We start from the raw sequence: 56,710 nt of genomic DNA, 5'->3' as shown, positions 1-56,710 counted from the left end.
GGTGGGCTTCGGCAGCCCGGTCTCGGCGACCAGTTCGGTCAGGGTGACCAGGCGGTCGGTGCGGGCGATGAGTTCCAGCAGGGCGAACAGGCGCAGGGCCGGGGTTCCGTCTTCCATGTGCACCATCCTCAACTCTCCGTCGGGCAGGGCGAGTTGCCGAGCGCCTGAACGTAGCAGCCGGTCCCGGATTTCGGTACGCACGGTTGACGCTCCCGAGACGACGGTTCTACGGTCCTCGACGTGTCCCGTTTTTGGGAACACCACGTACCGGATCCCGGAACCTGCCCTCCCTCACCGCACATGCGCCACCCCGTACCAGCACCGACCGCACGTCGAAGGGTGGAAATCTCCATGGCCAGCAACGCGTCGCAGCCGAACACGCCGCAGCCCCAGTTCACGACCGAGGACGGCCGTCGGGTGGCCGCCGGTGTGCAACGGATGACCCCGTCCGAGTCCTTCGTGGAGACCCTCGTCTCGCACGGGGTCAAGGACATCTTCGGCATCATGGGTTCGGCCTTCATGGACGCGATGGACATCTTCGCGCCGGCCGGCATCCAGCTGATCCCCGTCGTGCACGAGCAGGGCGCGGGCCACATGGCGGACGGCTACGCGCGGGCGAGCGGCCGGCACGGCGTCGTCATCGGCCAGAACGGGCCCGGCATCTCGAACTGTGTCACCGCCATCGCGGCGGCCTACTGGGCGCACTCCCCCGTCGTCGTCGTGACCCCGGAGGCGGGCACGATGGGCATGGGGCTCGGTGGCTTCCAGGAGACGAACCAGCTCCCGATGTTCGAGGAGTTCACCAAGTACCAGGCGCACGTGAACAATCCGCGCCGGATGGCGGAGTTCACGGGCCGCGCCTTCGACCGGGCGATGAGCGAGATGGGCCCGACGCAGCTCAACATCCCGCGCGACCACTTCTACGGTGACATCGAGGCGGAGATCCCGCGCCCGTCCCGGCTCGACCGGGGGCCGGGCGGCGAGCGGAGCCTGGAGGAGGCGGCGCGGCTGCTCGCCGAGGCCGAGTTCCCGGTGATCGTCTCCGGTGGCGGCGTCGTCATGGGTGACGCGGTCGAGGAGTGCAAGGCGCTGGCCGAGCGGCTCGGCGCGCCGGTCGTCAACTCGTACCAGCACAACGACTCGTTCCCCGCGAGCCACCCGCTGTGGTGCGGGCCGCTCGGCTACCAGGGCTCGAAGGCCGGGATGAAGCTGATCGCGCAGGCCGATGTGGTGGTCGCGCTCGGCACCCGGCTCGGCCCGTTCGGCACGCTGCCGCAGTACGGGATGGAGTACTGGCCCAAGGACGCGAAGATCATCCAGATCGACGCGGACCACCGGATGCTGGGCCTGGTGAAGAAGATCGAGGTCGGGATCTGCGGGGACGCGGGCGCCGCCGCGCGCTCCCTCGTCGGCCGGCTCGAAGGCCGCGCGCTCGCCTGCGAGCAGAACCGCGCCGCGCGTTCGGCGACGATCCGCGCGGAGAAGGACGCGTGGGAGAAGGAGCTCGACGGCTGGATCCACGAGACGGACCCGTACAGCCTCGACATGATCGCCGAGCAGGACGGCGAGGACGGCTCGTGGCTGCACCCGCGTCAGGTGCTGCGCGAGCTGGAGAAGGCGCTGCCGCCGCGCGTGATGGTGTCCACCGACATCGGCAACATCAACTCGATCGCGCACAGCTATCTCCGCTTCGAGGAGCCGCGCTCGTTCTTCGCCCCGATGTCCTTCGGCAACTGCGGCTACGCGCTGCCGACGATCATCGGCGCCAAGCTGGCCGCGCCGGAGCGCCCGGCTGTCGCCTACGCGGGCGACGGCGCGTGGGGCATGAGCATGGGCGAGATCATGACGGCCGTACGCCATGACATCCCGGTGACGGCGGTGGTGTTCCACAACCGGCAGTGGGGCGCCGAGAAGAAGAACCAGGTCGACTTCTACGACCGCCGGTTCGTGGCCGACGAGTTGGAGAGCGAGTCGTTCGCCGGGATCGCCCGCTCGATGGGCGCGGACGGCGTCGTCGTGGACCGGCTCGAGGACGTCGGCCCGGCGCTGACCAAGGCGGTCGCGGCACAGATGGACGAGGGCCGCACCACGGTCATCGAGGTCATGACGACGCGTGAGCTGGGCGATCCGTTCCGCCGTGACGCGCTGTCGAAGCCGGTCCGGTTCCTGGACAAGTACCGGGACTACGTCTGAGCGCTCCCACCGCCTGCCCCCCCTGTCCCCTCACACCTGGTGGTGATCATCCGTGCCGAGCCCGCTCCCCCGCCCCGCCGATCCCCTGCACGCCGCCGACACGATCCTGTACGGCGGCACCGTCCGCACCCTGGACGCGGCCGGGCACACCGGCACGGCGCTCGCGGCCCGCGACGGGAAGGTGCTCGCCGTCGGCTCCGACGCCGATGTGCTGACCCTCGCGGGCCCCGGCACCACACTCCGCGACCTGCGAGGTCGGTGCGCGGTGCCGGGGTTCATCGAGACCCACAACCACCCCACGTTCTTCGGCCTCACGCTCGCCGCCGAGGTCGACGCGGGCAGTCCGCCGAACGACCGGATCGCGGACATCGTGGCCCGCGTCGAGCAGGCGGCGCGCCACACCGAGCGGGGTGACTGGATCCGCGGCTACCGCTACGACGACACCCTCCTCGCCGACGACCGGCACCCCACCCGCACCGACCTGGACCCGGTGTCGCCGCACCATCCGGTGTGCCTGCAGCACATCTCGGGCCACTTCTGCGTGCTCAACTCGGCGGCCCTGGACCGCCTCGGCATCACACGCGACACACCGGAACCGGTCGGTGGTGCCATCGTCCGCGACGCGTCGGGCGATCCGACCGGGGTGCTGGCGGAGACGGCCGCGTTCGCCGCGTACGCGGGCATGCCGCACCCGGACGTGGACGACCTCGCCGACGCGATCGGGCGGGCAGGCGACGCGTATCTGGCGGCGGGTGTCACCACGGTGCACGACACCGGGCTCGGACTGATGGGCGGCCCCGGCGAACTCGACGCCTACCGCAGGGCCCGGCTGAGCGGGCGGCTGCGCAACCGGATCCAGGCGTATCTGGTGCAGGACCTGTTCCCGGAGCTGGCCGAGGGGCGGCTGAGTCCGGTCGAGTCGGCCGTCGCGGGGCTCGGGGACGACGAGTTCCGGGTGGCCGGGGTCAAGATGTGGGCGGACGGCTCGATCCAGGGCCTGACGGGGTGTGTCTCGGACGGCTACGCGTGCGCGCCGGACAAGCACGGGCTGCTGATCTTCCCGCCGGACGACCTGTCGCGGCGCATCGCCACCCTCCACGAGGCGGGCTGGCAGGTCGCCGTGCACGGCAACGGCGACGGAGCGATCCAGGCCATCCTCGACGCGTACGAGAAGCTGGGTCTCGACCCTGAGTCCGCGGACCGGCGGCACCGCATCGAGCACTGCCAGATGGCGGGTGAGCGCCAACTCGCGGACATGGCGCGGGCGGGCGTGCACGCGTCGTTCTTCGTCAAGCACGTCTACTACTGGGGCGACCGGCACCGCGACCGCTTCCTCGGGCCCGAACGGGCGTCCCGCATCGACCCGTTGGCGTCCGCGCGCCGCCACGGTGTCACCTTCGGCCTGCACTCGGACACACCCGTGGTGCCCGTGCCACCCCTTGAGGGCATGTGGTGTGCCGTCGACCGCATGACACGCGACGGACACCAACTCGGCCCGCAGCAGCGGGTCGACGCGGAGACCGCACTGCGCGCCTACACCAGCGAGGCCGCCAAGCTGGCCTTCGAGGAGGACCGCAAGGGAACGCTGGAGCCGGGCAAGCTGGCCGATGTCACGGTGCTGTCCGAGGACCCGACCGGCGGCGGGGAGCGCAGCCTGCGCGATCTGACGGTGGAGGCGACGGTCATCGGCGGCGACGTGGCGTGGGAGCGAACACCGGGAGGTCCGCGATGAGTTCGCCGCCCTCCGGGCCCACGCGCCGACTGCCACGCAGCCTGTGGCTCGGTCTCGGCGTGCCGTCCTTCGCCCTCCTCGTGGTCATGCCGCTGCTCGCGAACACGGACGTGTACGTGGCGGGCATCCCGCTGCTGTTCCTGTGGGTGTTCGCGTGGTTCCCGCTGACCAGCGTGTGTCTGAAGCTGGCGTGGCGAATGGACCGGCACGCCTACCCCGAGGACACCACAAGCCCGGAGGAGGAGGTGTCCCGGTGATCGCCACCGTCTTCTTCGTCGTCATGGCGGCCTCCGTCCTCGTCGCGTTCAGCGCCCGGCGCGGCATCCGCAAGGTGTCCATCAGCGAATACCTGGTGGGTGGCCGTTCGTTCCCGCCGTGGCTGCTGTACTTCCTCGCGGTCGGCGAGGTCTACAGCATCGGCACGATGATCGGTTTCCCGGCCGGGATCTACGCCAAGGGCGCGAGCTACGGCGTCTGGTTCCTCGGCTACATCCTCCTTGCCTATCCGCTCGGCTACTACGTGGCGCCGCTGATCTGGCGGGCCGGTGTCCGCTACGACGCGATGACCATCCCCGACGTGTTCGGCCGGCACTTCCGCAGCCGGAGCCTCGAACTCATCACCGCGCTCGCCCTGTTGGTGGCCCTGGTGCCGTGGGGTCAGTACCAGTTCATCGGCATGCAGGTGGTGCTCACGGCGCTCGGCCTGCCCATCACCCCCGTACAGGCGGTGATCCTCGCGGGCGTGATGGCGTTCCTGTACGTCGCCGTGTCCGGGGTCAGGTCGCCCGCGTTCGTGTCCATCCTCAAGGACGGCCTCATGGTGCTCGGTGTCGTGGCCGCGGGTGTCGCCGCGCTCGTCGCGGGTGGTGGCATCGAGGCGGTCACCGATCCGGCGGCGGTGCCGCGCGCGCAGGTCACCATGGCGGGCAGCCCGATGGTGTTCGCGCTGACCACCATCGTCTTCCAGGCGGTCACCTTCTACCTCGGCTTCTCCGCCGGCTACATCTTCACCGCACGCTCCGAGCGGGCCATCAAGTCGTCGACGGTGTGGATGCCCTCGTACATGCTGATGTACCCGTTCCTGGTGGCGACGGCGTACTTCGCGTACGCGGCCGGGAAGCATGTCGCCGATCCCAACACGGTGTTCATGGACGTCGTCCGTGATGTGCTGCCGGACTGGCTGGTGGGGGTGGTCGCGGGCGGCGCCGGGCTCTCCGGGGTGCTGGTGCTCGCGGTGACGGCGCTGTCGATCGGCGGCATCGTCTCCCGCAACCTCGCGCCGAACCTGCGGCCCGAGGTGCAGCGCAGGTGGACGACGCTGGCCGTCGCGGTGTTCCTCGTCGCGGCCGCCGTGCTGACGCTGACCGCTTCGTCGCTGATGCTGACCGTGCTCAACCTGACGTACTACCTGCTGGGGCAGCTCATTCCCGGCTGGTTCGCGCTGCTGTTCTTCCGGCGGGTGCGGGCGTGGGCGGTGGCGACCGGGATGATCGCGGGGGTCGCCGCTTCGCTCGTGCTGTACGTGGTGGAGCCGAACCTGGGAGGTGTCAACGCGGGCCTCGTGACGGTGGTGTTGAACGCCGCGCTCACCTTCGGCCTCAGCGCGCTCGCCCGCTCCCGTCCGTGTGCGACGGAGCCGCCGCTGGTGGCGGAGCCGGCGCCCCGGCCGGTCGCGGCGGACGAGGAACCGGCCGCACTGCGCTGACCGTGACCGTGTGTGCGGCGGACCCGGAGCGGGTTCGCCGCTGGTCCGCCGCACACACCAGCCTCACGCCCCGGCGAGCGCCGCGACCTCCGCCGCCGTCAACGTCTTCCCGTAGACCCGGAAGTCGTCGAGCGCGCCCTTCAGATACGGGTCGGCGTACTGGGACTTGCCGAGGTATCCGGCGCGGATGTGGTTGCCGAACATGTCGGGCCGCGCGGTGACGTGTTCGTTGCGGCCCTTTTCCGCGCCGTCGACGTACAGCACGGCGGTGCCGTTCCCGTACGTCACCGCCACATGTACCCAGGTCCCGGTGGGGAGTTGGGGGACGTCGATGCGCTCCTCCGCCCCGGCGCCGCCCGCGGTGACCGCGAAGCGCAGGGTTCCGGCGTCGCTGCGCGGGGTCAGGAACAGGTTGGCGGTGGGACCGGTGCCGATGTCGAAGACACGTGTCCACGCCTGGGGCGCCCCGTCGAGCCTCACCCACGTCGCCACGGAGTACGCGGTCGCGCCCGCGAGCACGTCGTCGGCCAGCTTGACGTAACCGCCGTCGCCGCCGTCGAGAGCCACGGCGCCACCGATCTTCCCGCCGGTCGTCCACGCGGCGCCGCCCATCAGTTGGGCGGTCCTGCCGTTGCCCGTGGCGTCGGCGGCGGTCGTCCCGGAGGTCTCGTCGAAGCGGTGCCAGGCGGCGAACTCCGGTGGCGGGGGCGGCGGTTCGCCCGTCAGCCAGTACGCCGTGTAGTGCACGTGGTGGGTGCGGGCGATGGGCAGCAGGGTGACATCGGCGTCGTCGGCGCGCGCCGTGAACGCCATCGGCGCCGCCGCCGTCTGCTTCACCGACTTCGGGTCGAGGCGCGGCATCCGCATCGTGGCACGGTCGCCGTACTGCCCGGCGAGCACCACGGGCCCGTACAGCACGGCCTGTACGTCGGGGTCGTCGGGCGTCGGCTCGACGGCGATCCGCATCGGGAGGGTGACCTCGACCCGGTCGCCGGTCCGCCAGCGGCGGCGCAGCGCGAACCAACTCCCCGGCGCGGGACGGTCGTTGAGGGCACGGCCATTGAGGGTGACACGCGCGCCGCTCGTCCACGACGGGATCCGTACGCGCAGTTCGTGGTCGGCCCTGCCCGCCGTGACGGTGAGCGTCGTCGACGCCTTGTCGGGGAACCCGGTGGTCTGCCGCCAACTGACGCCCTTCGCGCGCCACTTGACCTCAGCCGGCACGAACAGGTTCACCAGCAGCCGCTCGTCGTCGTGCGAGAAGACGGTCTCCGCGAACTTCGCCTGTGTCTCCATTCCGGAGCCGTGGTCGCAGGAGAAGTTGTCGTAGTCGGTGGAGTACGCCTTCGGGTCCTCGCCCATGAACGACGGCTGCTGCTTGTACGAGCCCGGCGCGAGGCCCGTGTAGTAGATGTTGAAGCCGTGCGCGGAGTCGGGGTCCTGCTCGCCGAGCATCTGGTTGAACAGCGTGCGCTCGTAGTAGTCGAGGAGGTCGACGCGGTGCGGCGCGTGGAAGTGCATCAGGCGGGTCAGCTTGAGCATGTTGTAGCTGTTGCAGTTCTCGCAGCAGCCGTTGGAGAGCTGCGCGGCGATGGCGTCCGGCTCGTGGAAGGCCTCGCCGTTGCTGTTGCCGCCGATGACATAGGTGTGGTGATCGGTGACGATCTGCCAGAAGTTCTCGGCGATGGTGCGGTAGCGGTCGCCGAGCCCCTCCTCCCACAGCCGCAGCGCTCCCACCATCTTCGGTATCTGGGTGTTGGCGTGCAGTCCGGCGAGCTTGTCCTCGTTCTTGGCGAGCGGGTCGAAGACGACGTCGTGGGTGAACCGTTCGGCGACCTTCAGCCAGTTGGTGTCTCCCGTGATGGCGTGCAGGTCGGCGAGTACGTCGTTCATGCCGCCGAACTCCGTCTGGAGCACGCGCTGCATCTGGTCGTGGCTGAGCGCCCCGGTCCGCCGGTCCACCCAGGCGGCCTGCCGCAGCACCACGTCGAGGGCCTGCTCGCTCCCGGCGAGACGGTGCTGGTCGACGAGGCCCGCCATGATCTTGTGGATGGTGTAGTACGGCGCCCAGACCCCGGACCCCGCTTCGAGCCGGTCGAAGAAGCTCTCGGGGTACGCGGACAGATACCCCTTCCCGAACCCGGCCCCGGTGGACGCCTCCTGACACTCCGCCAGCGCGGCGACGAGCGCCCGCCCCTTGTCACGTACGGCGGTGTCACCTGTGTTGGCGTACGTCAGCGCGAGCCCCGACAGCAGATGGCCCGTGCTGTGGCCGCGCAGTTCCACGTCGGGCGCCTCCCAGCCGCCGCAGGGCTCGGCGTCGGAGGGCAGGCCGACGTTCTTGCGGAAGGTGTGCAGCAGTCGGTCGATGTCGACGAAGTGGAGGTAGGCGGTGTTGCGGGCCTGGTTGTCGCGGAAGGCGCCGGGCAGCAGGGCGACGGCGTCGAGGGGGAAGGGCTCGACGGCGCCGGCGGCGGTGGCGGTGGCGGTGGTGGCTCGGGGAGCGGAATCGGATCCCGGCGCGGGGCCCGCGTACGCCGCCGTCCCCAGGCCGATGGGCAGCGCGGCGGCTGCGGCCCCGGTGGCGGCGACGGCGATGAACGTCCGTCGGTCGGGTCTCTCGGTGCGGCTCACGTCGTTCTCCTCGCGCGTCTCATTGTTCGCGATTTCGGACAGTGAACGTAACTCCGGACGCGAAGATTAGGCTCGGCGCACACCATGGTCAACACCCCGTGCATACCGGCCCATTGCCGCGGACAGGGATCACGCCACCCGCCCCTCACACCCGACTCACCGACCGCGCAAGGAGTCAGCGATGCCCCTCGCCCCCTTCCACCTCGCCATCCCGGTCGACGACCTCGCGGCCGCCCGCGACTTCTACGGCAAGGTGCTCGGCTTCGCCGAAGGACGCTCGGACACCCGGTGGATCGACTGGAACTTCGGCGGCCACCAGGTCGTCACCCACCAGGTCGGCGACGGCACACCCCGCGCCGGGCGCGAGGCCGTCGCGGGCACCAATCCGGTCGACGGGCACGAGGTGCCGGTACCGCACTTCGGCCTCGTGCTCCCGGTGCCCGAGTTCCAGCGCCTCGCCGAACGCCTCACCGCCGCGGGCACGGACTTCGTGATCGAGCCCTACGTACGCTTCCAGGGCGAACCCGGCGAACAGTGGACGATGTTCTTCCTGGATCCGGCGGGCAACGCCCTGGAGTTCAAGGCGTTCGCCGACCCGGACCAGCTGTTCACGGTGTGATCCGGCTAGCCTGCGAGCCGCGGCGGTCCCTGCCGCGGCACCCGACGAAAGCGAACACGGACATGACCACCACCGCCCGCGCCACCGTGCAGCACGAGGACGAGAACACCCGGGTCACCCGCTGGGACTTCGAGCCGGGCCAGAGCACCGGCCGTCACACCCACGCGTACGACTACGTCGTCGTCCCCGTCACGGACGGCGAGACCGATGTCATCACCCCCGACGGCACGGTCACGCGCAACGAGCTCCGCTCGGGCCGCTCCTACGCGCGCTCGGCGGGCAGCGAGCACGAGGTCGTCAACGCGGGCTCGGCGCCGCTGGCCTTCGTGGAGGTGGAGCGCAAGTAACCGCCGGAAGGCGAGCCGGTCCCGGGCCGCGGGGCCGATGAGTTCCCCTTCCGGCGGCGGTCTCCCCTGTGTCAGCCACCTACGGCTCACCGGAGGAGTTTCCGTGATCGACCTGAAGCCCGCCTGCGACCGGATGATCGACGTACTGGCCGCCGTGACCGACGACCAGCTCGCCTCGCCCACCGCAGGGAGGCGCCCGCGCCCGAGGCGTCCGGTGACTGGCGGGTGAACACGGCGAAGAGTGTGCGGGCGCTCGGCGACGCCTGGGACGACCCGGAGGCGTGGGAGGGCGAGACGGAAGGGCCCGGGTTCGTGCTGCCGAACGGCACCTGGGGCAAAGTCGCGCTCACCGAGATGGTGGTGCACGCCTGGGACCTCGCGAAGGCGACCGGCCAGGGCTTCGACCTGCCCGATGACACCTTGCGCGCCTGCTACGACCATGTCTCCGGATTCGTGGACCAGGCACCGCTGCCGGAACTCTGGGGCCCGCCGGTCGGGACACCTTCCGACGCGCCACTGATCGACCGGATCGTGGGCTGCACGGGCCGCCACCCGTAGACACACCACGGCATGCGCCACCGGCACACCCCGAATCCTCACCGTGCACCCTGCACAGCCACCTCCACCCCACAGTGCACTCGGCCCAACCCACCTCCCCGGCGGCCGCCGTAGCGTGCGGGCAACCGCAGTCGCTTTGGAGGTTCGATGGCCGCCGCACGCGCCGTCGGGGTCGACGATCACGCCCTGACCAGAGTGCCCGATGCCGCCCGTTACAGCTGGTGGTCCGTAGCCGTGCAGCGGTTCGGGCAGATCTCGGGGCTCAGCCAGTTCGTGCTCGGCGCGACGCTGGGCTTCGGGATGGACTTCTGGACGGCGTTCTGGGCGCTCACCCTCGGCTCGGTGATCGTCGAGGTGCTCTCGATCTTCGTGGGGATCATCGGCGTACGGGAGGGGCTTCCGACGTCCGTGCTGGCGCGCTGGACCGGCTTCGGCCGCGTCGGTTCCTCGCTCATCGGGCTCGCGATCGCGCTCAGCCTCATCGGCTGGTTCGGCATCCAGTCGGCGATATCCGCGGACGCGCTCGCCGGTCTCGTCGGGGTGTTCCCCGCGCCGGTCTGGTCGGTCCTGTTCGGGCTCGGCGTGACGGCCGTCGTGCTGTGGGGCTTCGGCTCCATGAAGTGGGCGGCGTACGTGACCGTGCCCGCGTTCCTGCTGCTCGTGGGCTGGTCCACGGTGCACGAGCTGGTGCGCTACGACATCGGGGGCCTGGTCGCCTCCGCGCCGCCGGGCCCGCAGCTCTCGCTCGTCCAGGGCACGACCCTCGTCGCGGGCGGCGCCATCGCGGGCGCCATCATCACGCCCGACATGACCCGCTTCAACCGCTCCACCTCCGACGTCGTCAAGCAGACCGTGGTGGGCATCTCGCTCGGTGAGTACGTCGTCGGGCTCGCCGGTGTGCTGCTCGCACACGCCACCCGGTCCGCCGACGTGACCGCGATCGCGGTGTCCTCGGTGGGCTGGGTCGGCACGCTCGTCGTCATCATGGGCGCGCTGAAGATCAACGACTGGAATCTGTACAGCTCGGGCCTCGGCGTCGTGAACTTCATCGAGTCCGTCTTCGGCCGCAAGGTGAACCGGGCCACCGTCACCGTCGTGCTCGGCGTCGTCGGCAGCCTCCTCGCGGCGGCGGGCATCCTCGACCGGTTCGCCGACTTCCTGACGCTGCTCGGCGTCGCCTTCCCGCCCATCGCGGGCGTGATGATCGCCGAGTACTTCGTGGTCAAGCGGTGGCGCGGCGAACTGGAGTCCTCCCGGGCCGCGGGCGCGCTGCCCGCGACGGCGCCGACCTGGGTCCCGGCGACGATCGTCGTGTGGGTGCTCGCGTTCTGCGTCGGCGAGTTCGTCCACTGGGGCCTGCCCAGCATCAACTCGGTCGTCTTCGCGTTCCTCGCGTACGTCGCCTTGGGCCGGCTCGGCCTGGTGCGCGGCGTCGGTGTGTCCCGCGACACGGGAGCCGGTGCCGGGGTGTCCGATGGGACCGCCGTCGCCCTCGAAGGCGACGGCTCCCCCGCCTCCCCGACCACGACCACCACCCCTCACGTTCCCGCCGCCCCCAGCGGCGCCTCCCGCTAAGGAGAGACTTCCGTGCGTATCGGAATCGATGTCGGCGGCACCAACACCGACGCCGTCCTGCTCGAAGGACCCCGGGTGCTCGCCACCACCAAGTCGGCGACCAGCCAGGACGTCACGTCCGGCATCGTGTCCGCGCTCGAGGCGCTGCGCGCGCAGCACCCCTTCGACCCGGCGGCGGTCGGCGCCGTGATGATCGGCACCACTCACTTCCTCAACGCGCTCGTCGAGGCCCGCGGCCTCGCCCCGACGGCGGCGCTGCGCCTCGGCCTGCCCGCGACGTCGGCGCTGCCCCCGTTCGTGGACTGGCCGGAGCGGCTGACGCGGGCGGTGGCCGGGCGGCCGTATCTGGCGCACGGCGGGCACGAGTTCGACGGCCGGAAGATCGCCGACCTGGACGAGGACGAGCTGCGTCGGCACGCCGCCGACATGGCCGCGCACGGCGTCAGGTCGGTGGCCATCTCGTCGGTGTTCTCGCCTGTGAGCGACGAGTTCGAGGTGCGGGCCGCCGAGATCCTGCGCACGGAGCTCGGCCCGGACGTGGCGCTGTCCCTGTCCCACGAGATCGGCCGCATCGGCCTGTTGGAGCGGGAGAACGCGACGGCCGTGAACGCGGCGCTGCGGGAGCTGGCCGCCGGAATCGTCGACGGCCTGGCGGGCGCGGTCGCCGGCTTCGGCATCACGGCGCCGCTGTATCTGAGCCAGAACGACGGCACGCTCATGGACCTGGAGTACGCCCGCCGCTACCCGGTCGCCACATTCGCGTCGGGCCCGACGAACTCGATGCGCGGCGCGGCCGTCCTGTCCGGGCTCGACACCTGCGCGGTCGTCGACGTCGGCGGCACGACCAGCGACATCGGCGTCCTCACGCAGGGCTTCCCGCGCGAGGCGGGGACGGCCGTGGACGTGGCGGGGGTGCGCACCAACTTCCGGATGCCGGACGTGCACAGCATCGGCATCGGCGGCGGCTCGCTGGTCGTCGACGACGGCGGCCGGGTCACGGTCGGCCCGCGCTCGGTCGGCTACCGGCTCACGGACGAGGCCCTCGTGTTCGGCGGCTCGACGCTGACCGCCACGGACGTGGCCGTGGCGGCGGGTCTCACGGACATCGGCGACCGCTCGGCGGTGGCACACCTGGACGCGCGCGTGGTGAAGGAGGCGCTGGACACGATCGCCGCGGACGTGGCGCGGGCGGTGGAGTCGATGCGCACGTCCCCGGAGCCGCTTCCCGTGGTCGCGGTCGGCGGCGGTTCGGTGCTGCTGCCCGACACCCTCCCCGAGTCCGGCACGGTCCACCGCCCCGACCACTTCGCGGTCGCGAACGCGATCGGGGCGGCCATCGCGCAGGTCGGCGGCGAGGTCGACCGGGTCTACGCGATCGACGCGGGGCGCCGCGAGGCGGTGCTCGACGAGGCGCGACAGGAGGCGGTCGACCGGGCCGTCGCCGCGGGCGCCAACCCCTCGGGCGTCCGGATCGTCGAGTTCGACGAGGTCCCCGTCCCGTACCTGCCGGGCAACGCCACCCGGATCCGCTGCAAGGCCGTGGGCGACCTGCAGCAGGTCGACTGATCCGCCGCACCCCACCTACGTAAGAAGAGGTACGAACACATGAGCTGGACCCTGGGCCTCGATGAGCTGGACGACCTGGCGCGCGGCGCCGCGATCCTCGGCACCGGAGGCGGCGGCGACCCCACCATCGGGCGCCTCCTGGTGCGGGAGGCGATGCGCGAGCACGGTCCGGTGACCGTCCTCGACCCGGACGAGGTGGCGGACGACGCGTTCGTGATCCCGGTCGCGAACATGGGCGCGCCGACCGTGATGGTCGAGAAGCTGCCCGGCGCCGACGAGCCAGTGGCGGCGCTACGCGCCCTGGAACGCCTCACGGGCCGCACGGCGGACGCGACGATGCCCATCGAGTGCGGCGGCAGCAACTCCCTCATCCCGCTGATCGTCGCGGCCCGCACCGGCCTCCCCGTCGTCGACGCGGACGGCATGGGCCGCGCCTTCCCCGAACTCCAGATGGAGACCTTCCACGTGTACGGGATCCCGGCCTCGCCCCTCGCGATGGCCGGCGAACACGGCGAGACGTGTGTCTTCGACACCGGCGCGGACACCAAGCGCCTGGAGGACCTGGCGCGCCGCGCCACGGTCGGCCTCGGCGGCGGCGCGGCCATCGCCGAGTACTCGATGACGGGCGCCCAGCTCAAGCGCACCGCGGTCCCCCGCACGCTCTCCCTCGCCCTGTCGCTCGGCCGGGCGGTCCGCGAGGCGCGCGAGGCGCACCGGGACCCGGTCGAGGCGCTCGGCGAGGCGGTGGGCGGCACGATCTACGGTCACCTGCGCGTCCTGTTCCACGGCAAGGTCACCGACGTGGAACGCCGCACGGAGGGCGGCTTCGCCCGCGGCCGCGCCACGTTCGCCGCGTTCGAGGGCGACTCGGCCCTCGAACTCCGCTTCCAGAACGAACACTTGGCGGCAGTCCTCGACGGCGAGCCCATCTGCGTCGTCCCGGACCTGATCTGCGTCCTGGAAGCGGACACCGGCGAACCCATCACCACGGAAGCGCTCCGCTACGGCCAACGCGTCACGGTCATCGGCATCGCGGCCCCCGCCATCATGCGCACCCCGGAAGCCCTGCGGGTCTTCGGCCCATCCTGCTTCGCCCTCCCGTACACCTTCCAGCCGCTGGAGGACCGCCTGCCGCAATAGGGCTTCGGCGGCGGGTGACCATATTCAAGCCCCTGCGGCGATTGAGCAGCGGGGTCCGGGGCGGAGCCCCGAGGCGCAGGGGGAAGGTGGCGCTGCGAGAATCGGCGGCGTGCCACAAACGATCACCACGGCCGACGTCCCCACCCTCGTCACCGGCGTCAACGTCCTCGGCTGCGGCGGAGGCGGCGACGCCGCGTCCTTCGCGTCGATGCTCCGCCACACCCTCGGCCCGACCGGCACCGTCACCTGGCACGACGCCGACCACACACCCCACCCCACCGACCCCGTCGTCGTCCCGGTCGGCGTCGTCGGCGCCGTCAACGTACTGAGCGAGAAACTCCCGAACGGCCACGAGTTCCGCGAGGCCATCACCGCGGTGACCCGCTGGACGGGAGGCCCCACCCCCGACGCCCTGATGGCCGCGGAGGCCGGTGGCCCCAACGCCCTCACGGTGCTGCTCGCCGCGCTCGACCTCGGCCTCCCGGTCATCGACGTCGACCTGATGGGCCGCGCCCTGCCCCGCCTCGACCAGCTCAGCTGGGCGGTGCGCGGCCTCCCGGTCACCCCCTGCGCCCTGGCCGAACCGGGCGGCCAGATCCTGGTCGTGGACCGCACGGACGCCCGCGGCCTGGAACGCACGGTGCGCGCCTTCCTGGCGGGCGCGGGCGGCTGGGCGGCACTCGCCCTCGCCCCGGTCCGCCTCGGCGCGGTGCGCGACGCGTGCGTGCACGGCTCCCTCACCCGCGCCCTGGGCATCGGCCGCGCCCACGCCACCCTCCCGCCCCGCCCGGCCAGGGCCGACGTCGCGGCGGCACTCGGCTGCCGGGTGCTCGCGGCGGGCCGGATCCGTGAGGTCGCCCGCAGCGAGGCCCCCGGTTTCGGCCGCGGCAGCATAACGGTGGTGGACGCGGCGTCCGGCGCCGTCGTCCGCCTGGAGACGGAGAACGAGATCCTGCTCGCCCTGTCCGACGGCGAGGTCACCGCGACCGTCCCCGACGTGATCTGCCTCCTCGACCGCCGCACGGCGCTCCCCGTGGCCATCGACCGGATCCGCCCCGGCCAGGAGGTCATCGCGGCGACCCTTCCGGGCCCGGAATTCTGGCGCGACCCCGGCACTCGGCCGCATGTGTCACCACGGGCGTTCGGCCTCGACACGGAGGCCGTCGACTCCGAGGCGGTCGCCCGATGACCGGCACACCCCCCACCGGCACCTCCTCCCACACCCCCGGCGGCGTCCCGCTCTCCGCCATGCTCGCCCACCCCACCTGGCACGACGTCACCCTCCTCGCGGGCCCCCGGGACGACCGCCCCGTCCACCACCCCGTAGCCGCACAGGACTTGACCCACTCACCGCCCGAGGATCGCGCCGGCCGGCTCCTCGTCCTCCTCGGCGGCGCCGACCGCGGCGACTGGCGGCTGGACGCCCTGCTGCGCCGCGCGCACAGCGCATCCGTCGCGGCGCTGCTGATCCCCGAGGTGACACCTCTGCGCACCTCGTCGACGCTGCTCGCCGACCGCCTGCGGCTGCCCGTCCTCGGCTCCCCCGACCCGCTCGCCGCGTACCTCGCCCTGGAGCGGACGACCGCCGAACCGGCCCTGCTGCGCGCCGATTCGACCCTGCGCACCGCTCAGGTGTGTGCCCGCGCGGACGGCACCGTGGACGCGTTGCTCGCCGATCTCGGCGCACTGCTGCACCGCCCGATCGCCCTCATCACCGCCGACGCCCGACACCTCGCGGGCGACCCGGCCACCGTGACCGGCGCCGAACAGCACACAGTGGCCCACCAGTTGACGGGACCCCCGCTCCCCCGCCCCCTCGACCTCCCCGGCGGCGCCCGCCTGATCACCCATCCCGTCGGCACGGAGCGCGTCCGCCCCCGCCTCGCCGTCCGCCTGCCCGCCCGGCTCGCCCCGGAGGCCGACGCGGTGGCGGCGGCGCTCGATGTGGCGTCCGGCGCCGTACGGGAACGCCTCGCGCTGCGCCGCCTCGACCTGGAACGCAGCGCCCGCCACCGCACCTCCCTGCTCGGCGAGTTGCTGCGCCCGGCGGGCGGCGAGATCCCGGACGCGGTGCGCCGGCACGCGGTCGAGTTCGGCTGGCGCCTCGACGGCTGGCACACCGGCATCCGCATCGGCACCGGACCCGACGTCGACGTGGCGGGCCTGCGCGCCGAGGTCACGGACGCGTTCGCGGCGGAGTCGCTCGCCGCGCAGGTCGTCGAGCAGGGCGACGGCTGGTCCGCCTGGACCAGCGCCGACCAGGAGCCCTCGACCAGCGGCATCGAGCAGCACGCCGCAGCGGTGCGCCGCGTGCAGCGCCGGCTGCCCGAGGTGCTGCACGCGTACGTCGGGGTGGGCCGCGCCCACCCCGGTCCGACCGGCATCGCCCGCAGCCTCGGCGAGGCGGCCGACGCGGCGCGGCTCGCGCAGGGCCGGGAGGCGAGCGGCCGGTTCTTCCACGTCGACCGCCTCGGCCTCGCCCAACTCCTCCTCGCCTGGACCCGCACCGACACCTTCCAGCCCGCGGCCCGCTCCCTCCTCGCCCCGCTGTCCGGCGAACCCGGCGACCTGGTGCACACCCTCACCGCGTACCTCGACGCCGAGTCCTCCACGGCCGAGACCGCCGCCGTCCTCGGCGTGCACCGCAACACGGTCGCGGCGCGGATCGCCCGCGTACAGCAGCTGTTGAGCGTCGACCTCGCGGATCCGGACGAGCGCCTGGCGCTGCACCTGGCGTGCCGGACGGCGATGGACGGATGACATGGGAACGCAGGCCACGATGCGGGACGATATAGGTCACGATCTGACCTAGTGGCTGTCTAACGTGTTCGTACCGAGCACCGAACGGGCTCACCGACGCGAGAGGCGGACACCATGACCACCAGCGAGCAGACCACCACCCCCGTCACGGGCGAGCGCGCCGACCTCCTGGCGGCACTGGCCAAGCAGCGGCACTTCCTGACCTTCCCCACCCGCGACCTGACGGACGACCAGGCGCGGCAGCACACCACGGCGAGCGAGCTGTGCCTCGGCGGTCTCATCAAGCACGTCACCGAGGTGGAGCGCGGCTGGGCGGGCTTCATCCTCAAGGGCCCTGCCGCGATGCCGGACTTCACGGCGATGACCGAGGACGACTGGGCGGCCCGCGAGAGGACCTTCCAGCTGGGCCCCGACGAGACACTGGCCGGGGTGCTGGCCGCCTACGAGGAGACCGCGCGCGCCACCGACGAGCTGGTGGCGACCGTGGCCGACCTGGACCACAAGTGGCCGCTGCCGAAGGCCCCGTGGAACGAGCCGGGCGCCGAGTGGTCGATCCGCCAGGTCCTGATCCACATCGTCGCGGAGACCGCGCAGCACTCGGGCCACGCCGACATCATCCGCGAGTCCCTGGACGGTTCCAAGAGCATGGGCTAGGTGTGCTGTTCGGGCCCGTTGGTGACTGGCCCGCCGGTGTCCCGAGGACCGATGATGTCAGCCATGACATCATCACGTGCGAACACCCAGGTCACCACCGAACTGCTCGCCTCGCTCGCCGACGGCTCGGTGCGCGTCGTCGACCTGACGGCGCCGCTGTCCTCGGGGACACCGATCCTTCCGCTGCCCGAACCGATGCGCCCGATACCGCGTTTCGAGCTGGAGCGGATCGCCGACTGGGACGATCCGGGCGAGATCTCGTTCCAGAACCACATCCACACGGGCGAGCACGTGGGTACCCACTTCGACGCTCCGGTGCACTGGTCGTCGGGGCGGGACCTGGAGGACGTGGGGAGTGTGCCGGCGGCGCGGCTGGTGGGTCCTGCCGTCGTGGTGGACAAGTCGGCCGAGTGTGCCAAGGACCCCGATCATCTGTTGGGGCTCGACGAGTTGAAGGCGTGGGAGCGTGCGCACGGCGCCCTGCCAGAGGGCGGCTGGCTGCTGTACCGCACGGGGTGGGACACCCGCTCCGACGACGAGACGGCGTTCCTGAACGCGGACGACAACGGCCCGCACACCCCCGGTCTCACCGCCGAGTGCGCCCGGTACCTGGCGGAGGAGACGGGGATCGTCGGCATCGGCGTGGAGACGGTCGGCACCGACGCCGGTCAGGCCTTCCGCTTCGAACCGCCCTTCCCCGTGCACCACTTCATGCTCGGCAACGGCAAGTACGGTGTCACGCAACTGCGCAACGTGGCCGAACTTCCGCCTACGGGCACGGTGTTGGTGGTCGCGCCGCTGCGCATCGTCGGCGGCTCCGGCAGCCCCACCCGCGTACTCGCGCTCGCCCCTGTCACGGAGGGCGCGTGAGCATGCTGGTACGGGAAGCCATCGGCCGCGAGCTGCACCGGCTCGGTGTGCGCACCGCGTTCGGCGTGGTGGGCAGCGGCAACTTCCATGTCACGGGCGCGCTCGTGGCGGCGGGCGCGCGGTTCGTGGCGGCGCGGCACGAGGGCGGCGCCGCCGTCATGGCGGACGCCCACGCCCGCACGAGCGGCGAGGTCACGGTTCTCACGACGCACCAGGGCTGCGGGTACACCAACTCCCTGACGGGGGTAGCCGAGGCCGCGAAGAGCCGCACGCCGCTGCTCGTGGTGACGGCGGAGGCGACGGGGCGCACGTCGAACTTCCACGTCGATCAGCCGGCCATCGCCGAGGGCGTCGGGGCGGTGTCGGCGCGCGTCCGCTCCGCGCGCACGGCGCTCGACGACGTCACCCGCGCGTTCCGGCTGTGCGCCGAGGAGCGCCGCACGGTGGTCCTCAACGTTCCCATCGACGTACAGGACGAGCCGCTGCCCGCCGACGCGGTGGCGCCGCGCCGCCGTCCGGCCCCCGGGCTGCCCCGCCCTGCGGCCTCGGACGTCGAGTCCTTCGCCGAGCTGCTGCGGGGCGCCGAGCGGCCGGTGTTCGTGGCGGGTCGTGGCGCGCGCTCCGCCGGGGCGGGCGAGGCGATCGCCGCGCTGGCCGAACGCACGGGGGCGCTGCTGGCCACGTCGGCGGTGGCGCGCGGCCTGTTCGCCGGGCGGCCCGGTGGCGACTGGTGTCTGGATGTGGCGGGCGGCTTCGCGACGCCGCTGGCCGCCGAGCTGATCTCGGGCGCCGACCTGATCGTGGGCTGGGGCTGCGCCCTGAACATGTGGACCATGCGGCACGGCCGCCTCATCTCCGACACGGCGCGGGTCGTCCAGGTCGACGTCGACCGCGAGGCCCTCGGCCGCACCCGCGACATCGACCTGGGCCTGTGGGGCGGTGTCACGGAGACCGCGAACGACACCGCTTCACACCTGCCGGACGCGGCGCGGGTCACCGGTTATCGCACCCCGGACGTCGCCAAACGCCTTGCCAGCGAGGGGCGTTGGCCGCAGGTCCCGTACGAGGACGGCACGGGCGGGGGCCGTATCGATCCTCGTACGCTGACCATCGCGCTCGACCGCATGCTTCCGGCCGCGCGCACGGTCGCCGTCGACTCCGGCAATTTCATGGGCTATCCGAGCATGTACCTCGACGTGCCCGACCAGGACGGCCTCTGCTTCACGCAGGCCTTCCAGTCCATCGGCCTCGGCCTGTCGACGGCGATCGGCGCGGCGCTCGCCCGCCCCGACCGGCTGCCGGTGGCGGCCTGCGGGGACGGCGGATTCCTGATGGGCGTATCGGAGTTGGAGACGGCGGTACGGCTCGGGCTGCCGCTCCTGGTGGTCGTCTACAACGACGCCATGTACGGCGCCGAGGTGCACCACTTCGGGCACGAGGCCGGGGCGCCCGCTCCCGATCTGTCGACCGTCACCTTCCCCGAGACGGACCTCGCGGCGCTGGCCCGCGGCCAGGGCTGCGCGGCGCTGACGGTGACCGCGGAGGAGGATCTGGCCCCGCTCGCCGAGTGGCTGAAGGCGCCGGACCGGCCGATGGTGATCGACGCGAGGACGACGCGCGACGAGGGTTCCTGGTGGCTTCACGAGGCCTTCGGTCACTGAGGCCGGTCCCTCGGGACCGGCGGCGACCCCCGCCGGGAATCGGATACGAACATCGGCGGGGGTCACCCACGAGAAAGCACGGCTCCCCTTCGCGCGCTTCCTCGTCGGTTCCGTCCAGTGTGCCGCGGGACCGCGGGAGGAAGCCCCAGCCGGCACACCTCGGACGGAGGACCACAGTCGCGTTGTCGGCGATGCGACTGTGGCGTCTACAGCCAAGTTGCCCGGGGACCAGGGGCGTTGAAGAGGGTTACCCCCTTCGGTACATCCAAACGTATGGCACATGCCAGAGGCGTCTCAAGACCTGCTTTGCGCCTAGGTCGGCCGAATTCGCATGAGCCATGGGCACGTGCATATTTCTGTCGCGGCCTGAGTGTTTCTCCTTAGTGGTCTTGTGTGCTTGTGCGCATGGGGGACGCTTGTGCGTCCCGCCGGGCGCGCCATGCCACTGGCCAGCCGACGGCGAACGCCGCGAGGACGACCGCCTGCCCGGTGCCCAGTCCTTCCGACACGGTCGGCCCTTGGCCCACGATCAGCAGGCCCGCCACCACGAGGGCCGGCAGCACGGCGCCCGCCGTCCACCCCCAACCTCGGCCCGCGGCCCTCGCGCACACCGCGGCGGTGACCAGGATCAGTGCCACGACGGCGCCGAGGAGCATCCGCGCGGGCCCCGGCAGGGCGCTGTCCGCGTCGGCCACCGCCCTGCCGAGCACGGCCGCGAGCGCCGCCACGGCTCCGGCGAACAGGCAGTGCAGCGGCAGCACCAGGTGCACGGGGAGCGCCTCAGGGGCGAGCAGCGGAAGCCCGTGCGCGCCGCCCAGCAGCGCGAGCGCCCACACGAGGACGAGGATGGCGAAGGCGCCGACGGCGACGATCCGCACCGAGCCGTTCCACTCGGCCTCTCCGGCGGCGTCGACGGACTGGACGAGGCCCTCGCCGAGGACGATCAGCACGAACAGGCCGAGGCGTTCGGAGAGGTGCGCGAGGTCCGCGGTCACCAGCTCGGGCTTCTGCAGGGCCCGGCGGCCCCGCTCGCCGATGTCCCGGGCGGGGCGCCCGGCGTCGGCGCGGCGTTCCTCCTGTTCGAGCCTTCGCTGTACGCGCTCCCTGGCCTGGTCCCAGTGCTCGTCTACCGCCTCCTGCATCCCGGCGCGCGAGACCCGCACCATGACGAACACGTCGATGGCGAGGCCCAGCGCCCACAGCCACAGGCGGCCGTCCCCGTGCACCCACAGCGACACGATCCACGGCACGAGCCCGCCGCTGAGCTGGAGGATCGGCAGGTCGACGACCACCTGCCCGGGCCGGTTCGCGGCGCGGGACGCGATCGTGCGCACGACCACGTAGGCGAGGGCGAACGCGAACGCCTTCTCGTCCGACTCCCGCACCCCGGGCACGGCCGCCGCCATCACCGCCATCCCGAACATGGCGACGATGACGACGAGCGTGCGGGCCCGGTCCTGGGCCACATTGCCGTACATCGTGAACATGACCCAGACGGACCAGAACGCCAGGAACAGCAGCCCGTACTCGCCGAGCGCGGCCCAGGTCGGACCGGTGTGCAGCAGGTGGGCGAGCTGTCCCACGCCCGCGACGACGATCAGGTCGAAGAACAGTTCCAGCCACGAGGCATGGCGTTCGGCGGCGGGCTCGTCCACCACGTCGAGAGAATCCGGCATACCGGAATTATCTACGCAACAGGTGCCGCATGTGCGGAGTGCCGTGCGCGGCGCGCCCCGGGAACGCACCGCCTGGCATGTGCCAAACGGAAAGTCCGGGCCGGTCGCGGCCGTTACCGGCCACCCCCTACCGGCCAGTCACCCGAGATCGGCGAATCCCCTGACCAGACAGGCGAGTTGACGTATGGTCGGCCAATGGACGGAGCGCAGTGGTTGGCCTCCTGTCACCGTAAGCCGAGTTCGGCATATGCCGCTTGGGAGCGTTCGCCGTTTCTGGCGAGGCTTCCGGCGGGCCGCGCCTGGGACGCCTTGTGCGTACAACAGCCCCTCGGTCTGACGGTGTTGTGGGAGCTGGGCAAGGAGGCGGACGCCGTGCCGGTGCTCGAGGAGCACGCCAAGCCGCGCCCGGTCTTCTACATCCTCACCGGCCTCGACGCGACGGACGGCGCGGACTGGCCGGAGGCGGAGGACGTGCGGATGCTCACGGCGGGCGAGGAGCTGTCGATGCCCTCGCCGGACGCCGACGCCATCACGGGCGTCCGCCACCACTCGTTCCTGTGGCGCACCCCTCCGGACGGCTCCGGCAGGCTCGCCGACGCCCAACTCCTGCGCACCGCACTGAAGTCGGCGCTTGACCCCTGCCGCCAGGCCGAGCGGATAAGAGCGGCCCGCGCCGTCTTCTGGGCGAGCAAGCGGCACAGCCCCTGAGACGGCCCCGCGCGGGAATCACCCACAGCCGATGTCTGTACTGTGCACTGGTACCGGTCGTCCAAGGAAAGACCGGTTGTCCCAGGAAGGTGATCCCCCATCGCCAGCAACACAGGCAGCAATACAGGCAGCACGACAGCCAGCAGGACCGTGCACATCCCCACCTCCGACGGACAGGCCGACGCCTTCGTCGCCCACCCCGACGACGGTGCCCGGCACCCGGGCGTGCTGCTCTACATGGACGCCTTCGGAGTGCGTCCCGTGATCGAGGAGCTCGCCCGCGAACTGGCCGGACACGGCTATTACGTCCTCGCGCCGAATGTCTACTACCGGCGCGGCGCCACGCCCGTCGTGGAGCTTCCCGAGCACATCAGCGAGGAGAACAGGCCCGAGATCTTCGGCAAGCTGATGCCGCTGCTCGAGGAGCACACCGCCGAGCGCGCCCTGAGCGACGCCGATGCCTACGTCGACTTCCTCACCGCACAGGCCGAGGTCGCCGACGGCGGGATCGGTGTGACCGGCTACTGCATGGGCGCAGCGCTCGCGCTGCGCACCGCGTCGGCCCGCCCCGACCGGGTCGCCGCCGTCGCCGGATTCCACCCGGGCATGCTCGTCACGGACGCCCCCGACAGCGCGCATCTCTCCGCCGACAAGGTCGCCGCCCGCGTCCACCTCGGCCTCGCCGAGGGCGACCTCACGCCCGAGGCGGTCGCCGAGTTGAACAAGTCCTTCGAGGCCGCCGGCGTCGAGCACGCCATCGAGCTGTACCCGGGCAGCGTGCACGGCTTCACGATGGCCGACACCTCCGCCTTCGACGCGGACGCGCTGAAGCGCCACTGGGACCGGCTGCTGCCCCTGCTCGACGGCGCCCTGCGCGACGCCGCCTGAGCGGCTACTCCTCGCCCTCGGGCGCGGCGCCCGCCGTGTAGACGTCCTTGACCTTGACCTCGGTGACGCCGCGCCCCTCGGGGAAGACCCGCCGCCAGTCGCCGATGACGTGGAGTTCGTCCGTACCCATCGCCCGTACGACGGTGAGTCCTTCCTCGTGGCTCTTCAGCGCCTTCATCCAGAGGTTGGAGAAGGCCTGGGAGCGGATGAGGTGCATCCAGTCGGGGCGGTACAGGTCCCGGTTGTAGTTCGACTCCCCCATGGTGGACACGAACTTGGAGTACATGGCCTTCACGTACTCCAGGGTCACCTCGTCGTCGGCGGCGATCGCCGTGTCCCGCGCGTCCTTGAGAGCGGTGCGGAACTTCTCCAGCAGGTTCTCGGTCGCGCCCGAGGTGTACGACTCGTGGATCTCGGGCGGCTCGCACAGCCCGTACTTGGGACCGGACAGGCGCTGCAACAGGCGCAGGGTCGGCTCGGTCACCCACAGCGGTCCGGGCTCGTCGCGCTGCCCGATCGGGTTCGGCAGGTCCGCCTCGTGGTCCCAGTGCGGCGGCGTGATCAGGTGGACGCCGGAGCGGCGCCGGTCGTGGCCGAACCCGGTCGAGTGCTCCAACTGCCCGATCGGCAGGTGGGTCTTGAGCGCGGACAGGTAGGCGCCGTTGATGTCGAGCGCGGTCACCTCGTGCTCGCCGGGCGGCAGTTCGGCCCGCGTCCACTTGGGACGGGCCTCCCAGATCTCGTCGGCGCCGCGAGAGGTCCGCTTCTTCAGGACGTCCGGCATCCACGGGTACGCGACGACGTCGTACCTGGCGCCCTTGCGGGTCTCGTCGAGGAGCGCCATCGCGTCCGGGATCGCGCGCTTGATCAGCGCCGCGGTCGCCGCCTCGACGTCCCCCGCGTGTTCGGCGAGTGCCGCGCCGACCGTCCGCCCGATGAAGTCGGTGGGCTCGTTCGCCGGCTGGAAGGCGCGGCGGGTGGGGGTGGTGCGGCGCTGCGGGCGGGGGCGGGTGGCGGGCGCCGGTTCCGGTGTGGACTCCGGCTCCGCTTCCTGTTCCTGTTTCTGTTCCGGTTCTGCCGCGGCTGGTGTCGTGCCGCAGTCCGCCGGGTCGAGGTGCTGGGCGAAACCGGCGACGCGCTGCTGTGCGGGCTGCCCGCACAGTACGCACGGCTCGGCCTCGGCGAGCGCTTCGACGTCGTCGCCCTCATCCTGCCGGACGGCGGCCGGCGCGGTCTCCGGTTCGGGCTCCGCCTCCGCCTGCGCCTCCGCCGCGGGCTCGTGCTCGGGCTCGGCGAGCTTCGCCGCAAGACCGTCGAGGAAGTACGCGTACTTGCTCCGGATCTCGCCCGCCGGGTCGCGCCCCGCCTCCCACGCGGAGAGCGTCGAAGGGTTCACCCCGAGCGCCCGCGCCACCTGCGCCTTGGTCAGGCGGGCCGACTCGCGCAGCTCGCGCCGTACGTCGGGTGCGGGGAGTTCGGCCTCGGGGGTGACGGAGGCCAGCAGTGAGTCGATCGCGTCGAAGTCGCTCATGCGCCGCTCGCCTCCCACTCGACTTCCCGATCCGGCACGGCGCGATTCTGCCATATTCGATCTACGTACGAAGTACCTGATGACCTCAGTACCTGTCCGCCGACCCCAGATACTGCTCCGCGAACGCCATGGCCGCCGCCCGCGACGTGAACAGGCGACGCAGCCTCGCCAGTGCGGTGCCGGTGCGGAACGGGTCACCGTACGACGCCCCGTGGTACACCTCCGACAACCACTGCGAGAACTCCTGGTAGTCCCATACGCGCCGCAGACAGACCTCCCCGTACCCCTCCAACCCCCGCTCGTCGCCCGCCAGTTGGCGCGCCACGATCGCGTCCGCGAGCAGGAACGCGTCGTGCAGGGCGAGGTTGAGGCCCTTGGCCGCGATGGGGGCGATTAGGTGGGCGGCGTCGCCCGCCAGGTGGAGGCGGCCGTACGTCATGGGTTCGGTGACGTAGTCGTGCATGTCGAGGACCCGTTTCTCGATCAACTCGCCCTCGGTCAGCGGCTTGGCGCCCTGCGCGGCGAGGCGACGGCGCAGGGCGTCCCACACGCGCTCGTGCGACCAGGTGTCCGGGTCGTCGCCTGGCGGGCACTGGAGGTAGTAGCGGGTGACGTCGGGGCTGCGCGGCATCTGCCCGGCGAAGCCCTCCTCGTGCATGCCGAACAGGACGCTGTCCGCCGACGGCGGGGCCTGGGCGAGCAGGGCCAGCCAGCCGATGCCGTAGTCGTGCCGCGCGACGCGCACCCGACCGGCGGGAACCGCCTCGCGTGTCACTCCGCGCGCCCCGTCGCACCCGGCGACGAACTCGCAGTGCAGCACGCGCCGTTGACCGGTCTCGCCGCAGGTGTACGAGACCGAGGGCCGGTCGCCTTCCAGGTCGTGGAGGCGTACGTCGCGTACTCCGAAGCGGATGTCTCCGCCGCGTACGTCGGCGTACTCGCGCACGAGGTCGGTCACGAGCAGTGGCTGGGGGTAGACGAAGTGGTGCTGCCCGGTCAGCTCGGCGTAGCGGAAGTGGTGTCGTTCGCCCGCGAAGCGGAACTCGCACGCCGTGTGCCGCTCGGCGCGGTCCAGGAGGTTCGTGGCGAGGCCGCGCCGGTCGAGGGCGTGCACCGCCCACTCCTCGATGACACCGGCCCGCGGCCGGCTCTCGACGAACGTACGGGTCTCGCACTCCAGGACCACGCAGTCGACACCGGCGGCCCGCAGGATGTTCCCGACGGTGAGTCCGGCGGGCCCCGCACCGACGACGACGACCGACGCGGAACCTGAAGTGCGGTGCGGGATGGGCGAGTTGGGGCCGGTCTCGGCGTCGGTCATGCGGCCCATTATGGGTCAGACGACGTCGCCGCGATCCACCGTCTCCGCGCCCTCCAGCGGCGCCCGTTCCAGAAACGCGACCGCTTCGGGCACCCGGTCGCGCAACCGCCGCAGCCCGGCGGCGGTGAGGGTGCGGCAGCGGGTGTCGCGTTCGGCGACGACGTTGCGGGTGCGGCGGGGCGGGAAGTCGGCGGGGGTGAGCGCGGCGCCGGGGCCGGCCGACCAGGTGCGGCGCGTCGTCACGGAGTCGGCGGCGTCGGCGCACACGGCGAGCCGCCCCGACTCGACGTACCAGAGGACGATCCGGTCGAGGGGCCGGGCGCGCGGGGGCTCGACCGACGCGCCCGCCGGGAGGTCGAGCGCGTCGAAGGCCTCGGAGAGGGCGGCGCGCAGCCCGGCGTCGGCGGCGCCGAACAGGTCGCAGTCGGCGAGCGGCACGGGCAGGTCGGGGTCGAGGCCGAGCCCGGTGAGGAGTTCGTCCTCGCAGGCTTCCAGGGCCCGGCCGAGGTCGGGGAACTCGTCGGTGGTGCGGGTCATGGCCTGCCGTTCGTCCGGGTCGGCGAGCACCATGCGCAGGTCGCGGGCGCGCAGTTCCTCTGCGAGGCCGCGCAGCAGGTCGGCGGCGACCGGTTCGATGCGGCCGACGCGGGTGAGGTCGAGCACGAACCACCGGACGGGGTCGGGGAGTTCGAGGGCGGCGCGCAGGGTCTGTTCGGCGGTGGCGAAGTCGAGGTCGCCCTGGAGGACGTGGACGCGGATCCGCTCCGGGTGGGTGTCGAGGGCGGCCCGCTGGGCGCGGGTGCGGTGCCGCAGGGAGCGCAGCGGGGTGGAGTGCAGGGAGCGGGGCGGCAGCGGGCGTCGTTCGGGGGCGGTGGCGCGCATCAGGTGCAGCCCGAACTGGTCGGAGATCAGATGGCAGGCGGCGATGCCGCGCACACTGTTGCCCTTCTCCTCCAGCGGCGGGCTGAACACACCAATACCGAACTGGCTCGGCAGCGCCACCCCGATCGCCCCGGACACCCCGCTCTTCGCGGGCATGCCGACCCGCAGCATCCACTGGCCCGACGCGTCGTACATGCCGCACGTGGCCATGACGGCGAGGACGTGCTGGGCGTGCCGGGTGGCGACGACGCGTTCGCCGGTGACGGGGTTGATGCCGCCGCCCGCGAGCGTCGCGTGCATGACGGCGAGGTCGTCGCAGGTGACGAGGACGGAGCACTGCCGGAAGTAGACGGCGAGCTCCGCCTCTACGTCGCCGGTCAGCGAACCGGCGTTGTGCATGAGGTAGGCGAGGGCGCGGTTGCGGTCGCCGGTGGCGCACTCGGAGGCGTACACGGCCTCGTCGACGGCGAGGGGCCGCCCCGCGAAGGCGCTCAGCCCCTCCAGGATGCGGTCGAAGCGGGCCTTCGGGGTGTCCCCCGCGACGAGTGAACTGGTCACGATGGCACCGGCGTTGACCATCGGGTTGGGCGGGCGTCCGGTGCCGGGTTCGAGGCGGATCGAGTTGAACGCCTCGCCGCTCGGCTCGGCGCCGACCCGCGCGAGCACGTTCTCCAGGCCGTGGTCGGCGAGCGCGAGCGCGAACACGAACGGCTTCGACACGGACTGCGCGGTGAACGGCACGGCCGTGTCCCCGCTCCCGTAGACCTGCCCGTCGAGGGTGCAGAGGCTGAGTCCGAACAGGCGCGGGTCGACGCGGCCGAGTTCCGGGATGTACGAGGCGGGCTCGCCGTCGTTGAGATCGCGCAGCCGCAGCCGCACCCGGTCGAGGAGTGCGGTCAGCGGGTCGTGTGCGTCGTGCGCTGCGGCTTCCGGCTCGTGTCCCATTCCGCCCATCGAAGCGTATGGGGTACGCCGCTGCCTCTCGAAAACCTCTGGCCCGCGGCCGTCCGAGGCAGCAGAGTGACCGCATGACCGACACCGATCGCAAGAACGATCTCCTGCGCTACCTCCAGGACGCCCGCGACGCCCTGCTGTGGAAGCTCGACGGCCTGTCCGAGTACGACGCGCGGCGCCCGCTGACGCCGACGGGCACCAATCTGCTGGGCCTGGTCAAGCATCTGACGGGGGTGGAGGTGGGGTATCTCTGCGACACGTTCGGCCGGGCGCACGACGTGCCGCTGCCCGACGCCCAGGACATGTACGACAACAACGCCGACATGTTCGCGGCCGCCGACGAATCGCGCGAGGAGATCGTCGAGCGCTACCGGCGGGCCTGGACGCACGCCGACGCGTCGGTGCGGGAACTCTCCCTGGACACGGTCGGCGCCGTGCCGTGGTGGCCGAAGGAGCGCAACGAGGCCACGCTCCACCACCTCCTCGTACGCGTCCTGGGAGACACCCAGCGGCACGCGGGCCAGGCCGACATCCTCCGCGAGGGCCTGGACGGCGCGGCGGGCTACCTCGCGGACAACGACAGCCTGCCGCCGCTGGAGTGGGAGCGGTACCGGGCCCGCCTGGAGGAGATCGCCGCGAAGGCCGCCGGCTAGTTCGGCGCGTGCTGCGCCGCAAGCCGTACCGGCGCGTTCTGCGCCCCGTACCCCTGGTAGCCGTCGTCGCGCTGCGCGAGTTCGAAGAAGACGCGGCCCACGGTGCGGGTGTAGCAGTGCCGGAAGGCGCCGTGTGCGTCGCGGTCGTAGAGGATGCCGAGGTCCTGGTACGTCTCCAGCTCGCCGGGCGCGAACTCGAAGCGGGCCGCGAGGTCGTCGTAGTAGTTCCCCGGCATCGGCAGCAGCTCACCGCCCGCTTCGCGGAAGCGGCGCGCGGCCGCGACGACGTCGTCCGTGGTGAGGGCGATGTGCTGGGCGCGGTCCTGGTCCTCGCCGGGGCCCGGTCCCGCGCCGAGCGCGATGCGGACGGCGCCGTCGGCGGTGGCGACGGCGCGGCTGCGCAGCAGTCCGTACGGGTCGGCGACGTCGACGCTCGCGGTCGGTTCGAGGCCGAGCACGCTGCGGTGGAAGAGGGCGGCCTCGTCGAACTGGTGCCAGGGCTGGGTGAGTTGCAGGTGGTCGACGCCGGTGATGTCGGTCTCGGCGGGCCGCTCCCCCGTGGGCTCGAAGTCCCGGGTCCAGCTGGGGAGTTCGGGGCGGCCGGTGGCGCAGAAGAAGAGTTCGGTGCCGTCGGGTGCGGCGACCGCGTCGAGGAGTACGTCGCCGGTTCCCCGGCGGCGCGGCAGGACCGGGGCGAGCAGGGCCTCGGCGCGGCGGGCGGCGGCGGCCGGGCCGGGGGACTCCAGGCCGACGGCGGCGAGGACGGTGCCGTCGCGGCGGGCGGCTGGCCCGGTGTTGAGGAGCACGCGGGCCTCGCCCTGCTCCCACAGGTCGACCGGTTTGCCGCGGTGGCGTCCGGTGCGGGTGAAGCCGAGGGCGGCGAGGAGGTCGGCGGCCGGGGCGACGTCGGGGGTGACGAGTTCCGCGAAGGCGACGCCCGTCGGCACCACGGGTTTGGGCAACCCGCCTTCCCCCACGGCCTCTTGGAGTGCGAGGAGCGAGCGCAGCGCGTCCACGGCGGCGGGCCCCGCCTCGGCCTGCCGGAACACGTCGTTGAAGATTTCGAGGGACAGCGGCCCCTGGTATCCGGCCCGCAGGACGTGCCGCAGCAGTCCGGCGACGTCGAGGTCGCCCTGCCCGGGGAAGCAGCGGTAGTGGCGGCTCCAGCGCAGCACGTCCATGTCGAGCAGTGGCGCGTCGGCGAGTTGCAGGAAGAAGATCTTGTCGCCGGGGATGTCCTCGATGCCTTCGAGGTCCCTGCCCTCGGTGCCGCGGGCGAGGATGTGGAAGCTGTCGAGGCAGGTGCCGAGCGCGGGGTGGTCGGCGGCCTCGACGATCCGCCAGGCGTGGTCGTACGTGTTGACGTGCCGGCCCCAGGCCAGCGCCTCGTACGCGACCCGGATCCCGAAGTCGCTTGCCCGCTCGGCGAGTTGGCGCAGCTGCTCGGCGGCGAGCGCGTCGTCGCCGACGGATTGCGGTGACACGCTGGAGCACACCAGGACGGTGTCGGCGCCAAGGCGTCGCATGAGCCGGAACTTGTGCTCGGCGCGCCGCAGATTGCGCGCGAACACGTCGTCGGGCACGGCCTCCATGTCGCGCATCGGCTGGTACAGGTCGATGCTCAGGCCGAGGTCGGCGCAGCGCTCGCGGACGTCCTCGGGGGTGAGGGGGCTCGCGAGCAGGTCGTTCTCGAAGATCTCGACGCCGTCGAAGCCCGCGCGGGCGGCGGCGGTGAGCTTCTCGGTGAGCGATCCGCTGAGCGAGACGGTGGCGATGGAGGTGCGCACGGGGCTCCTTCCGGAGGGGGCGGGTCGGAGGGTTGCGGTGGTCGGGCTCAAAAGATCGGGGCTCTGCCCCGTGCCCCGCTGCTCAATCGCCGCAGGGGCTTGAGGGGATGGCTGGGGTTGCTCGTAGTGCGGTCTCCGCGCCTGCCAGATCGGCGAAGTGGGTGAGCATGCGGGAGGCGTCCGGCTCCCGCCCGGTGAACAGGCGGAACGCGTCGACGGCCTGGAAGACGGCCATGCCGCCGCCGTCGAGTACGTCGCAGCCCGCGCGGCGCGCGGTGCGGACGAGTTCGGTCTCCAGGGGCCGGTAGACGACCTCGGCGACCCACAGGGCGGGGCGCAGCAGCTCGGCGGGGAGCGGGAGGCCGGGGTGGGCGGCCATGCCGGTGGGGGTGGCGTGCACGATGCCGTCGGCCTCGGCGAGGTGCGCGGCAAGCGCGTCGGGCGCGGCCGGCAGCGCGCGCCCTTCGCCGAAGTGCCGGTTCAGGGACGCGGCGAGGGCGGCGGCCCGCTCCGGCAGCGCGTCGACGAGGACGACGCGGCCGGCGCCCAGGGTGAGGACGGCGTGCGCGACGGCGGCGCCCGCTCCCCCTGCGCCGAGCTGGACGACGCGCTCCATGCGGGCGTCGGGCAGTCCGCGCGCGAAGGACGCGGCGAAGCCGGTGACGTCGGTGTTGTGGCCGACGGCCCGGCCGCCTTCCTCGAAGACCACGGTGTTGACCGCGCCGAGCGCGGCGGCCTGCGGCGACAGCTCGTCGAGGTGCTCGATGACGAGCTGCTTGCAGGGGTGCGTGACGTTCAGGCCGTCGAAGCCGACGGCGCGGGCGGCCCGCAGCAACTCCCCCACGCCCTCGGGGCGTACGCCGAGTTCGGCGATGTCGAGCCGCCGGTACAGATACCGCAGGCCCTGCCGGTCGGCCTCCCGCTCGTGCAGGGCGGGGCTGAGCGAGGGACCGATGCCCTCGCCGATCAGACCGACGAGATACGAGTCCTGGGGCACGAAGGTCCTCCGTAATGTACGAACTGGTTCGTTACTCATATCAAGCCCGGCGCCCCCGTGGGAACCCCCGGCTCCTACAATCGCCGGATGACCACTGTCGAAGACCCGGCTCCCCGCCAGGGGCGCATCCGTGACGCGGCCCGCACCAAGGCCGAGATCCTCAAGGTCGCCACGGAGGAGTTCGCGCGCGCCGGGTACACGGGCGCCCGCGTCGACGAGATCGCGGCCCGCACCCGCACCACGAAGCGGATGATCTACTACTACTTCGGCGGCAAGGAGCAACTGTTCACGGCCGTCCTGGAGCGCAGCTACGCGGTGATCCGCGAGGCCGAACAGGAGGCCGACGTCGAGGGCCTCGCCCCGGTCGCCGCCATCCGCCGGCTCGCCGAGCTGACCTTCGACCACCACGAGCAGCACCCGGACTTCATCCGCCTGGTGAGCATCGAGAACATCCACGACGCCGAGCACATCACGGCGTCCGAGACGATCGGCTCCCTCAACTCGCCCGCGATCGACGTGATCCGCCGGATTTTGGAGGCGGGCCGGGCGGAGGGCGTCTTCACGGCGGACGTGGACGCGGTCGATCTGCACGCGATGATCAGCTCGTTCTGCTTCTTCCGGGTCTCCAACCGGTCCACGTTCGGCGCCCTGTTCGGCCGCGACCTGACGGCGGCGGACCGCCGCGAGCACTACCGGACGATGCTGGGCGACATGGTGATCGCGTACCTGACGACGGGCGGCGCCGAGCGCTGAACCGAGCACTGGACCGAGCAGTGATCGGCACGTACCTCCTCGTCGCGACCTCTTGACAGGCGGGAAACACGGGCGCAACATCGCTGGCCATCCGCTACTAACTATCCAGTGGGTTAATTAACCCGGCCGGCCTCCGGTCCGCCGGGTCGATGAGCCCAGCCCTTGCCCAGCGCTCAAGGAGCCCGCGTGTCCGTCCCCGCTCAGCCACCGCGCGCACCAGAGGGCCAGCCCCGCAAGGCGGCCATCGCCGCCTGGAGCGGCAGCGCCCTCGAGTACTACGACTTCTTCATCTACGGCAGCGCCGCCGCGCTCGTCTTCCCGAAGGTGTTCTTCGACGAGTCCGATCCGGCCGACGCCACCCTGCTCTCGCTGGCCACGTTCGGCGTCGCGTACGCCGCGCGGCCGGTCGGCGCGTTCTTCCTCGGGCACATCGGCGACCGCCTGGGCCGCCGCAAGATCATGGTGTTCACGGTGGTCCTGATGGGCCTGTCGACGTTCCTGATCGGCTGTCTGCCGACCCGCGAACAGATCGGCGGATTCGCGCCGTTGCTGCTCGTGCTCTGCCGCATCCTGCAAGGCATCTCGGCGGCGGGCGAGCAGTCGAGCGCGGGCTCGATGACCTTGGAACACGCGCCGGAGGACCGGCGCGCGTACTTCACCAGCTTCACCTTGAACGGCACCCAGGCGGGCCAACTCCTCGCCACCGTCGTCTTCCTGCCGATCGCGGCGCTGCCCGAGGACCAACTCCTGTCCTGGGGCTGGCGGATCCCGTTCTGGCTGAGCCTCGGCGTCGCCGTCGTCGGCTACGTCATCCGGCGCTCGCTCGACGAGACGCCCGAGTTCGCCCGCAAGGCCGAGTCCGGCGAGGTCGCCAAGCTGCCGCTCGCGGTGCTGCTTCGCGACCACTGGGTGGACGTGCTGCGCGTGATCGGGGGCGCGCTCGTCGCCTCCGTGAGCACCATCTTCACCGTGTGGGCGCTGTCGTACGCGACGAGCGACACGGTCGGCATGGACCGCTCCGCGATGCTGTGGGTGGGCGCGCTCGCCAACCTGGTGGCGCTCGCCGCGATCCCGCTGTGGGCGCGCCTCGCCGACCGGATCGGCCGCAGGCCCGTCTTCCTGACGGGCGCCGTGGGCAGCGCGCTGCTGATGTTCGGCTACCTGTGGGCGATCTCCACGGGCTCGTACGCCTTGACGTTCGTGCTCGGCATCCTGGCGTTCGGCGTCGTCTACAGCGCGGCGAACGCCGTGTGGCCGGCCTTCTACGGCGAGATGTTCCCCACCCGCGTACGGCTGTCGGGCCTGGCGATCGGCACCCAGATCGGCTTCGCCATCTCCGGTTTCGCGGTGACGTTCGCGGCGCAGATCGCGGGCCCGGGCAACGACTGGTTCGCGGTGGCCCTGTTCACGGCGGCGCTGTGCGTGCCGCCCGTGATCGCGGGTCTGACGGCCCGTGAGACGGCCAAGGTGCCGACCGCGCGGCTGGGCGAACGGGATGCGGGGCACGGCGTGTTGAAGGACGCGCCCGAAGCGGCCGTCTGAGGCCGGGCGAATTTGGCGCCGGGCCTCAGGGAGTCGAGGTCCGGCGCTTTCCGGTGCCGACGCCGGCCTTGCGCGCCGCGCCGTGCAGCATCTTCAGGGCGACGAGCAGCACCCCGATGTCGTCGAGGTACACCGGGTCGGGGATCAGGTCGACCGGCGAGATCGTGTAGACGACAGCGGCCCAGAACAGCGCCTTGTGCTGCAACGGAATGCCCGCGTCGACGAGCAGCTTGCGCGCCTTGAACACCCGGACCAGGAGCACGGCGGCGGCCGCCAGCATCGCGAGCGCCACGAGGCCGCCGAGAACGATCCACGCGGTGCTGTCCATTCCGGTCCCCCCCTGGCTCGTGCGGTCGAGACGTCCCAGGTTAGACGGTATGGGCCGGTCGTCTCCCCACATGCGAGGCGCGGCTCGTCGGGCGAGGATGAGTTCCGAACACGCAAGCGGGAGTTCGCGAGCCGGAGGGGCGATCGGTGCTGATTTTCGTGGCGATGATCCTGGGTGGGATCGGCGTGGTCTGCATTGGCATCACGGCGCGGCGGATGGTGTCGGGCGACGTGGCGCTCGGCCCACCGCTCCTCGCGCTCGCGACGGCGTTCGCCGCGGCGGCGCTGATGCTCACGGCGATGGTGCTCGGACAGTGACGTAGGCCCTCCGGGCCGCTGCGGACCTCTCTCCGGATCTCTCCGGCCCCCTACGGGCCCCAGGTCTCCTCGTCGTCCACCACGTGCACCGCGGCCTCTTCCGCCGACGCCGCTCCCCCGCCGAATCCGGCGTCCGTCGCCGTCATGTCCTTCTCGGTGTCCTCGTGGGCGCCCTCGTCCGGCGCGATCAGGCGGCCCGCGCGCCATGTGCCCACCTCTGAGTCCAGCGGCTCGCCGTCGCCGTCGCGGAGATCCCCCACGCCGTCGTCGCCGTCCTCACCGGACTCCAACGCCTCGTAGGCGTCGATGACGGGGTCGGGCCGCTCCTCCGCGAGGCGCTCGTCGAGCGTCTCGCCCGCCTGCCGCTCCGCCGCCGTGTTGCCGGTGTGCTCGACGGCCAGCGGGCGCTCGGGCGGCGACCATCCCTCGTCGTACGGGTCCACGCCGCGGTCGTTGAGGGTGTCCTCCACTTCGAGGATGCCCTCGTCGTCGCGCACGTCAGGGCCCGAGGGCTGATACACCTCGTCGCCCATGGCCGAGTCGTCGCCGCGCTCGGTCATGTCGAATCGCCTCGTCTCCTCGTCGCCGTGCTCGGTGTCACACATCCAGCGTGCACCAGTACCGGCGGCCCGGCCGCTTCGGGGGGCCACGCGCGCGTGCGCGAGGATGCTCCCGCGCGGCGCGGCTGTCCTGCCGACGCCACCGGTTCGGGGACAGGAACGTCCCTCGTGGGGTGGGGCTGGTGGCGAAATCCTTGAGTGACCGCGCGACTACGGGAAGAAGATCTACGGCCGGAAACCCGTCCGGCCGACTTCTCATCCGTCCCACCTCATCTGTCCCATCGATTCAACGGAACGAGGTCGTCGCATGCGCCGCACCGGATTCCTCTCCCTCGCCGCCGCCCCACTGCTCGCCTTCGTGCCCGCGGCGCCGCCCGCCCAGGGCCTGGCCGTCACGGAGCCCACGGCGGACTCCGTGCACACCTCGGGCGGCAGCATGTTCGTCACGTGGCGCAACGGCACCGGCAAGAAGCTCGACATGTGGCTGGTCCGGGGCGACGCGGCCCGCGTCGTGCAGCTCGCCTCGCGGCTGACCGCGGCGCCCCGCAGCGAGACGTCGACCGTCCTGCCGAACGTGCCGGACGGCGACGGCTACGCGATCGAGCTCGTCAGCCGCGACGGCGACGAGCGCGGCTACAGCCGTTCGTTCGCGGTGGGCCCCGAGTCCCGGCCCGCGGGCGGCCCCGCCGTGGCCGACGGGGCCCGCCTCACCGCTCCCGGCCCGCGCTGACCGCGTCCGGCGCCTTCGCCCGCGCCCGGACCGGCAGCACCCCGACGACGAGCCCGGCCCCCGTCGCGGCCAGGCCCATGGCGACCACGCCCGGCCAGCCGCCCGCGGCCCACGCCACGGTGCCGGCCAGCGAGCCCAACGCGATCCCGAGGAAGCGCAGGGTGAAGTACACCGTGTTGAGGCGGTTGTGCGCGGCCGGGTCGAGGGTGAACAGGACGGTCTGGCAGACGGCCTGACCGCCCCAGACGCCGACGTCGAGGACGATCACGCCGACGACGAGCGCCACGAGCGAGCCATTGCCTCCCGCGCCTCCCGGCAGCAGGATCAGCCAGCCGGCCAGCACCAGGGTGGTCAGCAGGGCGATGGCTCCGCGCCTGCCGAGGCGCTCCGCGCTCCGCCCCGCGTACGGGGAGGCCAGCGCGCTCACTGCGGCGACGAGGCCGAACATCCCGGCGGCCGTCGACCCGAACCCGTACGTGTCCGTGACCAGGAACGTCAGCGTGGTCCAGAACGCGCCGAACGCGATCCCCACCAGCGCCCCCGACACCACGACCCGCGCCACGAGCGGCTGCCGGACCAGGCCGGGCAGCGAGGCGAGGGCGGTCTTGTACGAGGTCGGGGCCGTCTTGTACGAGATGGGGTCGCGTCCCGGCGCGGTCGGCAGCCGGCGCGCGAGCACGCCCATCAGCGCCAGCGCGAGCAGGCATGACGTGACGTACACGGTGCGCCACCCGGCGATCTCGGCAAGGGCGCCCGCGTACGCGCGCGAGGCGAGCACGCCCACGAGCAGTCCGCCCTGCACCGCTCCGACGGTCCGCCCGCGCCCTGCTCCGCCGCCCTCCGCGTCCGTCAGGGCCACGGCGAGCGGGGTGATCAGCTGCGGCACCGGCGAGCACAGCCCGAGGACGAGGCTCGCCACCGCCAGGAAGGCCACGTTCGGGGCGAGGGCGCAGGCCGCGAGGGCGAGCGAGGAGGCGGCGGTGAGGGCGAGGACGATGCGTCGCCGGTCGTGGCTGTCGCCTGCCGGGACGACGAGCAGGATGCCGAGCGCGTAGCCGAGCTGGGTGGCGGTCGCCACCGGGCCGAGCGCGTCGGGCGAGGCGCCGAGGGAGGCGGCGACGGAGCCGAGGATCGGCTGGCAGAGGTAGACGTTCGCGGCGGTCACGGCGCAGGTGACCGCGAGGAGGACGGTGGGGGCCTGGGTTCTGGGATGAGGTGCGGCGTTCACATACCGCGACGTTAGGCCGCCGACCGATGGCACACTTTCGTGGTCGAGCCAGAACCTGTCGAGAGTGCGCCATGTACGGAAAGAGCGAGGACCGGGACGACTACCAGGACGTGCCGCGTCCCTTGGCGGCGATGGCCCGTGACCTGGCGGACGGCCATCACATCCCGCCGCACCACCACCGCCGCGCCCAGTTGATCTACGGCACGACGGGCGCCATCACCGTCACCACCGAACACGGCTCCTGGGTCGTGCCCGCCACCCGCGGCGCCTGGCTCCCGGCCGGCCTCACGCACGCGATGACCTGCGCGGGAGCCGTCGCCATGCGCACCCTCTACATCGCCGAGGACGCGACGGTGCGGCTGCCCGCCGAGCCGACCGTGGTCTCGGTGTCCCCGCTGCTGCGCGAGCTGATCGACGAAGCGACGCGGCTCCCGGTGGAGTACGACACCGAGGGCCGCGACGGCGTCCTGATGAGCCTGCTGCTGCACGAACTCGCCCCGCACCCGGTGCCCGCGCTGCACCTGCCGACGCCGGCGGACCCGCACCTGGACGCCCTGTGCGCGGCGATCCGCGAACGACCCGGCGAGCACTGGACGACACCGCGAGCGGCGGCGTACGCGCACCTCAGCGCTCGCAGTCTGCAGCGCGGGTTCGCGGCCTCGACAGGAATGAGCCTGGCCCGCTGGGTTCAGCAGGCCAGGCTCATTCACGCGGTGACGCTGCTCGCCAGGGGCGTGCCCGTCACGAAGGTCTCCGGCGCGGTCGGCTACGCCACGCCAAGCGCGTTCACGGCGATGTTCCGCCGCGCACTCGGCACGCGGCCGACCGCGTACTTCAGCTGAGTTCCCCGGGCCTCGCGTCCGTACGTCACTTGAGGGCGACCAGCGACGCCAGGCTCAGCAGGCCGACGAGGACGCCGCCGCAGATCCCGACGCAGCGCGCCTTCAGGCGCTCGTAGCGCTTGCCGTACTCCTCGCGCAGCTCGGCGGCGCGCGCCACGATCTGGCCGAGCGCCGCCTTGTGGAAGGCGAGGCGCTCCTCGACGAAGACGCGCTGCACCTCCTCGCGCTGCGCGCCGGTGAGCCAGTCGAGCCGATCGGTGAACGCCTCGGCCTGTTCGTGGGCCTCGGTGACCTTCGAGTTCCACAGCAGATAGCCCTCCATCTGCTGGATTCCCGCGTCCACGTCCTGCTCGGTGCTGCTCATGCGGACGCGTCCTCGTGCCGGTTCTCGGCGTGGTCGAGGGCGGCGACACCGGGATGGTGCAGGTCGAAGGCCGGGGATTCGGAGCGGACGCGGGGCAGGGTGGTGAAGTTGTGCCGGGGCGGCGGGCAGGAGGTGGCCCACTCCAGGGAGCGGCCGTAGCCCCACGGGTCGTCGACCTCGATCTTCTTGCCGTACTTGCCGGTCTTCCAGACGTTGTAGAAGAACGGCAGCATCGACAGGCCCAGCAGGAACGCGGAGATCGAGGAGATCGTGTTCAGCGCGGTGAAGCCGTCGGACGCGAGGTAGTCCGCGTAGCGCCGCGGCATGCCCTCGACGCCCAGCCAGTGCTGCACCAGGAACGTGCCGTGGAAGCCGATGAACAGCGTCCAGAAGGTGATCTTGCCGAGGCGTTCGTCGAGCATCTTGCCGGTCATCTTCGGCCACCAGAAGTGGAATCCGGCGAACATCGCGAAGACGACGGTGCCGAACACCACGTAGTGGAAGTGCGCCACCACGAAGTACGAGTCCGAGATGTGGAAGTCCAGCGGCGGGGCCGCCAGGATGACGCCGGTGAGGCCGCCGAACAGGAATGTCACGAGGAAGCCGACCGACCACAGCATCGGTGTTTCGAAGGACAGCGAGCCCTTCCACATCGTTCCGATCCAGTTGAAGAACTTCACGCCTGTTGGCACGGCGATGAGGAACGTCATGAAGGAGAAGAACGGTAGTAGTACGCCACCGGTGACATACATGTGGTGCGCCCACACCGTGATGGACAGGCCGGCGATCGCGATCGTGGCGCCGATCAGGCCCGAGTAACCGAAGATCGGCTTGCGGGAGAAGACCGGGATCACTTCGGAGACGATGCCGAAGAACGGCAGGGCGATGATGTACACCTCCGGGTGTCCGAAGAACCAGAAGAGGTGCTGCCACAGCAGCGCGCCGCCATTTGTCGCGTCGTAGACGTGCGCACCGAACTTGCGGTCCGCCTCCAGGGCGAACAGCGCGGCGGCCAGGACCGGGAAGGCCAGCAGCACGAGGACGCCGGTCAGGAGCACGTTCCACGTGAAGATCGGCATGCGGAACATCGTCATGCCGGGCATGCGCATGCAGATGATGGTGGTGATGAAGTTGACCGAGCCGAGGATCGTGCCGAAGCCCGAGAAGATCAGCCCCATGATGCCCATGTCGGCGCCGATGCTCGTGGTGTGCACCGCGTCCGACAGCGGCGCGTACATGAACCAGCCGAAGTCCGGGCCGCCCTGCGGGGTGAGCAGCGCGGCGGCCGCGATCAGCGAGCCGAACAGGTACAGCCAGTAGGCGAACATGTTCAGGCGCGGGAACGCGACGTCGGGGGCGCCGATCTGGAGCGGCATGATCCAGTTCGCGAAGCCGGAGAACAGGGGTGTCGCGAACATCAGGAGCATGATCAGGCCATGCATCGTGAAGGCCTGGTTGAACTGCTCGTTCGACAGGATCTGCATGCCTGGGCGGGCCAGTTCGGCGCGCATGAAGAGCGCCATGATGCCGCCGACGCAGAAGAACGCGAACGATGTGATCAGGTACAGCGAGCCGATCGTCTTGTGGTCGGTGGTGGTGAGCCACTTCACCACCACGGCTCCGGGCCGCCGTGCGTGTGCGGTCTCCGAGTCCGGTGCCTCGGCGCTCGCCGCCGCGCTCTCCGTGGACGTCATCAGGTAGTCGCTTCCTTGGCCGGTGTAAGACAGGACACGACCACGACTAGCGGACGACACGACGAGAACCGGGGACACGCGCGCCCGCGCGTCCCCGGTTCCCTCAAATGCAGCAGTGGGCTCCCTCAGCCCGCCAGCCGGATGTCGTGCCGCACGGCACCCAACGCGTCCTCCACGGTGACCAGTTCGGCGCGCGGCGTGTGCTTCGACGCCGAGATCACGAGCGTATGGGTGCCCGTGGGCAGCCCCTCGACCGTGTAACTCCCTTGCGTCACCGCTGCCTTGGAGAGGCGCTTGCCGCGGGCACTGATCACGGTGATCCAGGCGGGGCAGCCCTCGGGGTGCTCGGCGCACACCACGTGGCCGGTGACGCGGGCGCGGCCCACGGGGGCCGCTTCGCGGCGCGGCTGGGGTGCCGGGGCCTGCGGCTTCGGCTTGGGAGCCGCGGCGGCAGCGGGCGCGGCCGGGGCCGGGGCCGGGGCCTTGGCGGGCTGCGGTTCGCCCCAGGCCGCCATGACGGCGCGGGTGCGGCGCTGCATCGGCGAGGCGGGCCGCTGCGCGGCGCCGTTCCCGGTGGCGACGGGGAGCCCGGCCTGCTCGGCGTACGCGGCCAACGTCTCGTCCAGGGCGTCGAGTTCGCGCAGCGCTGTGTGCAGGCGCTGGGCGCGCGGGCCCGACCCGGCGGGGGCCAGTTCGGAGCGCAGCTCACGAAGGAGTGGGCTGACGCGCCGGTACGTGCCCTCGGGCTCGCCGGTCGCGAAGAACCGGTCGAGTTCCTTGAGGGACGCGGTGACGGTGGCGGTGACGAGGCGGGCGCGTTCGACGAGCCGGGGCGGCAGGTCGATGTCTATGTCGGCGGCCGACGCGAGCGCACGGGCGTGGCCCGTGGCGGAGGTCAGCAGGGCGACGCGGTGCTCGGCGGCCGGGCCGCTGACGCCGACCGGCATCCGCACGAGCGGCTTGGCGACGGCCTGCACCTGGAGCAGCGCGGCGTCCACGGCGCGGGCGGCGCCGCGCAGCCGTACCGGGGTGTCGGGCTGCGTCCAGCGCTGCTCGACCTGGGCGACGACCTGGGCGAGTACATCTACGTAGCCGCGCTCGGCCTCCTGGACGACGGTGCGGCGGGCCAGCGGGAAGATGAGGGCGGCGCAGGCGGTGGCGACGAGGACGCCGAGCCCGTTGTCGAGCAGCCGCTCCCCGAGGAGGTGTTCCATGCCGCTCTCGGGCGTGCTCATCGCGTACAGCTGGCACAGGGCGACGACGAGGCCGACGACCCAGCAGGCGTAGGCGCGGGCCATGCCCCAGGCGCCGAAGGTGAGTCCGACGACGATGACGGCGAGCGTCCAGTAGACGTGGTCACGCCCGATGAGATGGACGAGCAGAATGCCGAGGACAGCGCCCACCACGGTGCCGACCATGCGGTGCCCGAACTTGCGCAGCCGCTCGTGCGTGGTGTTGGTGCCGAACAGCGTGATCATCACGCCGACGAGGCCCCAGTAGAAGCGGTGCGGGTCGATTGCGTCGGAGATCGGTACGACGATGGCGGCGGCCACGGCGGCGTGCGCGGGGACCCGGATGTACGGGATGGCGCGGCGCCAGCCGGACTCGGTGCCCGAGGCGAGCACGCGCCGGGTGGGGCCGGCGGAGCCGGGCAGCCGGTTGTTCTCCAGGGCGACGGTCGGCTTGAACGGCACCTCGGCCTTGCCCGCGACGGCGCTGGCGCCGAGGGTGAGCCAGTTGTGCAGGGCGCGGGCGAGGGAGTCGAGGAGGTGGCCGACGCGGCGCGCGAGCACCGCGGCCTCCACGTCCTCGGCGGACGCGGCCGGGTCGGCGAGCACGGCCTCGGCCCGCTCCTGAATGTGGGCGGCGGCGGGCTGGAGCCCCTCGGCCTCCCGTATCGGGGTGTCACGGGCGAGCACGAGGCCGACGGCGAGCGCCTCGCGCAGCTGCTCGGGGACGGGCAGCCGGGTCAGCTCCTGGACGGCCTGGCCGATGCCGCGCAGTGCGAGCTCGGCGTCGAAGAGGTGCCGGTGCAGCAGCTCGGCGGCGTCGGGGTCGGCGGCGACCTCGGGCTGGGCGAGGCGGGCGTCGATGGTGACGGTGGTGATGTTGAGGCGGCGCAGCGAGCGGCTCATGCGGCGCACGGCCCGCTCCTGGTCGGCGTCGGGGTCGACGGCGTCCACGGCGGCGTCGGCGACGCGCCGCGCCTCGACGACGAAGGCGCGCTGGGTGCGCAGCAGGTCCTCGCGGGGCATCGGGTAGCACAGCAGAAGCCGCGTGATGAGCACGGCGGCGGCGGACACGAGCGCCACGGCGAAGGCCTTGCCGACGAGCGCGGCGGGGATGCCCGCGAGCATGCCGACCATCATGCCGTTGAACAGCATCATGCCGGTGACCAGCGGAATCGCCCCGAACCTGGCGAGCAGGAAGGTGACGGCGAGCGCCGCGATCATCAGCACCATCTGCGGCACCCGCTTGCCGTTCATCTCCGCGCACACCCACAGCGCGGCGGTGTACGGGAACGGCATCCACAGGATGGCGCGGGCGAGGCGGTCCCAGGTGTTCTCGGCGACCGCGAAGGCGCTCATCAGGCCCATCATCCCGGCGACCATCATGCCGATCATGTCGGGGATGCCGAGGGCCTCGGCCATCGCGTAGCCGACGGTGAGCGCGGTCACCATGGCGACGAGGGTGCGCCAGCCGGTCTGCAGCTGACCGAGTCCGGGGTCGGCCGCGAGGCCCCAGTCCCACCATCTGCGGGGTCCGGCGACCCGATGGGGCGCGAGGTCCACTCCTGGCGGGGCTTCGTTCGCGGCGGCGTGCTGGTCCGGCAAGGTGCCCGGGGTGGTCAACTGGCCTCCGATTCCATGGCGTTCAACAAAAGGTTCAGCGCATCCCGCGCGGTCGACACCGCGCGCTCCGGGTCCTCGACGGCGCCTTCGCCGCGGTGCAGCGCGGTGAGCAGGGCGGCGGCCATCCGCTGCCGCCCCGCCTCCAGCAGGGCGCGCCCGGCGGGTGTGAGCGAGGTCTCGACGGCACGCCGATCGTCCTCGCACCGCCGCCGCTCGACGAGCCCGGCGTCCCCCAGCTTCTGCAGCAGCACGGTGACGCGCGGCTGCGCCATACCGGTACGGGCGGCGAGCCCGGTCACGCGGCACGGCCCGCTCTCCAGCGCGTCGAGCAGGGCGACCTGGCTCCGCGTGAGCCCGAACTCCCCTTCCCTGAACAGGGTTTGCCCGAGCTGAGCGATCCCCCTCAACAGCCCACGAGCAGCGCCTTCGATGCGCTGGGCCTCGGTGGCGTCGACGAACCCCGGAGATAGATGCATATAGAAAGAATATACATGCGCCTTACAACCTCCCAACGCCGGGGTACGCAAGGTGACCAAAATCAAGCCCTCGACGGCGGGCGACCATAATCAAGCCCTCGGCGGCCGGCGACCACAAATCAAGCCCTCGACGGCCGGCGACCACAATCAAGCCCCTGCGGCGATTGAGCAGCGGGGTCCGGGGCGGAGCCCCGTGACGCCAACCCCGTGGACCCGCAACCCGTCCGGTGAGAAACTCCACGCGTGGACGGGGGGAGGATCCTCGAACGGGACCACGAGCTGGCCCGACTCGCCACCTGCACGCGGGACGCCACCTCGGGGGCCGGCTCCGTCGCGCTCATCCTCGGAGAGGCCGGCATCGGAAAATCGAGCCTGGTCCGCGCCCTGCCCCCGGTACTCCCACCCGCCGCCCGCCTCCTCGTCGGCCACTGCGACGACCTGGCCACCGGCCGCCCCCTCGGCCCCCTCCGCGACCTCGTCGGCAGCGTCGGCACCGGCCTCGCCCGCGCCGTCCGCGAGGCCGACGACCGCCACCGCGTCTACGAGGCGCTGCACGCCGAACTGTCCTGCGCCCCGCACCCCGCCGTACTGGTCGTGGAGGACGTGCACTGGGCAGACGAGGCGTCCCTGGACGCCCTGCGCTATCTGGTGCGCCGCATGGAGCGCCTCCCCGCCGTCCTCGTCCTCACCTACCGCGACGACGAACTGGACCGCGGCCACCCCCTGCGCCAGCTGCTCGGCCAGATATCCGGCGCGCCCCGCGTCCACCGCCTGCCCCTCTCCCCGCTCTCCCGCGGGGCCGTGGGCGGCCTCTGCGCGAAAGCCGGACTCGACCCGGCCCAGGTCTACGCGGTGACATCGGGCAATCCGTTCTTCGTGTCCGAGGTCCTGGCCGCGGGCGGCACCGGCGCCGTCCCGCCGACCGTGGTCGACGCCGTCCTCGCCCGCCTCCGCCGCCTCGACGACACCTCACGCGACGCGCTCGAACAGCTCGCGGTCGTCCCGTCGGCCGTGGAGCGCCCCCTCGTCGACGACCTGCTCCCCGGCGGCTGCGCCGCGCTCGCCGCCGCGGAGCAGGTCGGCCTGCTGGAGGTGGCTCCGGACCGGGTGGCGTTCCGGCACGAGATCATCCGCCGCGCCGTCGCCGACTCGCTGCCCGCCGCACGGCGCATCACCCTCGACCGCGCGGTGCTCGCCGCGCTGGTGGCCGCGCCCGACGCCGACCGCTCCCGGATCGTGCACCACGCGGCGGCGGCCGGTGACCTCGACGCCGTGGCGCGGTACGGACCGAGGGCCGCGCGTGACGCGGCGCGGGCGGGCGCGCACCGGGAGGCCGCCGCGCATCTGCGCCTCGTCCTGCGGCAGCGTGCCCGCTACTCCCCCGCCGAACTGGCCGATCTCCTCGAACGGTTCGCGATCGAGAGCTACACCATCGGCGACTCGACCGCCGCCGTCGCGGCCGAGCGGGACGCCGTCGAGCTGCGCCGCACGCTCGGCGAGCCCCGCTCGCTGGGCGCCGATCTGCGCTGGCTGTCGCGGATCCACTGGTGGGCGGGCGACGCGGCGGCGGCCGAGGAGGCGGCGCGCGAGGCCCTCGCCGTGCTCGAACGGGCCGGTGACGACCGCCTGTTGGCGCTCGCGCTGAGCAATACGGCGCAGTTGCGGATGCTGTCGGACGCGTACGAGCAGGCCGTCGAGTACGGCGAGCGGGCCATCGCGCTCGCCCGGAAGGCGGGCGATCCGGCGATCCTCGCGCACGCGCTCAACAACGTAGGATCGGCGCGCTGGCGGGACGGGGACCCGCTGGGCGAGCGGCAGTTGGCGGAGAGCCTGGCGGTGGCCCTCGGCTCCGGCGAGGTGGAGCACGCGTGCCGCGCCTACGCCAATATCGTCTGGTCGCTCATGGACGATCTGCGGTTCACGGAGGCGGACCGGCACCTCGGCCCCGCCATCGACCTTGCCGACCGCGCCGAGCACGTCGGCTTCCTCACCTACCTCCAAGTGGAGCTGGCGCTGCGGAAGTTCGCGGCGGGCGACTGGCAGGCGGCCGAGCGGTACGCGCGCCTCGGCGCGGACGTGTTCCCGCCCGCCCGCTGCCCCGCGCTCACCGTCCTCGCCCGCGTCCGGGTGCGGCGCGGCACCCCTGGCGGCGAGGAACTCCTCGACCGGGCCTGGCGGATCGCCATCGACACCCGTGAGCTGCAGCGGATGGGCCCGGTCGCGGCGGCCCGTGCGGAGGCCGCGTGGCTGCGCGGCGACCTGGCGGGGGTGCGCGCCGCCGCCGGGCGGGTGTACGAGCGGGCGCTGCGGCTGGCCGCGCCGCAGCGCCACGAGCTCGGCCACTGGCTGGCGCGGGCGGGCGACCCCGTACCGGCGGACGGCTCGACCCATCCGTACGCGCTCCAGGCGGCGGGCCAGTGGGACAAGGCCGCCGAGCTGTGGCGCACGGCCGGCTGCCCGTACGAGGAGGCCGCCGCCCTCGCGCAGAGCCCCGACCCGGCCGTGAAGCTGACCGCGCTCACCACACTGGACGCGCTGGGCGCCGCGCCGCTCGCCCGCCTGGTCCGCGCCGATCTCCGCGAGCTCGGCGTACGCCATGTGCCGCGCGGCCCGTACGCCGCGGCGCGCCGCAACCCGGCCGGCCTGACCGACCGTCAACTCCAGGTCGTACGCCTCCTGATGGCGGGGCTGACCAACGCGGAGATCGCCGAGCGCCTCGTCGTCTCCGTGCGCACCGTCGACAACCACGTCCGCGCGGTCCTGGAGAAGCTGGACGCGCCCACCCGCCGCCGGGCGGTGCGGCGCGCGGCGGAGCTCGGCCTCACGGCACCCGGCGAACCGTAGCCCTCGGCACCCGGACAGCCGAAACGTAGGTACCCGCACGGCCCGAGGTGGGTGGCCGCCACGCATGCCCGCCCGTGCGCGACGCCCGTAGAACGGGGCGGACGACATCCACTCGACACGGGGGACCGCATGGGCACCACACCCGCACAGGCCGCGCGCCGTGAACTCACCGGTTTCCGGGGGGATTTGATCGGCCCCGACGACTCCGGTTACGAGGCGGCCCGGGCCGTCTACAACGCGATGATCGACCGGCGTCCCGCGCTCGTGGCGCGCTGCGCGGACGCGGGCGACGTGGCGAGCGCGCTGGCCTTCGCGCGCCGCCACACGCTGCCGTTCGCGGTGCGCGGCGGCGGACACCACGGCGCGGGCCTCGGCACCTGCGAGGGCGGTGTGGTCGCCGACCTGGCACCCATGAACAGCGTCGAGGTCGATCCGGACGCCCGCACCGTGACGGTCGGCGGCGGCGCCACCTGGGGGCTGGTCGACGCGGCGACGCACGAGCACGGCCTGGCGACGCCCAGCGGCATCGTCTCCACCACCGGCGTCGGCGGCCTCGCGCTCGGCGGCGGACTCGGCCACCTCACGCGGCGCTGCGGGCTGACCGTCGACAACATCCTGGCGGCCGAGGTCGTGCTCGCCGACGGCAGTTCCGTACGCGCGGACGCCGACACCAATACGGACCTGTACTGGGCGATCCGGGGCGGCGGCGGGAACTTCGGAGCCGTCACGTCCTTCACGTTCCGGCTGCACGAGGTGAGTCAGGTGGTGGCGGGTCCGACGTTCTGGCCCGCCGAGCAGAGCTCCGAAATCCTCACCGCCTACCGGGAGTTCCTGCCGTCCGCGCCGCGCGACGTCAACGGCTTCTTCCTGTACGGGGCGGTGCCGCCGGCCCCGCCGTTCCCCGAGGAGCTGCACCTGCGGAAGGTGTGCGGCGTGGTGTGGTGTCACACGTCCGGGGACCCGGAGGCGGCGCAGCGGGCGATGGCCCCCTTCCTCGGCACGCTGCCCGCGCCGCTGCTGCACGCGGTCGCGCCGATGCCGCACCCGGCGCTGCAGTCGATGTTCGACGGCCTGTACCCGCCGGGCGACCAGTGGTACTGGCGGGCCGACTTCGTGAAGGAGATCCCGGACGAGGCCGTGGCGCTGCACGCCAAGTTCGGCCCGGAGACACCGTCCGCGCAGTCGACGATGCACCTGTACCCGATCGACGGCGCCGCCCACGACGTCGGCCCGTCCGACACCGCGTTCAGCTACCGGGACGCGCGCTGGGCGAGCGTGTACGCGGGCGTGGACCCGGACCCGGCGGGCGCCGAGGTGCTGCGCCGCTGGACGGTCGACTACTTCGAGGCGCTGCACCCGTACTCGGCGGGCGGCGCCTACGTGAACATGATGATGGACGAGGGGCAAGAGCGGGTGCGGGCGAGCTACCGCGGCAACTATGCGCGCCTGGCGCGGATCAAGGGGGCCCTCGACCCGGACAATGTGTTCCGCAACAACCAGAACATTCAGCCCGATCCTGCCGCCTCGACGGGGTGAAGGGATCGGGGCTCTGCCCCGGACCCCGCCGCTCAATCGCCGCAGAGGCTTGATGTACGTAGCGTAGGTGCATGTGTTGGAGTGCGACGGCCGATCTGGTGGCGGGTGGCGCGGTCACCGGCGTGGGCGTGGGGTGTGTGGCGCGCGCGGTGCGCACCCGGCCGCGGGCCGTGCTCCTCGCGGCGCTGCCGCTGCTGCTCGGGGCGCACCAGGTCATCGAGGCGGTGATCTGGAACGACGGCGGCGGCACGGGCGCCGCCGTCGACGCGTGGGCGGTGATCGCGCTGCCGCTGCTGCCGCTGTGGGTGCCGGTGGGTGTGTGGTGTGCGGTGGGCGCCCGCGCGCGGCTCGTGGTGCCGCTCGTGGCGGGGGTCGTGACGGCGGGGGTGCTCGCGTACGTGCTGGCGACGAGCACGGTGACCGCGGAGGTCCGCGGGCACACCATGGGGTACGCGATCGGTCTGCCGCACGCCGGATGGCTGCTCGCGGGCTATCTGGTGGCGACGATCGGGGCGCTGCTGCTGTCGGGCGAGCGGGGGCTCGTCGTGCTGGGGGTGCTCGCGGCGGTCGTCGCGGCAGTGTGCGCGGCGCTGTGGCGCTGGGAGTTCATCTCCACATGGTGCGCGGGCGCCGCGCTCTGCTCGGTGGTGCTCTACGTGTGGCTGCGGCCGCGCGCCGCCGTCACTCGGTGATCGTGACGCAGGGCAGGCCGACGCTAGCGTCGCCGCGGAAGCCCTCGGCGCACAGGCGGGTGCCCGGGGCGAAGTGCCGCTGCGGGTAGGCCTGGTCGCGGTAGGTGCGGAACGCGTCGACGTCCTCGACCTTGGTGTTCGCGGACCAGCCGTCGGTGGTCCATACGCGGGCGGTGATGCGGTTCGGCTGGTTGGTGTTCACGACGGACACCTCGACGCGGCCCAGGTAGGTGCCGGAGTCGTAGGTCTCGATGCACACGGCGTTGTTGCACCACTTCCCGTCGGCCGCGGCCGGCTGGCCCACGGCGATGACACAGCCGAGGGCGGCGACGGCCGCGGCGGCGGAGGAGACGAGCTTCTTGAGGACGGACATGGGGTGCTCCCTGTGCTCTCGTACGACGTCGATGGGCGCGGACGTCCGCGCTTCGCGCGCATCAACGTCGTACCGGACCAGGGGTTACGTCTTCTCCGACGCCTTCGCCCGGATGGCGAGGTCCCCTCCGTCGACCTCGACGAGGATCCGGCCGCCCGCCGCGATCTCGCCGTCGAGGAGCATCCGGGAGAGCCGGTTGTCGAGTTCGCGCTGGATGGTGCGGCGCAGGGGGCGCGCCCCGTACTCGGGTTGGTGGCCGCGCCGGGCCAGCCAGTCGACGGCTTCGGGGGTGACGTCGATGGCGATGTCCTGGGCGTGCAGGCGGCGCCGGGTCTCGTCGAGGAGGAGGTCGGTGATGCGGGCGAGCTGCTCGGTGCTGAGCCGCCGGAAGATGACGATCTCGTCGACGCGGTTCAGGAACTCCGGGCGGAAGTGCTCGCGCAGCGGGCGCAGCACCTGTTCGCGGCGTGCGGTCTCGTCGGCGGCGGCGCCGTCGGAGCGGAAGCCGAGCGCGGCGCCGCGTCCGGTGAGGGCTTCGGAGCCGAGGTTGCTGGTCATGACGATGACCGTGTTGGTGAAGTTGACCGTGCGGCCCTGGGCGTCGGTGAGGCGGCCGTCGTCGAGGACCTGGAGGAGGGTGTTGAAGACGTCGGGGTGTGCCTTCTCCACCTCGTCGAGCAGGACGAGGGAGTACGGGTGGCGGCGCACGGCCTCAGTGAGCTGACCGGCCTCCTCGTGGCCGACGTATCCGGGTGGCGCGCCCACGAGCCGGGACACGGTGTGGCGTTCCTGGAACTCGCTCATGTCGAGGCGGACCATGCGGTCCTGGCTGCCGAAGAGCGCCTCGGCGAGGGCGCGGGCCAGCTCCGTCTTGCCGACGCCGGTGGGGCCGAGGAAGAGGAAGCTGCCGATGGGACGGTCGGGGCTGGCGAGCCCGGCGCGGGAGCGCAGGACGGCCTCGGCGACGGCGGAGACGGCCTCGTCCTGGCCGATGACCCGCTCGTGCAGATGCTGTTCGAGGCCGAGGAGGCGCTCCTTCTCCTCCTGGGTGAGGCTGCTGACGGGGATGCCGGTCTGCCGGGACACGATGTCGGCGATGTCCTCGGCGGACACCTCGACGATGTGCCCGTCCCCGGGGTCGGGCTCGCGGGCGCCCTCGATGCGTGCGCACAACTCGCCTATCCTGTCGCGCAGTTCGGTGGCCCGTTCGTACTGTTCGGCGGCCACGGCCTGGTCCTTGTCGCGGGTGAGGTCGTCGACCTCGCGCTCCAGGGCCCGTACGTCGGTCGTCTTGGTGCGGTCGCGAAGGCGGACGCGGGCGCCCGCCTGGTCCATCAGATCGATGGCCTTGTCGGGCAGGAACCGGTCGGTGAGATAGCGGTCGGAGAGGTCGACGGCGGCGAGCAACGCCTCGTCGGCGTACCGGACTTGATGGTGCGCCTCGTAGCGGTCGCGCAGCCCGCGCAGGATCTCCACCGCGTCCGCCGTGGACGGCTCGGGCACGAGGATCGGCTGGAAGCGGCGGGCGAGCGCGGCGTCCTTCTCGATGTAACGCCGGTACTCCTCCAGGGTGGTGGCGCCGATGACATGCAATTCGCCGCGCGCCAGGGCGGGTTTGAGCATGTTGCCCGCGTCCATCGAGCCGCCTTCGGAGCCGCCGCCGGCCCCGGCGCCCACGACGGTGTGCAACTCGTCGATGAACACGATGAGTTCGTCCGGGTGGGCGCGCACCTCGTCGATGATGCCGTTGAGGCGCTCCTCGAAGTCGCCGCGGTAGCGGGTGCCCGCGACGACGCCCGACAGGTCGAGTGTCACGAGGCGGCGCCCTGTGAGCGTCTCGGGTACGTCGCCGTCGGCGATGCGCTGGGCGAGTCCCTCGACGACGGCGGTCTTGCCGACGCCCGCGTCGCCGATGAGCACGGGGTTGTTCTTGCCCCGCCGTGAGAGCACCTCGACCGTCTGCTCGATCTCCTCGTCGCGGCCGATGACCGGGTCGAGGCGGCCCTGCCGGGCGCGGTCGGTGAGGTCCTCGCCGTAGCGGTCGAGGTTGGGGGTGGGCGCCGCGGGCTTGGCCTGCTGGCCTGGCCTGGGGGACTCGGCGGGTCCCTGGGCCGGTGGCTGCGGGGGCGGGTCGGGGGTGAAGCGGGCCTGGTTGAGGAGGTGTCCGGCCGCCGAGTCGGGGTTGGCGGCGAGCGCGAGCACGATGTGGTCCGGGCCGATGTAGGCGACGCCCGACTCGCGCGCGATGACATGCGCGTCGAGCAGCGCCCGCTTGACGGCGGGGGTCACGGAGAGGGACTGCGGGGTGCGGCTCTGCTCTCCGCTGCCCGCGTGCCGGTCGATCTCCCCGGCGAGCCGGTCGGGGTCGGCGCCGGCCCGGGTCACGAGGGAGCGGGTCGGTTCGAGGGAGAGCGCCGCCCACAGGAGGTGTCCGGTGTCGAGGTCGCCGCGGCCGTGTTCGGTGGCGTAGTTCGCGGCCGTGGCGACGAGGTGGCGGGCGGGCCCGCTCATCAGCCTGCCGATGTCGATCTGCCGTCGGCCGCCGCCGCTGGGGCCGCCACCGCCGAGGAACCGGGCGAAGAAGTCGCCGAAAGGGTCCTGTCCGTAGCCGTCGGACCCGGTGAATCCGCTGCTCATACCCATCCGTTCCGGCGCACGCACCCGGTGTCGGGGGCGCTGCCTCGTCGCCGTCCGTCTGGGGTGCGCGTAGCCCACTGCGGCGTGGATAAACGTGGTGGACCCCATGGGGCGCGGGCGTCCGCCGTGCGGACGACGACCGGACGGCACAGAACGTACAATTTATGGGTGTTTCGGGCGCGATCCGCGTGTCCGGGAAGGCGAGGTGACGTCATGGCCGGACCGACCCCGACGACCCCGACGACCCGGCCGCACCGGGCCGCGCGGACCTCCGTCGCCGCCGCGTTCGTCTGCGTGAGCCTGTTCGCGGCGGGCCCCGCGACGGCCGACGACGGCGACGGCGACGGCGGCGACGCCAAGGGCAAGAGCGCGCGGGAGCTGGCCGACGCGGCGAAGAAGGAACTCCTGGACGCGAAGTCGCTGCACCTGAGGATGCGCAACAGCACCGATGACCGGGACTCCCGCACCCCGTCGACCTTCGACCTCCGCCTCGACGAGGACGGCAACTGCGCGGGCAAGCTGCGCATGGGCACGGGCGGCGCCAAGGGCGGCAGCGTCGACCTCGTGAAGCGCGGCGACGAGGTGTGGATGAAGCCCGACGCGACGTTCTGGAAGGCGCAACTGCCCGGACGCAGTGGCGAGTTGGCGGCCGATCTGATCGGCGACCGGTATGTGCACGGCACGACCGACGACCCGATGCTCGACGGCTTCTCCCGCACCTGCGACCTCGACGCGTTCCGCGAGCGCCTGAAGGACGGCTCGGACCGCGCCGCCAAGGACACGCTCACGAAGGGCGACCAGAAGAAGCTCGCGGGCACCGAGGTCGTGCCGCTGACCGCCCGCGACGACGAGGAGCGCAGCACGCTGTACGTCACCGCGGACGCGCCGCACCGCCTGGTGCGCGCCACCGAGAAGAGTTCGGGCGAGTCCCTGACGATGACGCTGACCGGCTACGACAAGCCGGTGCCGGACAAGACACCGTCGGCGGACGAGTCGATCGACGTCTCCGAGCTGCGCGGCACGGATCCGACGGAGGCGCCGCACGCCGCCTGACACCCTCCCCCGGCCGGCTCAGCCGCCCTTCGGGTAGCGGACGAAGAGGATGCCCTGGACCTCGCCGTCCGGCGCGCCGTAGAGGTGCGGGACGTCGGCCGCCCACTGGGCGTGACCGCCGGGTCCGGCGGTGCGCGGCGCGTCCGGCGGGCCGACGACGGCCGTCCCGGACAGCACCATCAGGCTCTCCGTGGTGCGCGGGACGTGCGCCGAGGACTCCTGTGTGGCGCCCTCGGCGATGGTGACGCGGAAGACGTCGGTGGCCGCGTCATCGTCCTCGTACCGCTCGATGAGCACGGCGGTGACGGCGCTGCCCGTGACACCTTCCGCGCCCGCGCCGGCGCCTGAGGGCGGGTCGTCGAGTACGGCGCTGAGCGGGCGGCCGAGCGCGGTGGTCAGGGCGTAGAGGGTTTCGAGGGTGGGGTTGCGGCGGCCGGTCTCCAGCTCGGAGAGGGTGCCCTTGCCGACGCCGGAGCGGCGCGCGAGTTCGGACAGGGAGAGCCCGTTGTCCTCGCGCAGCCGTTTCAGCCTGCGCCCCACCTCGTCGCCAAGTCCCATCGCCCGGTCGTCCCCTCTCGCGTCTCGCGCCGCTGGGCGCGTGTTGACGTGTCACTGCCCGCGTCCTTAGTGTTCCACAAACAGAACGTTCCGTTCATGGAACGCTCTGCCTCTCCCCTGCCCGCTACCTGCCTTCTGCCTCTCCCTGCTGTTCGGAAGTGACTCCCGCATGTCCTCGCTCGCCCGCATACGCGCCCTCGCACCGCCCTCGGCCGTCGCGGCGGGCCTCATCGCCACCACCGTCGGTGTCACCAGCGCGGCGGCCATCGTGTTCACGGCGGCGCGGGCCGCCGGGGCGGACGCGCGGGAGGTGTCGTCGTGGATGCTGGCGCTCGGCGTCGGGATCGCCGTCACCACCGTGGGCCTGTCGCTGCGCAACAAGGCGCCCGTACTGACCTCTTGGTCGACTCCGGGTGCCGCGCTGCTCGCGACGAGCCTGAGCGGGGTGTCGATGGAGAAGGCCGTGGGCGCGTTCGTGTTCAGCGCCGCCCTGACCGTGGTGAGCGGGCTTACGGGGTGGTTCGCGCGGCTCATGGACCGGATTCCGGTGCCGCTCGCCTCCGCGCTGCTCGCAGGTGTGCTGCTGCACTTCGGGACGGGTCTGTTCGCGCAGATGGGCGGGCACTTCGGGATCGCGTTCCCGGTGTTCGTGCTGTACCTCCTCGCCCGTCGGCTGCTGCCGCGCTACGCCGTGGTGGTCGCGCTCGCCGGAGGCGTCGCCGCCTCCGTCCTCACCGGTGGCTGGCACCTGGAGCGGGTCCAACTGTCGCTCGCGCAGCCGGTGTTCACGGCTCCGGAGCTGGACTGGAAGGTGCTGATCAGCGTCGGTGTGCCGCTGTTCGTGGTCACTATGGCCTCGCAGAATCTGCCGGGTGTCACCGTGCTGCGCGCGTCCGGGTACGAGGTGCCGATCTCGCCCGTCCTGACGTGGACCGGTGTCGCGCAGGCGGTGCTCGCGCCGTTCGGCGCGTTCGGCCTGAACCTCGCGGCGCTGACCGCCGCGATCTGCACCGGCGAGGAGGCGCACCCCGACCGGCGGAAGCGCTACCTCGCGGCCGTGTGGGCGGGCGTCTTCTACCTGTGTGTCGGACTGCTGGGCGCGACCGTCGCCACGCTGCTCACGGCGATGCCGCAGGCGCTCGTCCTGGCGGTCGCCGGGGTGGGCATGCTCGCCACCATCGAGTCGGCGCTTGCGGGTGCTCTCTCGGACCCGAAGTCGCGGGAGGCGGCCGTCGTCACCTTCCTCGCCACCGCCTCCGGTGTGACGCTGCTCGGCATCGGGTCGGCGTTCTGGGGACTGCTGGCGGGCGTGCTGACGACGGTCGTCACGTCGGTGGCACGGCGCGGGAAGACCGGGGCCGGGTCCGCCGCCCCGCAGCCGGTCAAGAGCGACTCGCGCACACCCGAGCGAACCTCCGCGTGACGACGGACCACGCCGCGACGGCCGCCGCCTCATCGGCCACCGCCGCCGCATGCAGCGCGTCCCTGTCGTAGCCCTGCCGGGCCAGCGGTTCGGGGTCCCACCCCGCGATCCGCCCGGCCGCAGCCTCCGGATGGAACTGCACGCCCCACGCCCGCTCCCCCACCCGGAACGCCTGATGCGGGCAGGCCTCGGTGGACGCCAACCACACGGCGCCCGGCGGCAGTTGGGTGATCTGGTCGACGTGCCGCTCGATCGCCGGGACCGTCTCCCCGAGCCCGTGCAGCAACGCGTCGTCGGCGGCTTCGGGCCGCAACGTGATCCGCGTGCTGCCGTACTCGGGCCGCCCGTGACTCCCCCGTACGCCGCCGCCCGCGACCTGCGCGAGGAGCTGCCCGCCGAGGCAGATGCCGAGGACGGGCGTGCCCGCGTCGAGGGCCTGCGCGGCGAGACGGCGGGTGGCGGGGAGCCAGGGCGCGCGCTCGTCGTCGTCCGGCAGGAATCCCCCGCCGAGCACGATCAACGGCCTTCCGCCGAGCTTCTCCGGCAACTCCTCACCCTCGTACGGCCGCAGCACCTCCAGGCCCACCCCCGCCTCACCCAGCCAGTCGCCGACCCGCCCCGGGCCGCCGCTCCTGGTGTTCTGCACGACGAGGACGGGTTCAACCGGTCTGCTGCTCACGCGTGTTCGCCTCGTTTCGTATGGTGCCGGGGCCCAGGTCCCGCGTAGATCCACGGCCCATGCCCTGCGTAGCTCAACGCAGCAGATCAGCGCGTGACACCTCCCGTCAACCGTCCGCCGACAGGGCCGCGTCCTACGCTGAGTGTCATGTCAGAGCCCGCAGCCGCCGCCACCCGCCTCACCGGCCGACCCACCACGGCCGAGCGCCGCTTGTCCTCGCACCTCGCCGAGGTCACCCTCGACGACGGCCGCGTGGTCATGGTGAAAAACGCGGACGACCCGGCGGCGGTGCGCGCGGAGGCGGCCGGGCTGCGGTGGCTCGCGGCCGTCGGCGCGGTGGCGGTGCCCACGGTGCACGGGTACGACGAGCGGTGCCTGGTCGTGGACCGGGTCGCGGAGGGGCGGCCGACCGGCGACATCGCCGTCCGGTTCGGCCGGGATCTCGCGCGGCTGCACGGCGCGGGCGCCCCGGCGTTCGGCGCGGCGCCGCCCGAAGGGCCGACGGAGGCGTACATCGGGCTCGCGCCCATGCGCAATGTGCCAGGCGACGACTGGCCCCGCTGGTACGCCGACCACCGCGTCCTGCCCTACCTGCGGAGCGCCGTCGACGCGGGCACCCTCTCCCCCGCCGACGCGAAGCCCGTCGAGCGGGTCTGCGAGCGGCTGCCCGAACTCGCGGGCCCACCCGAACCGCCCGCGCGCCTGCACGGCGACCTGTGGAACGGCAACCTGCTGTGGGGCGCCGACGGCGCGGCCCACCTCATCGACCCGGCCGCGCACGGCGGGCACCGCGAGACCGATCTGGCGATGCTGCACCTGTTCGGCGCGCCGCACCTGGACCGGATTCTCGCGGGCTACGAGGAGGTGGCCCCGCTCGCCGACGGCTGGCGGGACCGTATCCCGCTGCACCAGCTGTTCCCGCTCCTGGTGCACACGGTGCTGTTCGGCGGCGGCTACGCGGGGCAGGCGGTCGCGGCGGCGCGCTCCCAACTCGCGTAGTGGCTCCCCTCTAGAGCAGACCGAGGATCACGTCGAGGAGGCCCGTGGGGTCGGTGGTCGGGGCGGGCGCCCAGTCGATCCGCGCGTGGACCGTGCCGGTCAGCAAGGGGTCACCCGCACGCAGGTCGGTGCCCAGGATCGAGTTGAGCCCGGACGCGGCCTGCGCGCCCAACTGGAAGGCGCTGCCGTCATCGGAGTCGATGCTGCCGTCATCGGAGCCGATGGTGAGCTGCGACCGCCGGCCGTCGGCGCTCGGGGCGAGACGCAGCGCGCTCGTGTCGAAGCGGCCGAGGACGAGGCCTCCCTGGTGGTGGGACGCGGTGACGGTGCCGGTGTCGAGGTGGATCTCGACGGCGTAGAACTCGGTCTTCCTGGTGCCGGCTCCCACGAGGAGCGTGCCGGTGGTCGTGATCCTGCCGCCGGTGACGCGGGTGCCGTCGTGGACGACGTTCCCGCTGGACAGGGCCAGTCTGGCGCCACCGTGCAGTCCGAGTGCGGTGTTGGGCGCGAGGTCGACGCCGCCGCCCGTGACAGGCGAGGACTGGTCGTCCGCGGCGGGCGCCGCCGCGCGCACGGGCGCCTGGACCGGGGCGGCGTGCGCGGCGGCGGGTGCGGCGAGTGCCGCCGCGACCGCCGTGGCGACGGCAAGGGCGCACAGTCGGGTCGTACGGCGGGAGAGGTGTGCGGAAGACATGGCGGTACCGGTCCTTCGGTCGACGTGGAGGGGTCGCTGGGCCCCTTCCACGCCGACCGCCACCGTCTCCCGCGCCACCGCCCGACTCCACTCGACCGGGCCCCGCGCGCCTACGCCGTCGCGAA

At 72.4% G+C, this 56,710-nt stretch carries 50 protein-coding genes (2 of these 50 cut by a window edge); 29 read left to right on the top strand and 21 right to left on the bottom strand.

Going from position 1 to position 56,710, the window contains the following annotated elements:
- Positions 1-117: the 5' end (the start) of an IclR family transcriptional regulator gene (locus RBJ65_RS35590; RefSeq protein ID WP_306319552.1), read on the bottom strand. Its footprint begins 660 nt before the window's first position; only the first 117 of its 777 coding nucleotides appear in the window; its start codon is at positions 115-117; the stop codon falls past the left edge of the window.
- Positions 118-351: 234 nt separating this feature from the next.
- On the opposite strand from RBJ65_RS35590, the gene xsc reads away from it, so the two are divergent.
- Genes xsc through RBJ65_RS35570 form a run of 4 tightly spaced genes read left to right on the top strand, consistent with a single transcriptional unit; the run spans position 352 to position 5,630 of the window.
- Positions 352-2,193, top strand: coding sequence for a sulfoacetaldehyde acetyltransferase (gene xsc, locus RBJ65_RS35585; protein WP_306319551.1), 1,842 nt, complete (start codon positions 352-354; stop codon positions 2,191-2,193).
- A gap of 52 nt (positions 2,194-2,245) precedes the next feature.
- Positions 2,246-3,925 carry an amidohydrolase gene (locus RBJ65_RS35580; RefSeq protein WP_306319550.1) on the top strand — a complete coding sequence of 560 codons (1,680 nt, stop codon included), beginning with the start codon at positions 2,246-2,248 and terminating at the stop codon, positions 3,923-3,925.
- Positions 3,922-4,182 carry a DUF3311 domain-containing protein gene (locus tag RBJ65_RS35575; RefSeq protein WP_306319549.1) on the top strand — a complete coding sequence of 87 codons (261 nt, stop codon included), beginning with the start codon at positions 3,922-3,924 and terminating at the stop codon, positions 4,180-4,182. The genes RBJ65_RS35580 and RBJ65_RS35575 overlap by 4 nt, the downstream gene beginning before the upstream one ends.
- Positions 4,179-5,630, top strand: coding sequence for a sodium:solute symporter (locus tag RBJ65_RS35570; RefSeq protein ID WP_306319548.1), 1,452 nt, complete (start codon positions 4,179-4,181; stop codon positions 5,628-5,630). Before RBJ65_RS35575 ends, RBJ65_RS35570 begins: the two co-directional genes overlap by 4 nt.
- Positions 5,631-5,693: 63 nt before the next feature.
- Here the strand turns inward: RBJ65_RS35570 and RBJ65_RS35565 are convergent, their stop codons facing one another.
- On the bottom strand, positions 5,694-8,264 hold the full coding sequence (locus RBJ65_RS35565) for a beta-L-arabinofuranosidase domain-containing protein (protein ID WP_306319547.1): 2,571 nt from the start codon (positions 8,262-8,264) through the stop codon (positions 5,694-5,696).
- 181 nt (positions 8,265-8,445) lie between these two features.
- Here RBJ65_RS35565 and RBJ65_RS35560 point away from each other — a divergent pair, with 181 nt between their 5' ends.
- The 11 genes from RBJ65_RS35560 (at position 8,446) to RBJ65_RS35510 (ending at position 20,014) form a co-directional block, all read left to right on the top strand.
- Positions 8,446-8,883 carry a VOC family protein gene (locus RBJ65_RS35560; protein ID WP_306319546.1) on the top strand — a complete coding sequence of 146 codons (438 nt, stop codon included), beginning with the start codon at positions 8,446-8,448 and terminating at the stop codon, positions 8,881-8,883.
- 62 nt (positions 8,884-8,945) lie between these two features.
- The gene (locus RBJ65_RS35555; RefSeq protein WP_306319545.1) at positions 8,946-9,230 is read left to right on the top strand and encodes a cupin domain-containing protein; all 285 of its coding nucleotides are present in this window, start codon (positions 8,946-8,948) and stop codon (positions 9,228-9,230) included.
- Positions 9,231-9,296: 66 nt separating this feature from the next.
- Entirely contained in the window at positions 9,297-9,788 is a 492-nt protein-coding gene (locus RBJ65_RS35550; RefSeq protein WP_306319647.1) for a TIGR03086 family metal-binding protein, read from the top strand.
- A gap of 147 nt (positions 9,789-9,935) precedes the next feature.
- A complete protein-coding gene (locus RBJ65_RS35545) occupies positions 9,936-11,363 on the top strand; it encodes a cytosine permease (RefSeq protein ID WP_306319544.1) in 1,428 nt (475 codons plus the stop codon).
- Positions 11,364-11,375: 12 nt separating this feature from the next.
- Entirely contained in the window at positions 11,376-12,929 is a 1,554-nt protein-coding gene (locus tag RBJ65_RS35540; RefSeq protein WP_306319543.1) for a hydantoinase/oxoprolinase family protein, read from the top strand.
- A gap of 39 nt (positions 12,930-12,968) precedes the next feature.
- The gene (locus RBJ65_RS35535) at positions 12,969-14,069 is read left to right on the top strand and encodes a DUF917 domain-containing protein (protein WP_306319542.1); all 1,101 of its coding nucleotides are present in this window, start codon (positions 12,969-12,971) and stop codon (positions 14,067-14,069) included.
- A gap of 109 nt (positions 14,070-14,178) precedes the next feature.
- Positions 14,179-15,258 (top strand): DUF917 domain-containing protein, encoded by a 1,080-nt coding sequence (locus tag RBJ65_RS35530; RefSeq protein WP_306319541.1) that lies wholly within the window; start codon positions 14,179-14,181, stop codon positions 15,256-15,258.
- Positions 15,255-16,829, top strand: a complete 1,575-nt coding sequence (locus tag RBJ65_RS35525; protein ID WP_306319540.1) for a CdaR family transcriptional regulator — start codon at positions 15,255-15,257, stop codon at positions 16,827-16,829. Before RBJ65_RS35530 ends, RBJ65_RS35525 begins: the two co-directional genes overlap by 4 nt.
- Before the next feature lie 114 nt (positions 16,830-16,943).
- Positions 16,944-17,483 carry a DinB family protein gene (locus RBJ65_RS35520; protein ID WP_306319539.1) on the top strand — a complete coding sequence of 180 codons (540 nt, stop codon included), beginning with the start codon at positions 16,944-16,946 and terminating at the stop codon, positions 17,481-17,483.
- 63 nt (positions 17,484-17,546) lie between these two features.
- On the top strand, positions 17,547-18,353 hold the full coding sequence (locus tag RBJ65_RS35515; protein ID WP_306319538.1) for a cyclase family protein: 807 nt from the start codon (positions 17,547-17,549) through the stop codon (positions 18,351-18,353).
- Positions 18,354-18,355: 2 nt separating this feature from the next.
- Complete coding sequence (locus tag RBJ65_RS35510) at positions 18,356-20,014, top strand: thiamine pyrophosphate-binding protein (RefSeq protein ID WP_306319646.1); 1,659 nt, start codon at positions 18,356-18,358, stop codon at positions 20,012-20,014.
- A gap of 380 nt (positions 20,015-20,394) precedes the next feature.
- Here RBJ65_RS35510 and RBJ65_RS35505 read toward each other — a convergent pair whose 3' ends face one another.
- Positions 20,395-21,690: a low temperature requirement protein A gene (locus tag RBJ65_RS35505; protein ID WP_306319537.1), complete on the bottom strand. Its 1,296-nt coding sequence runs from the start codon at positions 21,688-21,690 to the stop codon at positions 20,395-20,397.
- A gap of 339 nt (positions 21,691-22,029) precedes the next feature.
- Between RBJ65_RS35505 and RBJ65_RS35500 the strand changes: the two genes are divergently transcribed.
- Together RBJ65_RS35500 and RBJ65_RS35495 are read left to right on the top strand one after the other, a co-directional pair.
- On the top strand, positions 22,030-22,398 hold the full coding sequence (locus RBJ65_RS35500) for a hypothetical protein (RefSeq protein ID WP_306319536.1): 369 nt from the start codon (positions 22,030-22,032) through the stop codon (positions 22,396-22,398).
- Positions 22,399-22,548: 150 nt separating this feature from the next.
- Positions 22,549-23,286, top strand: a complete 738-nt coding sequence (locus tag RBJ65_RS35495) for a dienelactone hydrolase family protein (protein ID WP_306319535.1) — start codon at positions 22,549-22,551, stop codon at positions 23,284-23,286.
- A 4-nt stretch (positions 23,287-23,290) separates the two neighbouring features.
- On the opposite strand, the gene RBJ65_RS35490 is transcribed toward RBJ65_RS35495, so the two are convergent.
- The 3 genes from RBJ65_RS35490 to glsA form a co-directional block, all read right to left on the bottom strand.
- Positions 23,291-24,817, bottom strand: a complete 1,527-nt coding sequence (locus tag RBJ65_RS35490; RefSeq protein WP_306319534.1) for a helix-turn-helix transcriptional regulator — start codon at positions 24,815-24,817, stop codon at positions 23,291-23,293.
- Positions 24,818-24,902: 85 nt separating this feature from the next.
- Positions 24,903-26,138 carry a 4-hydroxybenzoate 3-monooxygenase gene (locus tag RBJ65_RS35485; protein ID WP_306319533.1) on the bottom strand — a complete coding sequence of 412 codons (1,236 nt, stop codon included), beginning with the start codon at positions 26,136-26,138 and terminating at the stop codon, positions 24,903-24,905.
- A gap of 15 nt (positions 26,139-26,153) precedes the next feature.
- A complete protein-coding gene (gene glsA, locus RBJ65_RS35480) occupies positions 26,154-27,965 on the bottom strand; it encodes a glutaminase A (RefSeq protein WP_306319532.1) in 1,812 nt (603 codons plus the stop codon).
- 83 nt (positions 27,966-28,048) lie between these two features.
- Here glsA and RBJ65_RS35475 point away from each other — a divergent pair, with 83 nt between their 5' ends.
- On the top strand, positions 28,049-28,627 hold the full coding sequence (locus tag RBJ65_RS35475; protein ID WP_306319531.1) for a DinB family protein: 579 nt from the start codon (positions 28,049-28,051) through the stop codon (positions 28,625-28,627).
- On the opposite strand, the gene RBJ65_RS35470 is transcribed toward RBJ65_RS35475, so the two are convergent.
- Together RBJ65_RS35470 and RBJ65_RS35465 are read right to left on the bottom strand one after the other, a co-directional pair.
- The gene (locus RBJ65_RS35470; RefSeq protein ID WP_306319530.1) at positions 28,624-30,414 is read right to left on the bottom strand and encodes a bifunctional sugar phosphate isomerase/epimerase/4-hydroxyphenylpyruvate dioxygenase family protein; all 1,791 of its coding nucleotides are present in this window, start codon (positions 30,412-30,414) and stop codon (positions 28,624-28,626) included. The two genes, RBJ65_RS35475 and RBJ65_RS35470, sit on opposite strands and share 4 nt — an antisense overlap.
- 82 nt (positions 30,415-30,496) lie before the next feature.
- Positions 30,497-31,411 (bottom strand): shikimate dehydrogenase, encoded by a 915-nt coding sequence (locus RBJ65_RS35465; RefSeq protein WP_306319529.1) that lies wholly within the window; start codon positions 31,409-31,411, stop codon positions 30,497-30,499.
- 87 nt (positions 31,412-31,498) lie between these two features.
- Between RBJ65_RS35465 and RBJ65_RS35460 the strand changes: the two genes are divergently transcribed.
- Both RBJ65_RS35460 and RBJ65_RS35455 read left to right on the top strand, forming a co-directional pair.
- Positions 31,499-32,164 (top strand): TetR/AcrR family transcriptional regulator, encoded by a 666-nt coding sequence (locus RBJ65_RS35460; RefSeq protein WP_306319528.1) that lies wholly within the window; start codon positions 31,499-31,501, stop codon positions 32,162-32,164.
- A gap of 186 nt (positions 32,165-32,350) precedes the next feature.
- On the top strand, positions 32,351-33,706 hold the full coding sequence (locus tag RBJ65_RS35455; RefSeq protein ID WP_306319527.1) for an MFS transporter: 1,356 nt from the start codon (positions 32,351-32,353) through the stop codon (positions 33,704-33,706).
- A gap of 25 nt (positions 33,707-33,731) precedes the next feature.
- Here the strand turns inward: RBJ65_RS35455 and RBJ65_RS35450 are convergent, their stop codons facing one another.
- Positions 33,732-34,034, bottom strand: coding sequence for a YkvA family protein (locus RBJ65_RS35450; RefSeq protein WP_306319526.1), 303 nt, complete (start codon positions 34,032-34,034; stop codon positions 33,732-33,734).
- A 146-nt stretch (positions 34,035-34,180) separates the two neighbouring features.
- Between RBJ65_RS35450 and RBJ65_RS35445 the strand changes: the two genes are divergently transcribed.
- Positions 34,181-34,351 carry a hypothetical protein gene (locus tag RBJ65_RS35445; protein WP_306319525.1) on the top strand — a complete coding sequence of 57 codons (171 nt, stop codon included), beginning with the start codon at positions 34,181-34,183 and terminating at the stop codon, positions 34,349-34,351.
- A gap of 50 nt (positions 34,352-34,401) precedes the next feature.
- Here RBJ65_RS35445 and RBJ65_RS35440 read toward each other — a convergent pair whose 3' ends face one another.
- The gene (locus tag RBJ65_RS35440) at positions 34,402-34,911 is read right to left on the bottom strand and encodes a DUF5709 domain-containing protein (RefSeq protein ID WP_306319645.1); all 510 of its coding nucleotides are present in this window, start codon (positions 34,909-34,911) and stop codon (positions 34,402-34,404) included.
- 307 nt (positions 34,912-35,218) lie between these two features.
- On the opposite strand from RBJ65_RS35440, the gene RBJ65_RS35435 reads away from it, so the two are divergent.
- Positions 35,219-35,641, top strand: coding sequence for a Ser-Thr-rich GPI-anchored membrane family protein (locus RBJ65_RS35435; protein ID WP_306319524.1), 423 nt, complete (start codon positions 35,219-35,221; stop codon positions 35,639-35,641).
- On the opposite strand, the gene RBJ65_RS35430 is transcribed toward RBJ65_RS35435, so the two are convergent.
- Complete coding sequence (locus RBJ65_RS35430) at positions 35,619-36,869, bottom strand: MFS transporter (protein WP_306319523.1); 1,251 nt, start codon at positions 36,867-36,869, stop codon at positions 35,619-35,621. The genes RBJ65_RS35435 and RBJ65_RS35430 overlap by 23 nt on opposite strands.
- Positions 36,870-36,940: 71 nt before the next feature.
- Between RBJ65_RS35430 and RBJ65_RS35425 the strand changes: the two genes are divergently transcribed.
- Positions 36,941-37,711 carry a helix-turn-helix domain-containing protein gene (locus RBJ65_RS35425; protein WP_306319522.1) on the top strand — a complete coding sequence of 257 codons (771 nt, stop codon included), beginning with the start codon at positions 36,941-36,943 and terminating at the stop codon, positions 37,709-37,711.
- A gap of 25 nt (positions 37,712-37,736) precedes the next feature.
- On the opposite strand, the gene RBJ65_RS35420 is transcribed toward RBJ65_RS35425, so the two are convergent.
- The 4 genes from RBJ65_RS35420 to RBJ65_RS35405 all read right to left on the bottom strand — a co-directional run bounded on the left by RBJ65_RS35420 (position 37,737) and on the right by RBJ65_RS35405 (position 43,097).
- Entirely contained in the window at positions 37,737-38,075 is a 339-nt protein-coding gene (locus RBJ65_RS35420) for a hypothetical protein (RefSeq protein WP_306319521.1), read from the bottom strand.
- Positions 38,072-39,769, bottom strand: a complete 1,698-nt coding sequence (gene ctaD, locus RBJ65_RS35415) for a cytochrome c oxidase subunit I (protein WP_306319520.1) — start codon at positions 39,767-39,769, stop codon at positions 38,072-38,074. The genes RBJ65_RS35420 and ctaD overlap by 4 nt, the downstream gene beginning before the upstream one ends.
- A 125-nt stretch (positions 39,770-39,894) precedes the next feature.
- Positions 39,895-42,621, bottom strand: coding sequence for an FUSC family protein (locus tag RBJ65_RS35410; RefSeq protein WP_306319519.1), 2,727 nt, complete (start codon positions 42,619-42,621; stop codon positions 39,895-39,897).
- The gene (locus RBJ65_RS35405) at positions 42,618-43,097 is read right to left on the bottom strand and encodes a MarR family winged helix-turn-helix transcriptional regulator (RefSeq protein ID WP_306319518.1); all 480 of its coding nucleotides are present in this window, start codon (positions 43,095-43,097) and stop codon (positions 42,618-42,620) included. The genes RBJ65_RS35410 and RBJ65_RS35405 overlap by 4 nt, the downstream gene beginning before the upstream one ends.
- 243 nt (positions 43,098-43,340) lie before the next feature.
- On the opposite strand from RBJ65_RS35405, the gene RBJ65_RS35400 reads away from it, so the two are divergent.
- The 3 genes from RBJ65_RS35400 (at position 43,341) to RBJ65_RS35390 (ending at position 48,169) form a co-directional block, all read left to right on the top strand.
- Positions 43,341-45,941, top strand: coding sequence for an AAA family ATPase (locus RBJ65_RS35400; RefSeq protein ID WP_306319517.1), 2,601 nt, complete (start codon positions 43,341-43,343; stop codon positions 45,939-45,941).
- Positions 45,942-46,070: 129 nt separating this feature from the next.
- Entirely contained in the window at positions 46,071-47,477 is a 1,407-nt protein-coding gene (locus tag RBJ65_RS35395) for an FAD-binding oxidoreductase (RefSeq protein WP_306319516.1), read from the top strand.
- Between the two features lie 71 nt (positions 47,478-47,548).
- Positions 47,549-48,169, top strand: a complete 621-nt coding sequence (locus tag RBJ65_RS35390) for a DUF6629 family protein (RefSeq protein WP_306319515.1) — start codon at positions 47,549-47,551, stop codon at positions 48,167-48,169.
- Here the strand turns inward: RBJ65_RS35390 and RBJ65_RS35385 are convergent.
- Together RBJ65_RS35385 and RBJ65_RS35380 are read right to left on the bottom strand one after the other, a co-directional pair.
- Positions 48,159-48,542, bottom strand: a complete 384-nt coding sequence (locus RBJ65_RS35385; protein WP_306319514.1) for a hypothetical protein — start codon at positions 48,540-48,542, stop codon at positions 48,159-48,161. The genes RBJ65_RS35390 and RBJ65_RS35385 overlap by 11 nt on opposite strands.
- Positions 48,543-48,626: 84 nt before the next feature.
- Positions 48,627-51,179, bottom strand: a complete 2,553-nt coding sequence (locus RBJ65_RS35380) for an ATP-dependent Clp protease ATP-binding subunit (RefSeq protein WP_306319513.1) — start codon at positions 51,177-51,179, stop codon at positions 48,627-48,629.
- A 213-nt stretch (positions 51,180-51,392) separates the two neighbouring features.
- Here RBJ65_RS35380 and RBJ65_RS35375 point away from each other — a divergent pair, with 213 nt between their 5' ends.
- Positions 51,393-52,232 (top strand): hypothetical protein, encoded by an 840-nt coding sequence (locus RBJ65_RS35375; RefSeq protein ID WP_306319512.1) that lies wholly within the window; start codon positions 51,393-51,395, stop codon positions 52,230-52,232.
- A gap of 18 nt (positions 52,233-52,250) precedes the next feature.
- On the opposite strand, the gene RBJ65_RS35370 is transcribed toward RBJ65_RS35375, so the two are convergent.
- Positions 52,251-52,790 carry a helix-turn-helix domain-containing protein gene (locus tag RBJ65_RS35370; RefSeq protein WP_306319511.1) on the bottom strand — a complete coding sequence of 180 codons (540 nt, stop codon included), beginning with the start codon at positions 52,788-52,790 and terminating at the stop codon, positions 52,251-52,253.
- A gap of 169 nt (positions 52,791-52,959) precedes the next feature.
- Here RBJ65_RS35370 and RBJ65_RS35365 point away from each other — a divergent pair, with 169 nt between their 5' ends.
- A complete protein-coding gene (locus tag RBJ65_RS35365) occupies positions 52,960-54,213 on the top strand; it encodes a benzoate/H(+) symporter BenE family transporter (RefSeq protein ID WP_306319510.1) in 1,254 nt (417 codons plus the stop codon).
- Here the strand turns inward: RBJ65_RS35365 and RBJ65_RS35360 are convergent.
- Complete coding sequence (locus RBJ65_RS35360; protein WP_306319509.1) at positions 54,173-54,892, bottom strand: type 1 glutamine amidotransferase; 720 nt, start codon at positions 54,890-54,892, stop codon at positions 54,173-54,175. The two genes, RBJ65_RS35365 and RBJ65_RS35360, sit on opposite strands and share 41 nt — an antisense overlap.
- Before the next feature lie 147 nt (positions 54,893-55,039).
- Here RBJ65_RS35360 and RBJ65_RS35355 point away from each other — a divergent pair, with 147 nt between their 5' ends.
- Positions 55,040-55,891 (top strand): fructosamine kinase family protein, encoded by an 852-nt coding sequence (locus RBJ65_RS35355; protein ID WP_306319508.1) that lies wholly within the window; start codon positions 55,040-55,042, stop codon positions 55,889-55,891.
- A gap of 10 nt (positions 55,892-55,901) precedes the next feature.
- Here the strand turns inward: RBJ65_RS35355 and RBJ65_RS35350 are convergent, their stop codons facing one another.
- Both RBJ65_RS35350 and asnB read right to left on the bottom strand, forming a co-directional pair.
- Entirely contained in the window at positions 55,902-56,585 is a 684-nt protein-coding gene (locus RBJ65_RS35350) for a hypothetical protein (RefSeq protein ID WP_306319507.1), read from the bottom strand.
- Between the two features lie 110 nt (positions 56,586-56,695).
- A protein-coding gene (asnB, locus tag RBJ65_RS35345; RefSeq protein ID WP_306319506.1) for an asparagine synthase (glutamine-hydrolyzing) crosses the window boundary here: on the bottom strand, positions 56,696-56,710 show its end. 1,533 nt of this gene lie beyond the right edge of the window; 15 of the gene's 1,548 nt are visible here — the last part of the coding sequence; the start codon falls outside the window, past its right edge; the stop codon is at positions 56,696-56,698.

Source organism: Streptomyces sp. KL109B (assembly GCF_030766935.1).
Taxonomy (GTDB): domain Bacteria; phylum Actinomycetota; class Actinomycetes; order Streptomycetales; family Streptomycetaceae; genus Streptomyces.
The sequence above is the reverse complement of the archived record's forward strand: the minus strand, read 5'-3'. Positions and strand labels throughout refer to the sequence as shown.

Coding starts and splice junctions, on each gene's coding strand:
- xsc (WP_306319551.1), top strand. CDS start 352: ATGGCCAGCAACGCGTCGCAGCCGAACACGCCGCAGCCCCAGTTCACG.
- RBJ65_RS35575 (WP_306319549.1), top strand. CDS start 3,922: ATGAGTTCGCCGCCCTCCGGGCCCACGCGCCGACTGCCACGCAGCCTG.
- RBJ65_RS35560 (WP_306319546.1), top strand. CDS start 8,446: ATGCCCCTCGCCCCCTTCCACCTCGCCATCCCGGTCGACGACCTCGCG.
- RBJ65_RS35555 (WP_306319545.1), top strand. CDS start 8,946: ATGACCACCACCGCCCGCGCCACCGTGCAGCACGAGGACGAGAACACC.
- RBJ65_RS35545 (WP_306319544.1), top strand. CDS start 9,936: ATGGCCGCCGCACGCGCCGTCGGGGTCGACGATCACGCCCTGACCAGA.
- RBJ65_RS35535 (WP_306319542.1), top strand. CDS start 12,969: ATGAGCTGGACCCTGGGCCTCGATGAGCTGGACGACCTGGCGCGCGGC.
- RBJ65_RS35525 (WP_306319540.1), top strand. CDS start 15,255: ATGACCGGCACACCCCCCACCGGCACCTCCTCCCACACCCCCGGCGGC.
- RBJ65_RS35520 (WP_306319539.1), top strand. CDS start 16,944: ATGACCACCAGCGAGCAGACCACCACCCCCGTCACGGGCGAGCGCGCC.
- RBJ65_RS35515 (WP_306319538.1), top strand. CDS start 17,547: ATGACATCATCACGTGCGAACACCCAGGTCACCACCGAACTGCTCGCC.
- RBJ65_RS35510 (WP_306319646.1), top strand. CDS start 18,356: ATGCTGGTACGGGAAGCCATCGGCCGCGAGCTGCACCGGCTCGGTGTG.
- RBJ65_RS35505 (WP_306319537.1), bottom strand. CDS start 21,690: ATGCCGGATTCTCTCGACGTGGTGGACGAGCCCGCCGCCGAACGCCAT.
- RBJ65_RS35490 (WP_306319534.1), bottom strand. CDS start 24,817: ATGAGCGACTTCGACGCGATCGACTCACTGCTGGCCTCCGTCACCCCC.
- RBJ65_RS35485 (WP_306319533.1), bottom strand. CDS start 26,138: ATGACCGACGCCGAGACCGGCCCCAACTCGCCCATCCCGCACCGCACT.
- glsA (WP_306319532.1), bottom strand. CDS start 27,965: ATGGGACACGAGCCGGAAGCCGCAGCGCACGACGCACACGACCCGCTG.
- RBJ65_RS35475 (WP_306319531.1), top strand. CDS start 28,049: ATGACCGACACCGATCGCAAGAACGATCTCCTGCGCTACCTCCAGGAC.
- RBJ65_RS35460 (WP_306319528.1), top strand. CDS start 31,499: ATGACCACTGTCGAAGACCCGGCTCCCCGCCAGGGGCGCATCCGTGAC.
- RBJ65_RS35450 (WP_306319526.1), bottom strand. CDS start 34,034: ATGGACAGCACCGCGTGGATCGTTCTCGGCGGCCTCGTGGCGCTCGCG.
- RBJ65_RS35440 (WP_306319645.1), bottom strand. CDS start 34,911: ATGACCGAGCGCGGCGACGACTCGGCCATGGGCGACGAGGTGTATCAG.
- RBJ65_RS35435 (WP_306319524.1), top strand. CDS start 35,219: ATGCGCCGCACCGGATTCCTCTCCCTCGCCGCCGCCCCACTGCTCGCC.
- RBJ65_RS35425 (WP_306319522.1), top strand. CDS start 36,941: ATGTACGGAAAGAGCGAGGACCGGGACGACTACCAGGACGTGCCGCGT.
- RBJ65_RS35420 (WP_306319521.1), bottom strand. CDS start 38,075: ATGAGCAGCACCGAGCAGGACGTGGACGCGGGAATCCAGCAGATGGAG.
- ctaD (WP_306319520.1), bottom strand. CDS start 39,769: ATGACGTCCACGGAGAGCGCGGCGGCGAGCGCCGAGGCACCGGACTCG.
- RBJ65_RS35405 (WP_306319518.1), bottom strand. CDS start 43,097: ATGCATCTATCTCCGGGGTTCGTCGACGCCACCGAGGCCCAGCGCATC.
- RBJ65_RS35395 (WP_306319516.1), top strand. CDS start 46,071: ATGGGCACCACACCCGCACAGGCCGCGCGCCGTGAACTCACCGGTTTC.
- RBJ65_RS35390 (WP_306319515.1), top strand. CDS start 47,549: ATGTGTTGGAGTGCGACGGCCGATCTGGTGGCGGGTGGCGCGGTCACC.
- RBJ65_RS35385 (WP_306319514.1), bottom strand. CDS start 48,542: ATGTCCGTCCTCAAGAAGCTCGTCTCCTCCGCCGCCGCGGCCGTCGCC.
- RBJ65_RS35380 (WP_306319513.1), bottom strand. CDS start 51,179: ATGAGCAGCGGATTCACCGGGTCCGACGGCTACGGACAGGACCCTTTC.
- RBJ65_RS35375 (WP_306319512.1), top strand. CDS start 51,393: ATGGCCGGACCGACCCCGACGACCCCGACGACCCGGCCGCACCGGGCC.
- RBJ65_RS35370 (WP_306319511.1), bottom strand. CDS start 52,790: ATGGGACTTGGCGACGAGGTGGGGCGCAGGCTGAAACGGCTGCGCGAG.
- RBJ65_RS35365 (WP_306319510.1), top strand. CDS start 52,960: ATGTCCTCGCTCGCCCGCATACGCGCCCTCGCACCGCCCTCGGCCGTC.
- RBJ65_RS35355 (WP_306319508.1), top strand. CDS start 55,040: ATGTCAGAGCCCGCAGCCGCCGCCACCCGCCTCACCGGCCGACCCACC.
- RBJ65_RS35350 (WP_306319507.1), bottom strand. CDS start 56,585: ATGTCTTCCGCACACCTCTCCCGCCGTACGACCCGACTGTGCGCCCTT.